Origin of the sequence: Cryptosporangium arvum DSM 44712 (assembly GCF_000585375.1) — a bacterium.
Classification (GTDB): Bacteria; Actinomycetota; Actinomycetes; order Mycobacteriales; family Cryptosporangiaceae; genus Cryptosporangium; species Cryptosporangium arvum.
On record NZ_KK073874.1, the window covers coordinates 3014443 to 3071146 of the forward strand.

At 72.3% G+C, this 56704-nt stretch carries 53 protein-coding genes (2 of these 53 running past the window's edge); 23 read left to right on the plus strand and 30 right to left on the minus strand.

The window, feature by feature from the left end:
• Positions 1–165 carry the 5' portion of a response regulator gene (locus tag CRYAR_RS14050; protein ID WP_035851155.1) on the minus strand. Its footprint begins 495 nt before the window's first position, so only the first 165 of its 660 coding nucleotides appear in the window; its start codon is at positions 163–165; its stop codon lies off the left edge, out of view.
• Positions 162–1328, minus strand: a complete 1167-nt coding sequence (locus CRYAR_RS14055; RefSeq protein WP_157017646.1) for a sensor histidine kinase — start codon at positions 1326–1328, stop codon at positions 162–164. Before CRYAR_RS14055 ends, CRYAR_RS14050 begins: the two co-directional genes overlap by 4 nt.
• Positions 1329–1385: 57 nt before the next feature.
• On the opposite strand from CRYAR_RS14055, the gene CRYAR_RS14060 reads away from it, so the two are divergent.
• A complete protein-coding gene (locus CRYAR_RS14060; protein ID WP_035851157.1) occupies positions 1386–2084 on the plus strand; it encodes a DUF2306 domain-containing protein in 699 nt (232 codons plus the stop codon).
• On the opposite strand, the gene CRYAR_RS43035 is transcribed toward CRYAR_RS14060, so the two are convergent.
• Both CRYAR_RS43035 and CRYAR_RS49545 read right to left on the minus strand, forming a co-directional pair.
• Positions 2068–3630: a histidine kinase N-terminal 7TM domain-containing diguanylate cyclase gene (locus CRYAR_RS43035; RefSeq protein ID WP_084700461.1), complete on the minus strand. Its 1563-nt coding sequence runs from the start codon at positions 3628–3630 to the stop codon at positions 2068–2070. The genes CRYAR_RS14060 and CRYAR_RS43035 overlap by 17 nt on opposite strands.
• A 71-nt stretch (positions 3631–3701) precedes the next feature.
• Positions 3702–4085 (minus strand): methyl-accepting chemotaxis protein, encoded by a 384-nt coding sequence (locus CRYAR_RS49545; protein ID WP_035851159.1) that lies wholly within the window; start codon positions 4083–4085, stop codon positions 3702–3704.
• Positions 4086–4276: 191 nt separating this feature from the next.
• Between CRYAR_RS49545 and CRYAR_RS49550 the strand changes: the two genes are divergently transcribed.
• On the plus strand, positions 4277–4609 hold the full coding sequence (locus CRYAR_RS49550; protein WP_245620453.1) for a hypothetical protein: 333 nt from the start codon (positions 4277–4279) through the stop codon (positions 4607–4609).
• 99 nt (positions 4610–4708) lie between these two features.
• Positions 4709–6457 carry an ABC transporter substrate-binding protein gene (locus CRYAR_RS14080; protein ID WP_035851164.1) on the plus strand — a complete coding sequence of 583 codons (1749 nt, stop codon included), beginning with the start codon at positions 4709–4711 and terminating at the stop codon, positions 6455–6457.
• Positions 6458–6511: 54 nt separating this feature from the next.
• Here CRYAR_RS14080 and CRYAR_RS14085 read toward each other — a convergent pair whose 3' ends face one another.
• The 9 genes from CRYAR_RS14085 to CRYAR_RS14125 all read right to left on the minus strand — a co-directional run bounded on the left by CRYAR_RS14085 (position 6512) and on the right by CRYAR_RS14125 (position 16462).
• The gene (locus tag CRYAR_RS14085; RefSeq protein ID WP_035851166.1) at positions 6512–8083 is read right to left on the minus strand and encodes an ABC transporter permease; all 1572 of its coding nucleotides are present in this window, start codon (positions 8081–8083) and stop codon (positions 6512–6514) included.
• A complete protein-coding gene (locus CRYAR_RS14090) occupies positions 8083–8961 on the minus strand; it encodes an ABC transporter ATP-binding protein (RefSeq protein WP_035851168.1) in 879 nt (292 codons plus the stop codon). Before CRYAR_RS14090 ends, CRYAR_RS14085 begins: the two co-directional genes overlap by 1 nt.
• The gene (locus CRYAR_RS14095; RefSeq protein ID WP_211247443.1) at positions 8958–9599 is read right to left on the minus strand and encodes a TetR/AcrR family transcriptional regulator; all 642 of its coding nucleotides are present in this window, start codon (positions 9597–9599) and stop codon (positions 8958–8960) included. Before CRYAR_RS14095 ends, CRYAR_RS14090 begins: the two co-directional genes overlap by 4 nt.
• A gap of 49 nt (positions 9600–9648) precedes the next feature.
• The gene (locus CRYAR_RS14100; RefSeq protein ID WP_035851172.1) at positions 9649–10377 is read right to left on the minus strand and encodes an SDR family oxidoreductase; all 729 of its coding nucleotides are present in this window, start codon (positions 10375–10377) and stop codon (positions 9649–9651) included.
• Positions 10378–10455: 78 nt separating this feature from the next.
• The gene (locus CRYAR_RS14105) at positions 10456–11481 is read right to left on the minus strand and encodes a GGDEF domain-containing protein (protein WP_035851174.1); all 1026 of its coding nucleotides are present in this window, start codon (positions 11479–11481) and stop codon (positions 10456–10458) included.
• Between the two features lie 75 nt (positions 11482–11556).
• Entirely contained in the window at positions 11557–12354 is a 798-nt protein-coding gene (locus tag CRYAR_RS14110) for an HpcH/HpaI aldolase/citrate lyase family protein (RefSeq protein ID WP_035851176.1), read from the minus strand.
• On the minus strand, positions 12351–14369 hold the full coding sequence (locus CRYAR_RS14115) for an ATP-binding protein (RefSeq protein ID WP_035851179.1): 2019 nt from the start codon (positions 14367–14369) through the stop codon (positions 12351–12353). The genes CRYAR_RS14110 and CRYAR_RS14115 overlap by 4 nt, the downstream gene beginning before the upstream one ends.
• 2 nt (positions 14370–14371) lie before the next feature.
• Positions 14372–15877 (minus strand): carboxyl transferase domain-containing protein, encoded by a 1506-nt coding sequence (locus tag CRYAR_RS14120; RefSeq protein ID WP_035851181.1) that lies wholly within the window; start codon positions 15875–15877, stop codon positions 14372–14374.
• A gap of 60 nt (positions 15878–15937) precedes the next feature.
• The gene (locus CRYAR_RS14125; protein WP_035851183.1) at positions 15938–16462 is read right to left on the minus strand and encodes a winged helix-turn-helix transcriptional regulator; all 525 of its coding nucleotides are present in this window, start codon (positions 16460–16462) and stop codon (positions 15938–15940) included.
• A gap of 89 nt (positions 16463–16551) precedes the next feature.
• Between CRYAR_RS14125 and CRYAR_RS14130 the strand changes: the two genes are divergently transcribed.
• A complete protein-coding gene (locus CRYAR_RS14130) occupies positions 16552–17913 on the plus strand; it encodes an MFS transporter (protein WP_051570177.1) in 1362 nt (453 codons plus the stop codon).
• A gap of 87 nt (positions 17914–18000) precedes the next feature.
• Here the strand turns inward: CRYAR_RS14130 and CRYAR_RS47000 are convergent, their stop codons facing one another.
• The gene (locus tag CRYAR_RS47000; protein WP_157017648.1) at positions 18001–18159 is read right to left on the minus strand and encodes a hypothetical protein; all 159 of its coding nucleotides are present in this window, start codon (positions 18157–18159) and stop codon (positions 18001–18003) included.
• Between the two features lie 73 nt (positions 18160–18232).
• Here CRYAR_RS47000 and CRYAR_RS14135 point away from each other — a divergent pair, with 73 nt between their 5' ends.
• Positions 18233–18685: a MarR family winged helix-turn-helix transcriptional regulator gene (locus CRYAR_RS14135; protein ID WP_035851185.1), complete on the plus strand. Its 453-nt coding sequence runs from the start codon at positions 18233–18235 to the stop codon at positions 18683–18685.
• 250 nt (positions 18686–18935) lie between these two features.
• On the opposite strand, the gene CRYAR_RS14140 is transcribed toward CRYAR_RS14135, so the two are convergent.
• Together CRYAR_RS14140 and CRYAR_RS14145 are read right to left on the minus strand one after the other, a co-directional pair.
• Positions 18936–19796 carry a DMT family protein gene (locus CRYAR_RS14140; protein ID WP_035851186.1) on the minus strand — a complete coding sequence of 287 codons (861 nt, stop codon included), beginning with the start codon at positions 19794–19796 and terminating at the stop codon, positions 18936–18938.
• 141 nt (positions 19797–19937) lie between these two features.
• Entirely contained in the window at positions 19938–20600 is a 663-nt protein-coding gene (locus tag CRYAR_RS14145; protein ID WP_051570179.1) for a TetR/AcrR family transcriptional regulator, read from the minus strand.
• Between the two features lie 400 nt (positions 20601–21000).
• Between CRYAR_RS14145 and CRYAR_RS14150 the strand changes: the two genes are divergently transcribed.
• Complete coding sequence (locus CRYAR_RS14150) at positions 21001–22641, plus strand: AMP-binding protein (RefSeq protein WP_035851189.1); 1641 nt, start codon at positions 21001–21003, stop codon at positions 22639–22641.
• Here CRYAR_RS14150 and CRYAR_RS14155 read toward each other — a convergent pair.
• The 4 genes from CRYAR_RS14155 to CRYAR_RS50150 form a co-directional block, all read right to left on the minus strand.
• Positions 22609–22968 (minus strand): DoxX family protein, encoded by a 360-nt coding sequence (locus tag CRYAR_RS14155; RefSeq protein WP_035851191.1) that lies wholly within the window; start codon positions 22966–22968, stop codon positions 22609–22611. The two genes, CRYAR_RS14150 and CRYAR_RS14155, sit on opposite strands and share 33 nt — an antisense overlap.
• A gap of 55 nt (positions 22969–23023) precedes the next feature.
• On the minus strand, positions 23024–24739 hold the full coding sequence (gene ctaD, locus CRYAR_RS14160; protein ID WP_051570181.1) for an aa3-type cytochrome oxidase subunit I: 1716 nt from the start codon (positions 24737–24739) through the stop codon (positions 23024–23026).
• 91 nt (positions 24740–24830) lie between these two features.
• Entirely contained in the window at positions 24831–26276 is a 1446-nt protein-coding gene (locus tag CRYAR_RS14165) for an amidohydrolase (protein WP_035851193.1), read from the minus strand.
• A complete protein-coding gene (locus CRYAR_RS50150) occupies positions 26273–26689 on the minus strand; it encodes a MarR family winged helix-turn-helix transcriptional regulator (protein ID WP_281174579.1) in 417 nt (138 codons plus the stop codon). Before CRYAR_RS50150 ends, CRYAR_RS14165 begins: the two co-directional genes overlap by 4 nt.
• Before the next feature lie 81 nt (positions 26690–26770).
• Between CRYAR_RS50150 and CRYAR_RS14175 the strand changes: the two genes are divergently transcribed.
• Positions 26771–28564 carry an ABC transporter ATP-binding protein gene (locus tag CRYAR_RS14175; RefSeq protein ID WP_035851195.1) on the plus strand — a complete coding sequence of 598 codons (1794 nt, stop codon included), beginning with the start codon at positions 26771–26773 and terminating at the stop codon, positions 28562–28564.
• Position 28565: 1 nt separating this feature from the next.
• Here CRYAR_RS14175 and CRYAR_RS14180 read toward each other — a convergent pair whose 3' ends face one another.
• The 3 genes from CRYAR_RS14180 to CRYAR_RS14190 are packed head-to-tail and all read right to left on the minus strand — an operon-like array spanning position 28566 to position 32540.
• The gene (locus tag CRYAR_RS14180; RefSeq protein WP_035851197.1) at positions 28566–29873 is read right to left on the minus strand and encodes an MFS transporter; all 1308 of its coding nucleotides are present in this window, start codon (positions 29871–29873) and stop codon (positions 28566–28568) included.
• A 22-nt stretch (positions 29874–29895) separates the two neighbouring features.
• Complete coding sequence (locus CRYAR_RS14185; RefSeq protein ID WP_051570183.1) at positions 29896–31035, minus strand: fructose-specific PTS transporter subunit EIIC; 1140 nt, start codon at positions 31033–31035, stop codon at positions 29896–29898.
• 26 nt (positions 31036–31061) lie between these two features.
• Positions 31062–32540: an MFS transporter gene (locus CRYAR_RS14190; protein WP_211247444.1), complete on the minus strand. Its 1479-nt coding sequence runs from the start codon at positions 32538–32540 to the stop codon at positions 31062–31064.
• 255 nt (positions 32541–32795) lie between these two features.
• Between CRYAR_RS14190 and CRYAR_RS14195 the strand changes: the two genes are divergently transcribed.
• Positions 32796–33068: a hypothetical protein gene (locus tag CRYAR_RS14195; protein WP_157017650.1), complete on the plus strand. Its 273-nt coding sequence runs from the start codon at positions 32796–32798 to the stop codon at positions 33066–33068.
• Here CRYAR_RS14195 and CRYAR_RS14200 read toward each other — a convergent pair.
• Positions 33053–33985, minus strand: coding sequence for a PfkB family carbohydrate kinase (locus CRYAR_RS14200; protein ID WP_035851201.1), 933 nt, complete (start codon positions 33983–33985; stop codon positions 33053–33055). The genes CRYAR_RS14195 and CRYAR_RS14200 overlap by 16 nt on opposite strands.
• Positions 33986–34094: 109 nt before the next feature.
• Here CRYAR_RS14200 and CRYAR_RS14205 point away from each other — a divergent pair, with 109 nt between their 5' ends.
• Positions 34095–35558, plus strand: a complete 1464-nt coding sequence (locus CRYAR_RS14205) for a GGDEF domain-containing protein (RefSeq protein WP_051570186.1) — start codon at positions 34095–34097, stop codon at positions 35556–35558.
• Here the strand turns inward: CRYAR_RS14205 and CRYAR_RS14210 are convergent.
• The 5 genes from CRYAR_RS14210 to CRYAR_RS14230 are packed head-to-tail and all read right to left on the minus strand — an operon-like array spanning position 35555 to position 41064.
• Positions 35555–36568 carry a Gfo/Idh/MocA family protein gene (locus CRYAR_RS14210; protein ID WP_035851202.1) on the minus strand — a complete coding sequence of 338 codons (1014 nt, stop codon included), beginning with the start codon at positions 36566–36568 and terminating at the stop codon, positions 35555–35557. The genes CRYAR_RS14205 and CRYAR_RS14210 overlap by 4 nt on opposite strands.
• Positions 36565–37473, minus strand: a complete 909-nt coding sequence (locus CRYAR_RS14215) for a sugar phosphate isomerase/epimerase family protein (RefSeq protein WP_035851204.1) — start codon at positions 37471–37473, stop codon at positions 36565–36567. The genes CRYAR_RS14210 and CRYAR_RS14215 overlap by 4 nt, the downstream gene beginning before the upstream one ends.
• The gene (gene iolD / locus CRYAR_RS14220; protein WP_084700480.1) at positions 37470–39329 is read right to left on the minus strand and encodes a 3D-(3,5/4)-trihydroxycyclohexane-1,2-dione acylhydrolase (decyclizing); all 1860 of its coding nucleotides are present in this window, start codon (positions 39327–39329) and stop codon (positions 37470–37472) included. Before iolD ends, CRYAR_RS14215 begins: the two co-directional genes overlap by 4 nt.
• Entirely contained in the window at positions 39326–40171 is an 846-nt protein-coding gene (iolB, locus tag CRYAR_RS14225; RefSeq protein WP_035851205.1) for a 5-deoxy-glucuronate isomerase, read from the minus strand. Before iolB ends, iolD begins: the two co-directional genes overlap by 4 nt.
• The gene (locus CRYAR_RS14230) at positions 40168–41064 is read right to left on the minus strand and encodes a Cgl0159 family (beta/alpha)8-fold protein (RefSeq protein WP_035851206.1); all 897 of its coding nucleotides are present in this window, start codon (positions 41062–41064) and stop codon (positions 40168–40170) included. Before CRYAR_RS14230 ends, iolB begins: the two co-directional genes overlap by 4 nt.
• 184 nt (positions 41065–41248) lie before the next feature.
• Between CRYAR_RS14230 and CRYAR_RS14235 the strand changes: the two genes are divergently transcribed.
• From CRYAR_RS14235 to CRYAR_RS14295, 14 genes are all read left to right on the plus strand, one after another.
• A complete protein-coding gene (locus CRYAR_RS14235) occupies positions 41249–42211 on the plus strand; it encodes a sugar ABC transporter substrate-binding protein (protein WP_035851207.1) in 963 nt (320 codons plus the stop codon).
• Positions 42208–43239, plus strand: coding sequence for an ABC transporter permease (locus CRYAR_RS14240; RefSeq protein ID WP_035851210.1), 1032 nt, complete (start codon positions 42208–42210; stop codon positions 43237–43239). The genes CRYAR_RS14235 and CRYAR_RS14240 overlap by 4 nt, the downstream gene beginning before the upstream one ends.
• Positions 43236–44066, plus strand: coding sequence for an ATP-binding cassette domain-containing protein (locus tag CRYAR_RS14245; RefSeq protein WP_035851212.1), 831 nt, complete (start codon positions 43236–43238; stop codon positions 44064–44066). The genes CRYAR_RS14240 and CRYAR_RS14245 overlap by 4 nt, the downstream gene beginning before the upstream one ends.
• Before the next feature lie 153 nt (positions 44067–44219).
• A complete protein-coding gene (mftD, locus tag CRYAR_RS14250; protein ID WP_035851214.1) occupies positions 44220–45401 on the plus strand; it encodes a pre-mycofactocin synthase MftD in 1182 nt (393 codons plus the stop codon).
• A 102-nt stretch (positions 45402–45503) separates the two neighbouring features.
• Entirely contained in the window at positions 45504–47687 is a 2184-nt protein-coding gene (locus tag CRYAR_RS14255; protein ID WP_035851216.1) for a vWA domain-containing protein, read from the plus strand.
• On the plus strand, positions 47677–49029 hold the full coding sequence (locus CRYAR_RS14260; RefSeq protein WP_035851218.1) for an extracellular solute-binding protein: 1353 nt from the start codon (positions 47677–47679) through the stop codon (positions 49027–49029). Before CRYAR_RS14255 ends, CRYAR_RS14260 begins: the two co-directional genes overlap by 11 nt.
• A gap of 133 nt (positions 49030–49162) precedes the next feature.
• The gene (locus CRYAR_RS14265; protein ID WP_035851219.1) at positions 49163–50572 is read left to right on the plus strand and encodes an OFA family MFS transporter; all 1410 of its coding nucleotides are present in this window, start codon (positions 49163–49165) and stop codon (positions 50570–50572) included.
• The gene (locus tag CRYAR_RS50675) at positions 50569–50682 is read left to right on the plus strand and encodes an MFS transporter small subunit (protein WP_342673830.1); all 114 of its coding nucleotides are present in this window, start codon (positions 50569–50571) and stop codon (positions 50680–50682) included. The genes CRYAR_RS14265 and CRYAR_RS50675 overlap by 4 nt, the downstream gene beginning before the upstream one ends.
• Before the next feature lie 55 nt (positions 50683–50737).
• Positions 50738–51229: a SigE family RNA polymerase sigma factor gene (locus CRYAR_RS14270; protein ID WP_035851220.1), complete on the plus strand. Its 492-nt coding sequence runs from the start codon at positions 50738–50740 to the stop codon at positions 51227–51229.
• Positions 51230–51239: 10 nt separating this feature from the next.
• A complete protein-coding gene (locus CRYAR_RS14275) occupies positions 51240–52403 on the plus strand; it encodes a hypothetical protein (protein WP_157017652.1) in 1164 nt (387 codons plus the stop codon).
• A gap of 64 nt (positions 52404–52467) precedes the next feature.
• Entirely contained in the window at positions 52468–52962 is a 495-nt protein-coding gene (locus tag CRYAR_RS14280; RefSeq protein ID WP_035851222.1) for a SigE family RNA polymerase sigma factor, read from the plus strand.
• Complete coding sequence (locus CRYAR_RS48575) at positions 52959–54038, plus strand: hypothetical protein (protein ID WP_035851224.1); 1080 nt, start codon at positions 52959–52961, stop codon at positions 54036–54038. The genes CRYAR_RS14280 and CRYAR_RS48575 overlap by 4 nt, the downstream gene beginning before the upstream one ends.
• A 75-nt stretch (positions 54039–54113) precedes the next feature.
• Complete coding sequence (locus CRYAR_RS14290) at positions 54114–54608, plus strand: SigE family RNA polymerase sigma factor (protein WP_035862316.1); 495 nt, start codon at positions 54114–54116, stop codon at positions 54606–54608.
• The gene (locus CRYAR_RS14295) at positions 54605–55735 is read left to right on the plus strand and encodes a hypothetical protein (RefSeq protein WP_035851226.1); all 1131 of its coding nucleotides are present in this window, start codon (positions 54605–54607) and stop codon (positions 55733–55735) included. Before CRYAR_RS14290 ends, CRYAR_RS14295 begins: the two co-directional genes overlap by 4 nt.
• Before the next feature lie 41 nt (positions 55736–55776).
• On the opposite strand, the gene pgi is transcribed toward CRYAR_RS14295, so the two are convergent.
• A protein-coding gene (pgi, locus tag CRYAR_RS14300; protein ID WP_035851228.1) for a glucose-6-phosphate isomerase crosses the window boundary here: on the minus strand, positions 55777–56704 show its 3' portion. Its footprint extends 704 nt past the window's final position; 928 of the gene's 1632 nt are visible here — the last part of the coding sequence; its start codon lies beyond the right edge, outside the window; it ends in the stop codon at positions 55777–55779.

The following is a 56704-nucleotide window of genomic DNA, read 5'->3' on the forward strand; positions in this document are numbered from 1 at the left end:
CACGTCCATGAGGACGACGTCGGGGCGGTGACGCCGGGCCGCCGCCACGGCGTCGGAGCCGGTCGCGGCCTCGCCGGCCACCTCGAGGTCGGGTTCGGCCTCCAGCAGCACCCGCAGCCCGGTGCGGACCAGCGCGTCGTCGTCGGCGAGCAGGACGCGGATCATGCGGCGCGCAGTGTGGCCAGCACCTGGAAGCCGCCGTCGACCGGGCCGGCCTCGAGGGTGCCGCCGGCCAGTCGGGCACGTTCGCGCATGCCGACCAGGCCACGGCCGGGTTGCGGCCGGGCCAGCCCGGTGGCCTCGTTGAACACCAGGACGCGCACGTGCTCGCCGTCGGGCGTCACCGACACGCGGATCCGCCCCGATTCGGTGTGCCGGACCGCGTTGGTCAGCGCCTCCTGGACGATCCGGTACAGCGCCCGCCCGGCGCCCGGCCCCAGCTCCACCGGCTCGATCTCCACGGTCACCTCCCGCCCCACCGCACGCACCCGCTCCGCCAGCTCGTCCACCCCGTCGATCCCTCGCGGTCCGAGCGGCTCGGTCTCCGCCGCGTCGTCCGGGTGCAGGACACGCAGGACCTGGTCGAGTTCGCCGAGCGCCTCCCGGCCCGTCGTCTCGATCGTGCCCAGGGCGTCGCGGGCGAACTCGGGACGCTCGGCGAACACGCGCCGCGCGACGCCGGCCTGCAGGACGATCACGTTCACCGCGTGGCCGAGCGCGTCGTGCAGCTCACCGGCCAGCCGGGTCCGTTCGTCGAGCCGCATCCGGTCGAGCGCGAGCGCCCGCTCCCGCCCCTCCGCGAGCTCGCGGGACCGGGACGCGGCCACGGCCACCCGGCGGTTCCGCGTCGCCTCGCCGGCCACCGCCGCGAGCAGGCCGATGATCGCGACGTCGGCCAGCGCCGAGGCGTCGCCGGGGCCCCGGGTGAACACGGCGTACCCGCTCACCGCGGCCACGCAGGCGATCGCGCCGACCAGCCGCGGACGCCGCCCGCCGGCCGCGAAGCAGGTGTAGAGCGCGATCCACGGCGGCCACTGCACGACGCCGACGTCGAACCCGGCGAGCACGTACACGACCAGCAGCGCCGACGTGACCGCGACGACCGTCTCCGGCGCCGTTCGCCGGGCGACCAGCGCCAGCGCCGACACCGCGGCCAGTGCCACGCCGAGCACCCCCGGCGCCCGGAACGGCGGCTCGGCCGGCACCACCGCGGTCAGCACCGCCGAGACGACGGCCAACCCCACTGCCAGCGCGACGTCGACCCGGGCCCGGAACACCGCACCAGTGTGACCGCCCGCCGCGGCGACGGCGTCACCCGTGCGGGTCACTCCGGTTCACCCGCCAAGGGCTCGTGACCAGCGGGCGCGACCCCCGAAGCTCACCGCATGACGATGACCGCTCCCCGGATCCGACGGGCGGCCGCCGGTTGGTGGCTCGGCCTGTCCGCGCTCGCCATCGCGGTGTACGCGCCGCTGCCCTACCTGACGACCTCGCTCGCCGAGCTCGCCGCGGACGACGCCGGCCTCGCGGCCAACTACGTCGACCGCCCGGCCGTCGTCCAGGTGTTCTTCTACCTGCACGTCGTGAGCGGCGGAACCGCGCTGGTGCTCTCCCCGCTCCAGCTCTCGGCCCGCGTCCGGCACCGGGTGCCCGCGGTGCACCGCGTCGTCGGGCGCGTCACGTTCGCCGCGATCGCGGTCGGCGGGGTCGCGGGCGCCGTGCTCGCGCCGTTCAACCAGGCCGGCCCGGTCGGCACGGCCGGGTTCGGCCTGCTCGCGCTGGGCTGGCTCGCCTGCGCCGGTGCGGCCTACGCGGCGATCCGCCGCCGCGACGTCGCCGCCCACCGCCGCTGGGCGATCCGCACGTTCGCGCTCACCTACGCCGGGGTGATGCTCCGGCTCTGGCTCGGCGTCCTGATCGTCGCCGGGTCGAGCCTGGCCGGCCTCGACGAGGGCGACGCGTTCGCGCTCGCCTACCCGGCCGCGGCGTTCCTCTGCTGGGTGCCGAACCTCCTGCTCGCCGAGTGGCTGCTGCGCCGCCGTCGCCCGACCGGCCACCGGCGCCCGCTCAACGCACGGACGTAGCCAGCTCCACCCGGTCGCGCCCGTTCCGCTTCGCCGCGTAGAGCGCGAGGTCGGCCGCCTCCAGCAGGGCGTCGGCGTCCACGGGTGCGGTCCCGCAGGCCACGCCGGCCGAGAAGCTGACCCGCACCGTCTCCCCGGCGACCTCCAGCGCGGTGCCCGCGACCAGCGTCCGCAGCCGATCGACGCAGGTGTGCGCGGCGTCGCTCGCCACCCCGGGCAGCAGCAGCACGAACTCCTCGCCGCCGTAGCGGGCCAGCACATCGTCCGGGCGCGCCCCGGACGCGAGCAGGTGCGCCACCGCGACCAGCACCCGGTCACCGGCCGCGTGCCCGTACCGGTCGTTGACCTGCTTGAAGTGGTCGACGTCGATGAGCGCGACGCTCAGCGGCCCGGTGTGCCCGCGCTCGGCGTCGGCGAGGACGTTCATCAGGTGCCGCCGGTTGTGCAGACCGGTCAGCGCGTCACGCACCGCCTGCTCGGCCAGGTCGGCGCGGAGCCGCTCGATCGTCGTGATCTGCTCCCGGAGCTGCTCGTTCGCCGCCTCCAGCGCCCGGTGCTGGGCCCGGTGCGCGGTGACGTCCCTGGCGATCATCACCCAGCCCGCGAACGACCCGGTGCGGTCATGGATCACCCGGGTGCGGATCTCCAGGTCGAGGCCGAGGCGCCCGGACGCGAAGACGAAGTCGGTGTCTTCCGGTTCGAGCAGCGGGAACGTCGGGTCGATCGAGTCCACCGCGACGCCGATCGGGTCGTCGACCCACGGTGCGCTGCCGACGATCAGCTGCCGGCCGACCGCGTTCGCGTCGGCCACGAACCCGTCCCGGTCGATGACGACGACGCCGTCGGCGAGTGCGTCGATGAGCTGGGCGCGGGCGATCGGGAGCCACTCGATCGACCGCCGGGTGAGCGCGCCGTACGCGAGCCCCGCGCTGATCACCGTCCCGATCAGCGTGACGTCGTTGTTGTGCAGCACGGTGACCGCGACCAGGTTCACCACGATCGGCGGTAACGCGATGAGCGCCAGCCAACCGGCGACCCGGCGGGTGAACGCCGACCGCCGGTACGCGTAGCGCAACGCCCGGTACGCGCAGGTCAGCGTCACCGCGTAGCAGTAGAGGAAGTGCAGCGTGTAGCCCAGGCCGAAGACCGGCTGCCAGGAGCCGTCGGCGGCCCGCTCGACACCGTCGAAGAACACGCCGGTGGCCAGCGCGACGACCACGAGCAGGGGCTCGACGGCGAGCAGGGCCGCCACCGGGCGGCGCGGGCGCCACCGGCGGCCGGCGACCACCTCGGTGAGCCCGAGGTAGCCCACGACGATCAGGACGTGCCCGGCGATACCGACCGCGGCCAGCGGCAGGGTCCAGGCGGGGTCGCCCACGCCGGCGTTGATCGCGGCCGCCACCGACCAGCCGGTGATCCCCGTGGTCGCGACGCCCAGCGGGGTACCGGCCGGGACCCGCGCCCGGTGACGGAACGCGGTGGCGGCGGTGACGGCCCCGGCGAGCGCGCTGAGCGAGAACGTGACGGTGAGGAGCACACCCCCCATCGGCCCGCCCTCCCTGTCGCTCCGCCGCACCGTGCGTCACGCCGGGCGCGAAGGGCACCACAGTAGCTAACTCAACGAAGGGCTGGCCGCACTCTGCGCGAGTTACCCGGCTTTTCGGAGTGGTCCTCGGGTTGGTCGCCCAGCCGGGCCAGCGCTTGTTCGGCCTCGTGTCCGCGCGCACGCAGCGCGTCGATGCTGCGCCGGATCGCGTCGCCGCCGTCGGCCGTGCGCGTGGCCAGGTCCTTCACCTCGGACGCGACGATCGCGAACCCGCGCCCGGCCGCACCGGCCCGGGCGGCCTCGACCGAGGCGTTGAGCGCGAGCAGCTTCGTCTGCGCAGCGACGCTGTTCAGCAACTCGACGAACGCCTCGATCTCGGCGCTCGCCTCCACCACCGCGCGGATCGCGTCGGCGGATCGCCGTAGCGCGTCGTCCGTCGTCTGCTCCGTGTGCACCGCTCTGCTCCTCCGTTCGCCGGCCCACTGTTCTCGGTCGGCCGAGGTGGTGGTCGGCTGAGTGGATGTCGCGCAGATCACCTGAGGCTGGTGGGAAATCTGGGGCGAATGAGTCCGTAACTGGGCTGAACAGCGAGGCGTCGCGCTGCGTGTACGGCATGGGGGCACCGCACGAGCCGAAGAAGGTGGCCATGCCAGACGTCGTCTACGCGCTCTACGGCGACCCGGGGACCCGGGCCGACCGGCAGCCACGCTGGGTGGTGTGCGCCGACCAGCTGCCCGCGGCGCTGGCCGCACTGCACCAGTGTGGACTGTGCGAGCTCGAGGTCCGCACCGGCGACGGACGTCCGCTCGCGCCCGCCGACCTCGCCACCCGCTACGTCGGAACCGACGAGTTCTGCGGTTTCCACGTGTTCGAGGCCGCGGTGACGTTCGACGGCCGGGAGCTCGTGCGCACCCGGTACGCGGTTCCGGACTGCGCCTGCACCGCGATGCCGCACCGGCTCGCCGGTACGCCGGTCTGAGCTCGGAACCGATTCGTTATCTTTTTCTGCGAATTCCGGTTGCGGTGTGTGTTGAGTTGATCGTCTCCTGTGATCGGCACGGGGAGGAGACGCGCGACGATGCGATCAGCGAAGTTAGTGACCGTCGGGGTTCTGGCGGTGGCGCTCGCGGCAGCGGGCTGCACCAAGAACACCGGGAGCGACAACAACGACGACAACAACAACCAAGAGGCCGCGACGCAGTCCGCGACGCTGGCGGAGAACTCCGATGGCCCCGCGCCCGACGTTCCCGGCGCGAAGCCCGGAGGCACGGTCACGATCTACACCAGCGGCGACTTCGAGCATCTCGATCCACAGCAGAACTACGTGGTGCCGTCCCAGACGGTCGGCTCCAACCTGCTGTACCGCTCGCTGCTGCAGTACCGGGAGAACGGCGACGGCAAGCTGGAGCTCGTCGGTGACCTCACCACCAATACCGGTGAGGAGTCCAACGGCGGCAAGACCTGGAAGTTCACGCTCAAGGACGGCCTGAAGTACGAGGACGGCACGCCGATCACCGCGAACGACGTCGCCTACGGCATCGCCCGCTCGTTCAGCCCCGACCTGCCGAACGGCCCGCACTACATCCAGCAGTGGCTGGTCGGCAGCGGTGACTACAACGCGAAGTACAAGGGCCCCTACGACGGCGGCGCGAAGATCCCGCCGGGGGTCGAGGTGCCCGACGCGAAGACGATCGTCTTCAACTTCCCGACGCCGCACGCGGACGCTCCGTTCGCGATGGCGCTGCCGACGACGACCCCGGTGCCGCCGTCGAAGGACACCAAGGTCCAGTACGACAACCGGCCGTTCTCGTCCGGGCCGTACAAGATCCAGGAGTACCGCCGCGGCCAGCAGATGACGCTGGTGCGCAACACGAACTGGGACGCCAAGACCGACCCGATCCGCCACCAGTTCCCGGAGAAGTACGTCGTCGACTTCACCCGCACCGCGGAGCAGGCCAGCGAGCTGCTCCTCGCCGACGGGGGCGCGGCGCAGACCGGACTGTCGTTCCAGGACCTGCAGATCCCGGCCAGCGTCTACCCGAAGGTGATCGCGAACGCGGACGCGAAGAAGCGGATCCTCACCGGCACGACGCAGTTCGTCTGGATGTTCGACTTCAACCTGCAGCGGATGAAGGACATCAACGTCCGGAAGGCGTTCAACTACGCGCTCGACCGCGAGGGCCTGCTGAAGGTGTGGGGTTCGTACTCCGGTGACCCGGCGACGACGATCCTGTCGCCGACGACGTCCGGGTACGAGCAGTACAACCAGTACGACGGCGGCAAGAACGGCGACCCGGCGAAGGCCAAGGAGCTGCTCGGCAACAAGCGGGTGCCGCTCACCTACGCCTACCGCAACACCGAGCGCAACCAGGCCGTGGCCGCGTTCCTGCGCAGCAGCATGAAAGAGGCCGGGTTCGACCTGACGATCCAGCCGGTGGACGAGGACCAGTACTACACGGTGCTCGGCGCGAAGGACAACCAGTTCGACGTCTACATGCAGGGCTGGGGTTCGGACTGGCCGGGCGGCGCGGCGATCATCCCGCCGCTGTTCGACGGGCGCGCGATCACGCCGACCGGCAACCAGAACATCACGTACCTCAACGACGACCAGGTCAACAAGGAGATGGACGAGATCCTCGCGCTCAGCGACCTCACCGAGGCGAGCAAGCGGTGGGCGAAGCTGGACAAGGACATGATGACGCGGATCGTGCCGATCGCCCCGGCGATCTACGACAAGCAGACGACGATGTACGGCTCGAAGATCGGCGGCATCTACCTGAGCGCGCCGTACGGCAACTCGGGGCTGAACAACCTCTTCGTGAAGTAGTAGCCGCGGGCTTCCGCCGCCGGGACGTCAGCCGACGTCCCGGCGGCGGTGTCATCAGCCGACGTCCCGGCGGCGGAAGCCGGCCAGGCCGGCCGCGGCCAGCGCCGCCGCCACCACCGTGAGCCCGACGAGGGGCGCGGTGCGGAGCGAATCGCCCGGCAGCTTCGGGACGTGGGCGAACGGGGACACGTCGATCAGCCACTGGCTCAGACCGAGCAGCGCCCCCAGCTCCAGCGCGAGGACGCAGGCGATCAGCCCGCCCCAGGCCAGCACGCTCCACCGCGGCACCAGCCCGAACAGCGCGACGCCGAACCCGGCCAGTACCCACGCCGCCGGGGTCTGCACCAGCGCGGCCGCCAGCAGGCGCGGCACCTGCCCACTGACGTCCGCGGTCTCCAGACCGTAGGTCACCCCGCCCGCCAGCCCGGCGACGGCCAGCAGGAGCGGCGTCCCGAGCACCGCGAACGCCAGGTGCCCCAGCGCCCAGCGCAGCCGCCCGACCGGCGTCGCCAGCAGCGGCTCGACGCGCTGCGACGCTTCCTCGGTGCGCATCCGGAGCGTCGCCTGCACGGTGTAGGCCGCGATCGTCAGCCCCATGATGCCGAACACGGCCGCGAGGTAGGCGTCGACGATCCCGGCGTCGCCCCCGAGCCGGGCCAGCACATCGGTGATGTTCGCATTGGACTCGAGGGAGTCCGAGAGCCCGTCGGCCGAGCCGCCGAGCACCGCACCGGCGAACACCATCGCGACGATCCACCCGAGCAGCACCCCGCGCTGCAGACGCCAGGCGAGCGCGAACGGCGAGCCCAGCGAACCGGACCCGGGCGCCGGCCGTTCCGGCACCAGGCTCGCGCCGACGTCCCGGCGCTCGACCAGCGCGTAGGCCAGCACCACCAGCCCCGAGGTCACCGCGAGCGTCAGCACCGGCACCCACCAGCGCTCGTCGGCGAACGCGCGGGTGCGCATCGCCCACCCGATCGGGGACGCCCAGCTCAGCCACGTCGGCCCGGTGTCGCCGAGCGCCCGGGCCAGGTACGCGGCCCCCAGCACGCCGGCGGCGATCCCGGTCGCGGAGCGACCGGCGCCGACCAGCTGCGCGGCCACCGCCGCGACCCCGGCGAACAGCAGCCCGGTGACGGTGGTGGCCAGCCCGAACGCGACCGAGCCCGCGACCGGCAGACCGGTCGCCGCGAGGAGCGCCGCCACCAGCACCCCGGCGGCGACGTCCGCGATCGCGGCCACCAGCAGCGCCGCGGTGAGCGGTGCGTACCGGCCGGTCGCGGCCGAGCCGACCAGCTCCAGGCGGCCGGTCTCCTCCTCGGCGCGGGTGTGGCGCACCACGGTGAGCAGGCTCATGAGCGCGACCAGGACGAACTCGGTCGCGCCGATCTTCCAGGCGGTGAGGCCGCCGAGCGTGACCGAGAACAGCGCCCCGTTGATCGCCTCCAGTGCGGGGTTGGCGAGGATGCCGCTGACGTCCCGGATGTCGGCGTCGGTGGGGTAGAGGCCCTGGTACTGCGCCGCGGTGGCGGCCGGCATCACCGCGAGCACGAGGACCCAGATCGGCAGGCGCACCCGGTCGAGGCGCAGACCCAGGCGCACCAGGGTGGCGGTCCCGGCGAACATCAGGCCACCGCCTCGTAGTGCGAGAGGAAGAGCTCCTCCAGCGTCGGCGGCCGGCTCTCCAGGCTGCGGATGCCGATCCCGGCCAGCTGACGCATCACGTGGTCCAGGTCGGCGTTCTCCACGGTGAACGTGACCCGGTCCCCGCGGACCACCAGGTCGTGCACCCGGTCGAGGTGCGCGGGCCCGGCCAGCTCGGCCCGGATCGACGTCCGCGACAGGTGACGCAGCTCGGCGAGCGTGCCGCTCTCCACGGTCCGGCCGTCGCGGATGATCGTCACGCGGTCGGCGAGCGCCTCCACCTCGGACAGGATGTGGCTGGAGAGCAGCACGGTTCGGCCCTCGGTCGCGACGAACTCGGCGACCGACGCGCGGAAGACCTCCTCCATCAGCGGGTCCAGGCCGGAGGTCGGCTCGTCGAGGATCAGCAGGTCGGCCTCGGACGCGAACGCGGCGACCAGCGCGACCTTCTGCCGGTTGCCCTTGGAGTAGGCGCGGCCCTTCTTGCGGGGGTCGAGCTGGAACCGTTCGAGCAGCTCGGTGCGGCGCTTCTGGTTGACGCCGCCGCGCAGCCGGCCGAGCAGGTCGACGATCTCGCCGCCGGAGAGGTTCGGCCACAGCGTGACGTCGCCGGGGACGTAGGCGAGGCGCCGGTGCAGCGTGGTGGCGTCCTTCCACGGGTCGCCGCCGAGCAGCCTCGCGGTGCCGCCGTCGGAGCGGGCCAGCCCCAGCAGGATGCGGATCGTGGTGGTCTTCCCGGCGCCGTTCGGGCCGAGGAAGCCGTGGACCTCGCCGGTGCGGACGGCGAGGTCGAGCCCGTTGAGGGCCCTGGTGGGGCCGAAGTTCTTGATGAGACCGGAAACCGAGACGGCGTCGGTCATCGTGCGCTCCTTGAGGGAGGATCCGGGTAGAGGGCGGCTCGCGCCTGTTCGGCGAGCTCGGTGCTGATCAGCGGGTGCGAGTAGATCTCGAGCATCGCCAGCGCGACGCGCCGGTCGCCGTCGTCGGAGAGGATGTCGACGCCCAGCACCCGGGACAGGTGCTCGTGGAGCAGCGGGATGCCGAGCACCATCGCGGTGTAGAGGGCGCCGCGGGTGTGCGTGTCGGTGCCGGGCCGGTCGGTGCGGGTCTCGTCCGCGGCGGCGACCCACTGCGTCGTCATCGCGGCGAGCTGGTCGAACATGGTCGCGATCGTGGACGATCCGTCCAGCAGGGCACGGGCGAGGTAGCGCTGGAACGGGCGGAGCGCCTCACGGTCCACCGAGGCGCCGAAGGTGCCGGTCGCGCTGGCCGCCGTGACGTCGTCGTTGGTGCGGCGGATCTCGTCCATGACATAGGCGTCCACGGCGTCGCGCAGCGCCTCTTTTGATCCGAAGTGGTGGCGGAGCAGGCCGGGGGAGACCCCGGCCTCGGCCGCGATGCTACGGATCGTCGCTTTCTGGAACCCGACGTCGGCGAACTGGGTGAGCGCGGCCTGCCGGATGCGGGCGCGTGCGGTCAGGTCGTCGGGGTCGGGCACGGTGATCCTCTCGTCGGCTATACATCCGTGTAGTCGACTGTACGCTTGTCTAGGGGTTCACGACATAGCGCGCCGGAACTTCGCCGCCTCCGTGGACGGCGAGGTCGGCACCGTTGACGTAGGAGGCCAGCTCGCCGCCCAGGAACAGGCAGGCGTTGGCGATGTCGGCGGGTTCGGCGAGGCGACCGGCCGGGATCAGGCTCGCGGTCTGCTCGGTGTAGCGGGCGGCCTCGGTGCGGATGAGCCCGGCCGTGATGTGGTTGACCCGCACGTCCGGGCCCCACTCCAGCGCCAGCGCCTTGGTGAGCGTGAGCAGGCCGGCCTTCGCCGCCGAGTACGCCGCCGTGCCCGGCTGCGGATCCGTGGCCGACACGCTGCCGATGTTGACGATCGAGCCGCCGGTCTCCTGGGTCCGCATCACCCGGTACGCCGCCTGGGAGACGTAGAACGGCGCCAGCAGGTTGAGCGCCACGACCTTCTCGACGAAACGGGGCGACACCGTGGCCGCGTCCGCCTCGGGCGAGCCGCCGGCGTTGTTGATCAGCACGTCCAGCCGCCCGAAGCGGTCCACCGCGGCGTCCACCAGGGCGTCGACCGAGGCCGGGTCACGGACGTCGGTCTTCACGAACAGGCCTGGCGCCGGCTCGTCCGGCTCGTTGCGCGCGCAGACCACGACCGCGGCGCCGGCCCGGGCGAACGTCTCGGCGACGACCCGCCCGATGCCCTTCGTGCCGCCGGTGACCAGCACGGTCCGTCCGGTGAAGTCCAGCGCCGCCATACCCGCTCCTTCGCGTCGGTGTGGCGGCGACCCTACGACGCTCCGGCCCGGCCCGGGGCGGCTTTCCCCGGGGCCGCGCTACGAGGCGACCGAGAGGCGGCGGACGGGGCCGGCGGCCTCGCGGGCACGGTTCATCGCGGCGTCGGCGTCCCCGACGATCTCGTCGATCGAGGCGCCGGTGCCCGGAGCGCGCAGGGCCACGCCGATCGACCCGCCGATCGTCACCGGGTGCCCGTCCGCGGTGATCGGCGCCCGCAGCGCGCTGATCAGACGCTCCGCGACCGCGGTGGCCGCGTCGGCGTCCCGGACCCCACCGAGCACCAGACCGAACTCGGCGACGTCGAGGCGCACCGCGAGGTCCCCGGGGCCGACCATGCCGCGCAGCCGGTCGGCCACCGCGCACAGGACGTCGTCACCGGCCCGGGCCCCGAGCGCTTCGGTGATCTGGTCGAACCGGTCGAGGTCGAGCAGCAGGAACGCGGTGAAACCCTCGGCCGGACCGCCGTGCAGGGCGGCCTCGAGCCGCTGGCGCAGCAGCTCGCGGTTGGCCAGCCCGGTGAGCGGGTCGTGGTAGGCCCGGTGCAGCAGCTCCTCGGTGAGCGCGAGCCCGGCCAGGCTCGCCGCGACCTGGCTGGTCCAGGAGCACAGGGCCGCGCGCACCGCCGGGGTGAGCGGCGCGTTCGCCGACACCGACAGCACGCCGACGTCACGCCCGCCGGCCCGCAACCGGATGACCAGGACGCCGCCCCGGCGCGGCGCGAGGTCGGACTCCGGCCGTTCCAGGTAGATCGCTTCACCCCGGCGGAGCGCGGCGACCAGGTGCTCGGGCAGCTCGTCGAAGTCCACGACCCGGCCGATCGCGCTGGCGGTCCGTTCCCCGGCCGTGGCCACGATCTCGTGGCGCAGGTCGTGGCCGATGCCGAGCATCACCCGGACGCCCTTGGCGCCGGCGCTGCCGGCGATCGCCGCCGCCGTCTCGACCGCGGTGCTCTGCACGACGTCGCGATCACCGCTCGCCGCGAGCCTCGCCGCGCCCTCCGCGACCGCGCGCTCCCGCTCGAGAGCCTGGTCGCGCAGTGCTCGGCCAGGTCGCTGAACGCGCATCGTTGCCCCCGCAGGCGTCCGGAACGTTTCGCCGCAGGATCGGCGGCTAGCGCCCGGAACTGAGGTTTTGTGCGTTCACGCTCGCCGCAGCAGGGTCTCGGCGTGGCGCAGCACCGGCGAGTCGACCATCCGGCCCTCGAAGCGGAACACCCCGCGTTCGCCGCGGGCGGCCTCGAGCACGCGCCGGGCCCACTCGACCTCACCGGGCGGCGGCGTGTACGCCGCGCGGATCACCGGCACCTGGCTCGGGTGGATCGCGACCGTGCCGTCGAAGCCGATCGCCACCGCGTCCTCGGCCTCCGCGCGCTGGCCGTCGAGGTCGGCGATGTCGAGGTGGACGGTGTCGAGCGCGAGCCGCCCGTGCGCCTTCGCGGCCAGCAGGGTGGTGGAGCGGACCTGCTGGTGCACGTGCCGGAACCGCCCGTCGGCGTACCGGGCCGAGCTCCCGCCCAGCGCCGCGGTGAGGTCCTCCGGGCCCCACATGAGGCCGATCGTGTTCTCCGCGGCGGCGAGGTCGGCCACCGCCAGGGCACCGTGGGGCGACTCCACCAGCGCGACGACCTCGAACGGGCGCAGCGCGGAGACCTGGGCCGCCGACTCGGCCTTCGGGAGCATCACCCGCCGGTAGGGGGTGTCGCGCAGCGCCCGGAGATCGTCGGTGGGGTCACCGGCGTTGACGCGCACGACCGTGCGCCCGGGGTCGAGCGGCGTCGCGGCGAGCGCCCGCCGGGCCGCGTCCTTGTCGGCCGGCGCGACGGCGTCCTCCAGGTCGAGGATCACCACGTCGGCGGCGGCCGCGGCCTTGGCGTAGCGGTCCGGCCGGTCGGCCGGGCAGAACAACCAGGCCGGCCCGGCCGGAGTCCACGTGCTCACGTCGGGTCGCTCGCTTTCGTTCCGACGCCGGCCCCGGCGTCACCCCCGGCGTCGCCCTCGGCCTCGACCCGGGCCAGCACCTGGCCGACGCTCACCCGGTCGCCCAGCGCCACGGCCAGGCGCAGCGTGCCGTCGGCCGGCGCGGTGAGCACGTGTTCCATCTTCATCGCCTCGACGACGACGACCGGGGCGCCGGCCGTGACCGGGTCGCCGTCGGCGGCGTGCACGGCGATGATCGCGCCCGGCATCGGGCTGGCGAGTTCGGCTGTGGCCTCGGCGGCCGCGTCGGGCCGGGCCGGGCGGGGGCCCAGGAGCCGGAGTGCGGCCGTGACGCCCCCGGCCGCCGCGATCCAGGTGGTGTCACCGTCGGCGGCGACCCGGTAGCGCCGGCGCTCCCCGTCGAGGCCCAGTACCAGCGTCGTCCGGTCGGACCACGCCACCACGGCCCGCGGAGCACCGCCGTCCACCACCACCGAGCCGCCGTCCGGCGTCCCGGTCAGCCGGACCTCGACCGTGCGGTCACCCACCCGCCACCGCGTGACGGTGGCGGCCGGTGCCCCGAGCCGCCATCCCGACGGCTGCGTCCACGGATCGTCGCTCGCCGCCGCCCACGCCGCGAGCCACCGGGAGGCGGCCGCGGCCACGACCGTCCCGTCGTCCGGGGCGGCCGGGGTGAATTCCGGCAGCCGCCGGTCGAGCAGGGCGGTGTCGAGGCGCCCGGCCGCGACGTCGGGGTCGGCCAGCAGGAAACGCAGGAATTCGACGTTCGTGGTGACGCCGAGCACGGCGGTGGCCGCGAGCGCCGTGTCGAGCCGCTGGAGCGCGGTGCTGCGATCCGGCCCGGACGCGATGATCTTCGCCAGCATCGGGTCGTAGTCGCTGCTCACGGTGGTCGAGAGTCTCAACCCGGAGTCGACCCTTATCCCGTCGCCGTCCGGTTCGGCCAGGTCGAGGACGCGGCCACCGGTCGGCAGGAACCCGAGCCCGGGGTCCTCGGCGTAGACCCGGGCCTCGATCGAGTGCCCGGTGAGCACGACGTCGTCCTGGGTGAACGGCAGCTGCTCCCCGGCGCCGACCCGGAGCTGCAGCTCCACCAGGTCCAGCCCGGTGACCTCCTCGGTCACCGGGTGTTCGACCTGCAGGCGGGTGTTCATCTCCATGAAGAAGAACTCGTCCGGACGCTCGTCGGAGACCAGGAACTCCACCGTGCCGACGCCGACGTAGTCGACGCTGCGTGCGGTGGCCACCGCGGCGGCACCGATCGTCGCCCTGGTGGCGGCGTCCAGCAGCGGCGAGGGCGCTTCCTCGATCACCTTCTGGTGGCGGCGCTGCAGGCTGCACTCGCGCTCACCCAGGTGGACGACGTGCCCGTGCTGGTCGGCGAGCACCTGCACCTCGATGTGGCGCGGCCGGGACACGAACCGCTCCAGGAACAGGGTGTCGTCGCCGAAGCCGGCCCGGGCCTCGCGACGGGCGGTGACGAGCGCGCCCGGTAGCCCGGCGGCGTCGTCGACGCGGTGCATGCCCTTCCCGCCGCCGCCGGCCGAGGGCTTGACCAGCACCGGGAACCCGATGCCCGGCGCCGCGGCGATCAGCTCGTCGTCGGTGAGCCCGGGCCGCGCGATGCCCGGCACTACCGGCACGCCGAACTGCGCGACCGCGTTCTTCGCCGCGATCTTGTCGCCCATCACCTCGATCGCCTTCGGCGGCGGGCCGAGGAACACGATTCCGGCGTCGGCGAGCGCCGCCGCGAACTCGGCGTTCTCGGCCAGGAACCCGTAGCCGGGGTGGACGGCCTCGGCGCCGGTCCGCTGGGCCGCCGCCACGATCGCGGCGATGTCCAGGTAGGCGCGGGCCGGGCCGAGGGCCACCGCGGTGTCCGCCTCGGCGACGTGCCGCGCCTCGGCGTCGACATCGGTGTGCACGGCCACCGAACGGACGCCGAGCCGGCGCAACGTACGGATCACCCGGACGGCGATCTCGCCGCGGTTGGCCACCAACACGGTGCGGAACATGCTCACATCCGGAAGATGCCGTAGGAAACGGGGGCCAGCGGCGCCCGGGAGCAGACGCCCAGCGCGAGGCCGAGGACGTCCCGGGTGCGTGCCGGGTCGATCACGCCGTCGTCCCACAGGCGGGCCGTGGCGTAGTACGGGTTGCCCTGGGTCTCGTACTGGGCGCGGATCTCGTCCGGGTCGACGGTGCCGACGGTGCCGAGCACCTGGGCGGCCTGCTCGCCGCCCATCACCGAGATCCGGGCGTTGGGCCAGAGGAACAGGAACCGGGGCGAGTAGGCCCGCCCGCACATCGCGTAGTTGCCGGCGCCGAACGAACCGCCGATCACCACCGTGAGCTTCGGCACCCGTGCGCACGCCACCGCCGTGACCATCTTCGCGCCGTGCTTGGCGATACCGCCGGCCTCGTACTCGCGCCCCACCATGAACCCGGTGATGTTCTGCAGGAACAGCAGCGGGATGCCGCGCTGGTCGCAGAGCTCGATGAAGTGCGCGCCCTTGAGCGCGGACTCCGCGAACAGCACGCCGTTGTTCGCGACGATCCCGACGGGGTGCCCGTGCAGGTGCGCGAATCCGGTGACGAGCGTGGGGCCGTAGCGGGCCTTGAACTCGGAGAACTCGCCGCCGTCGACGAGCGTCCCGATCACCGCGTGCACGTCGTAGGGGATGCGTGGGTCGGTGGGCACGATGTCGTAGAGGGCGCGCTGGTCGGCGGCCTTCCCGGCCGGCCGGCGTTCCCAGGGGGCCGCCGCCGGAGGCGCCAGCGTGCCGACGATGTTCCGGACGATGCGCAGCGCGTCGGTGTCGTCGTCGGCCAGGTGGTCGACGACGCCGGACGTCTTGGCGTGCAGCTCGCCGCCGCCCAGGTCCTCGGCGCTGACCACCTCACCGGTCGCGGCCTTCACCAGCGGCGGCCCGCCGAGGAAGATCGTGCCCTGCTCACGCACGATCACGGTCTCGTCGGCCATCGCGGGCACGTAGGCGCCGCCGGCGGTGCAGGAGCCGAGCACCGCGGCGATCTGCGGGATGCCCCGGGCCGAGAGCGTCGCCTGGTTGTAGAAGATCCGGCCGAAGTGCTCGCGGTCGGGGAACACCTCGTCCTGCCGGGGGAGGAACGCGCCGCCGGAGTCGACGAGGTAGACGCACGGCAGGTGGTTGTCGAGCGCGATCTCCTGGGCCCGGAGATGCTTCTTCACGGTCATCGGGTAGTACGTGCCGCCCTTGACCGTGGCGTCGTTGGCGACCACGACGCACTCGCGACCCGACACCCGTCCGACCCCGGTGATCAGCCCGGCGCCGGGTGACTCGTCGCCGTAGAGGCCGTTCGCGGCCAGCGGGGAGAGCTCGAGGAACGGGCTGCCCGGGTCGAGCAGGGTGTCGACCCGGTCGCGGGGGAGCAGCTTGCCGCGCTCGACGTGACGCGTGCGTGCCCCCTCGGAACCGCCCCGCGCGGTGGTGGCGAGCTTCTCGTGCAGCTCGGCGACCAGTTCCTGATGTGCTGCCGTCATGGACCGCCTCGCTGGAACTCAGTTAATCGCGACTAACTGAATTAGACCGTAGCGGGTTTCTCACCCGAGTTGAAGCGGCTGGAGGATTCGGTGTGGCTCGCGCAGGGCCAGGCTGACCCGGTCGGTACGCAGGGACCGGGTGTCGGGCCCGGGTTCGACCTGGACGTCGGCCGGGCCGACGACCTGACCGCACGCCTCGCAGGTGGTGAATCCGGAGAGCTGACCCCCGCAGCCGACGTGACGGAAGACACGCAACGACTGGGGCGAATCCAGGTGCCGGGTTCCCCAGGCGGTCAGCTGGAACAGCACCGGCCAGAGTTCGACGCCGGCGTCGGTGAGCACGTACTCGTCGCGCGGCGGTGAGTCCTGGTAGCGCCGGCGGGCCAGCACGCCCGCGGTGACGAGCGTGTCGAGCCGGTCGGACAGCACGGCGCGGGGTGCGTCGAGGTGCGCGAGGAAGTCCCCGAAGCGGCGGACGCCGTAGAACGCGTCGCGGATCACGAGCAGCGTCCAGCGTTCGCCGAGGATTTCCAGCGTGCGGGCGAACGTGCAGTTCTGGCCGGAGTAGTCCTTACCGAGTCCCACCCCGTCATCCTACCTTCTAGGTTCGTTCATTGAACTTTACTGCTCGATAACGGTTCATTGATTGAACCGACTCGGGTACTGTCGCCGTCGTGACGACGACAGCGGAAGCGCCGATCGGGCGCCGGGAACAACTGGTTCTCGCGGTGGTGAGCGCCGCGACCCTGCTCACGCTCGCTGACTACACCGCACCGGCGGTGGTGCTCCCGACGCTGGCCGCGGAGCTGCACGCGACCGCGACGGCCCAGGTCTGGGTGCTCAACGGCATCACGTTCGGGCTCGCCGTGCTCCTGCTCTCGGCGGGGAGCGTCGCCGACGACTACGGGCGGCGCCGGGTGTTCGTGGGTGGCGTGGCCGGGCTCTCGCTCGCGATGGTGGCGAGCGCGCTGGCGCCGACGGCCTGGGTGTTCGTCGGGGCGCGGGTCGTCCAGGGTGTCGCCGGCGCGGCCATCCTCACCGCCGGGCCGGGCCTGGTGGCCGACGCGTTCCCGCCCGGGCCGCACCGGATCCGGGCGGCCGCCACCTGGGGGTCGATGATCGGGCTGGGCATCGCGATCGGCCCGCTGCTCGCGGTGGCCGGTGGCCACGTCGGCGGCTGGCGGACGTTCTACTGGGGCGCCGCCGCGGTCGGGCTCGTGCTGGCGGTGGCTTCGCGGCCGGTGCTGCGCGAGTCCCGGGCGGAGCGGCCCCGGCCGATCGACTGGCTCGGCGTCGTCCTGCTGGGCGCGGCGCTGGCGGCGTTGCTGGTGGGAGTCACGAACGGGCGCACCGGCTGGCTAAGGGCGGCGACCGTCCTGCCGATCGTCCTCGCGCTCGTGCTCTTCGGGTTGTTCGCGCTGCGCGAGACGCGGGCCGGTCAGCCGATGATCGACCTGACCCTGTTCCGGCGTCCGCCGTTCCTGCTGGCGACGCTGGGCGCGCTGGCGACCGGCGTGGCGGTGATCGGACCGATGACGTTCCTGCCGACCGCGCTGCAGCGGGGGAGCGGGTGGACGTCCGCGCACACCGCGGTGCTGGCGTTCGTCTGGGCGTTCACGATCTTCCTGGTGGGGCTGGCCGCGCGGCGGATGCGCGCCACCGAACACGGCGGGCTCGAGTTGGGCGCGGGGTTCGTGCTCTCGGCCGCAGGCAGCGTGCTGGCGCTGCTGACCGTCGGGCACGCCTGGGGCTGGATGCTGCCCGGGATGGCGGTCGCCGGGATCGGCGCCGGGCTGATCAACGCGACGCTGCCCCGGCTGGCGGTGGGCACGGTGCCGCCCGACCGCAGCGCGATGGGCTCGGGGGCGAACAACACCGCCCGCTATGTCGGTTCGGCGCTCGGCGTCGCGGTCACCGCGTCGCTGGCACCGGCCCGCCCGGCCGAGGCGCTGGTGGTGGGCGTGGTGCTCTGCGCCGTGGCCGCGCTGGCCCTGACGCCCCTGACCGTGCGCACCCGGGTTCTCGTGCCGGCGTAACCGGTGGGGCTGGGCCGGTGGGGCTGTGCCGGGTGGGGCTGTGCCGGTCGGGCTGGGGCTGTGCCGGTCGGGCTGGGGCTGTGCCGGTCAGGCTTTGCGGCGGCGGGCGGCGCGTTCCTGTTCGACCCGGCGCTTCCAGGCCTCGCGCGCCTCGGCGCTGTGGCCCTGGAGCGCGCCGTTGACGGTCGGCGGGCCGAAGATCTGGAACAGCCACTCGCCCCGGCGCCGCTTCTTCTTCTCGGTCATGGCTGCCACTGTACGCCAATCGTTGGTGCACCAATGATTGGTGTGAGAAGAATCTGCGGGCTAAGGTCGGGGCATGACCGTCGCCTCGGATCCGCTCGCGCTGGACCGTCAGGTGTGCTTCGCGCTCGTCGTGGCGTCGCGCACCGTCAACGCGATCTACCGGCCGCTGCTGGAACCGATGGGGCTGACGCACCCCCAATACCTGGTGATGCTCGCGCTCTGGGAGCGGGCGCCGCGCTCGGTGCGTGAGCTCAGCGACGTGTTGCAGCTCGACCCCGGCACGCTGTCGCCGCTGCTCAAGCGGCTGGAGAGCGCCGGATACGTGCGCCGCGAGCGCGACCAGCGCGACGAGCGGATGCTCGCGGTGACGCTCACCGGCTCCGGCGCGGCCCTGCGGGCCAGGGCCGAGCTCATCCCGCCCGCGATCGTGGCGGAGCTCGGCATGGACCTCACCGAGCTCGAGCAACTCCACGCCTCGCTGACCCGCGTGATCGCCGCCGCCCGCACCGCACAATCCGACGCCTAGCTGTAGTCGGCGCCGGCCCGTCGCCTACCCCGGCCCGTCGCCTACCCCGGCCCGTCGCCTACCCCGCCCGTCGCCTACCCGGGCCCGTCGGCTGTCGGGTCGTCGCATGGCTCGGCCGTCGCATGGCTCGGCCGTCGCAGGGCTCGGCCGTCGTCTGGCTCGGCCCACGTCTGGCGGGGCCGTCGTCTAGCGGGGCCGTCGTCTGGCCGGGCCGACCTCAGCCCGGGTCGACTTCTAGCCGGGTCGGCGTCTAGTCGGGGCGGGTGGCGCTCACCGGGACGCGGGAGCGGCCGTCGTGGGGGGCCGAGGCCAGCAGCGTGACGCCGATCGCGGCGCCGGTGGCGCAGACCAGGGCGAGCGCGGAGCCCGGATATCCACCGGTGAAGTGGTCGCCGAGCAGCAGGATGCCGATCGCCGCGGCCGCGATCGGGTTCGCGATCGTGCTCACCGCCAGCGGCGCGCCGAGCCCGTCGCGATAGGACCGCTGGGTGAGCAGCAGCCCGGCGACCGTCAGCACGGCCACCGCGGCTCCCGCGATCAGCACCAGCGGGGTCAGGACGGCGGATAACCCGGCGTCGGCGAGGCGCACGGTGATCGTCTGGCTCACCGCCGACGACGTCCCGAACGCCACCCCGGCGGCCGCCGCGCTCCACAGTAGCGACGCCCGCGGTGTGCGGCTCAGCCCTTCGAGCCCGATCAGCACCGCGGCCGCCACCACCAGCAGCGCGACGAGCTGCGTCAGCGTGAGCTCGCCGCCGGTGCCGGCCGAGCCGATCAGCAGCACCAGGCCCACCAGCCCGGCCAGCGTGAACACGATGCCTTTCCACTCCAGCACCGACACCCGGCGGCGCCAGGTGGCCGCCGCCATCGGCACGGCCATCGGCAGCGTCAGCACGCCGAGCGCCTGGATCAGCGAGAGCGGACCGGCGCGCAGCGCGGCCAGGTGCAGCACCGCCGCGACGCCGTTCAGGCCGGTGGCGATCCACCAGCGGGGATTCTTCGCCAGCCCGCTGACCGGCAGCTCCGCGAGCCGCTCCTGGACGACGGCGGCCGACGCGTAGGCGACGGACGACAGCAGTGCCAGCGCGATGCCGATCACCACAGTGCTCACCGGACTCCCCGTCGTCGTCAGTGATTCAGTCGTCGCTGACCGACAAAACGTTACGGGGGCGACCCCACTCCCGGCGTGATCCGTGAGTCGTATCTCGCTGTACTACGAGAGCAGTACAGCGGTCATTCCGGGGGCGGAGGATCATTCCAGCGCGAGTCGACCGCCCGGCAGCGCGCCGGGCCCGCAGTCGGCGTTCGGAAGCTGCATACCGTCGAGCAGAATGGCCAGGTAGCGCTGCCACAGCTCGGGCTCGACGTTCTCGGCGTACTCGCTCATGTTGCTCAGCACGAACTGCAGCGCGGGCAGATCGGTGGGCTGCATCTCGGCCGGGACGACGCCCGATTCCCGCGCCCGCTCGACCAGGCGCGTCAGGCCGGGCAGGAGGCGGGTGCGCGCGGTCTCGGCGGCCTGCGTGCCGGTGGATTCGCCGCGCAGCAACATCCGGAGCCCGGAGTTGCGCTCCTGCATCTGCGCCGACTCGCTGAGAAAGCCCAGGAAGCCCAGCAGTGCGTCGGGGTGTTCGGTCGCCTTCTCGGCCGCGGTCGCGAGGTCGCCGAGCGCCTGCTCGAACAGCACCTCGATCAGCTCGTCGCGGGTGGGGAACGCGCGGCGCACGGTGCGGACGCTCAGACCGCCGAAGCTGGCGATGTCCTCGAGGGTGACGTCGAGCCCGTAGACGGCGAACACCTCGCGGGCCGTCTCCATGATGCGGGCGCGGTCACGGTCGGCGTCGCGCTGCGTGCGGCGGACCAGCGTTCCGGAGGCGAGGGGCGCGGGCGTGAGGGGCCCGGGCGTGCGAGGCACTGCGGGAAGTAGTGGGTGGACAACAACCGGAGGCACAGTCTCCATGTGGAGATCTTACCTTCACTTCGTCGGGGCAGCCACGGTGATGGCCGCCGTTACCAGGGACAACGGCTGACGGTATGGCTGGGTGCCCGGCGTAGGCCACTGATTTAACGGGTGGCGGGAGTGGCACGCGAGCGCCGAAAACCTTACCCGATTCAGGTGCATTCCTGAAGTCGATCAATTGACGGATAGCCGACGTGAAAGCGGCGGCTTTTCGAGCCGTTGATCGGCAGAATTCACGCACGGTAAAGGCGCCCCCGAACTGCAATTCCCGTTTTGCTGGTATCGACGTGCGGCGCGGCGTTCCCGGTGACAGAGTTCCCCTCGAAGCTGTGTCGCAGGTCACCGGGAGGTATCGATGCCGAAATTACCGTCCTACTCCAGCGGCACGTCCGCGGTCGCGCTGCTCGGCGACACGATCGGCGCGAACCTCGACCGCACCGCCGCGCGTGTCGGCGATCACGAAGCGTTGGTGGAGTGTGCCACCGGGCGTCGGTTCAGCTACCCGCAGCTGCTGGCCGAGGTCGACGCGTGCGCGCTCGGATTGGCCGCGCTCGGCGTCCGGAAAGGCGACCGGGTGGGCATCTGGGCGCCCAACTGCGCGGAGTGGGTGTTCGTGCAGTACGGCACCGCGAAGCTCGGGGCGATCCTGGTGAACATCAACCCCGCCTACCGCACCCACGAACTCGCGTTCGTACTCAAACAAGCGGGAATTTCCGTCCTCGTCGCGGCGCCGGAATTCAAGACCAGCGACTACCGCGCGATGGTCGGCGAGGTCGGCGACGACTGCCCGGACCTGACGACGACGATCTTCCTCGGCGACCCGGCCTGGGACGCGCTGCTCGCCGCCGGGCGCGCCGGTGATCCGAGCACGCTCCCCGACGACCTCGACCCCGACGACCCGATCAACATCCAGTACACGTCGGGCACCACCGGCTTCCCGAAGGGCGCCACGCTCACCCACCACAACCTGCTCAACAACGGGTTCTTCGTGGGGGAGGGCTGCGGGTACACCGAGGCCGACCGGGTCTGCATCCCGGTGCCCTACTACCACTGCTTCGGCATGGGCATGGGCAACCTCGGAGCGACGTCGCACGGCGCCACGATGGTGATCCCGGCGCCCGGCTTCGACCCCGCCGCGACGTTGAAAGCGGTCCAGGACGAGCGCTGCACGTCGCTCTACGGGGTGCCGACGATGTTCATCGCCGAGCTCGGGCTGCCCGACTTCGCCACCTACGACCTCTCCAGCCTGCGGACCGGCATCATGGCCGGTTCGCCGTGTCCGGTCGAGGTGATGAAGCGGGTCGTGTCGGAGATGGGCATGACCGAGGTCACGATCTGTTACGGCATGACCGAGACGTCGCCGGTCTCCACCCAGACCGGAGCCGACGACAGCCTCGACCGCCGCACGTCGACGGTGGGGCGCGTGCATCCGCACCTCGAGATCAAGGTCGTCGACCCGGCCACCGGGCGCACCGTTGCCCGGGGCGAGACCGGCGAGTTCTGCACGCGCGGGTACTCGGTGATGCGCGGGTACTGGAACGAGCCGACGAAGACCGCCGAGGTGCTGGATCCCGCGGGCTGGATGCACACCGGCGACCTGGCGACGATGGACGACGAGGGCTACGTGAACATCGTCGGGCGGATCAAGGACATGGTGATCCGGGGCGGCGAGAACGTGTACCCGCGGGAGGTCGAGGAGTTCCTCTACACCCATCCCGACGTCGTCGACGCGCAGGTGATCGGCGTGCCGGACGCCCGGTTCGGCGAGGAGCTGATGGCCTGGGTGCGCCTGCGCCCGGACGCCGAGCCGCTCACGGCCGAGTCGCTGCGGGCGTACTGCACGGGCAAGCTCGCGCACTTCAAGATCCCGCGGTACGTGAAGATCGTCGAGAGCTTCCCGATGACCGTGACCGGCAAGATCCGCAAGGTGGAGATGCGCGAGACCGCCGTGACCGAACTGGGCCTAGAAGCCGAGGCCGCCGCCCGGAACGCGTAACACGAGGCTCGCCACGGCCAGGGCGGTGAACACCGCCCAGCCGGTGAGCTTTCGCGACCCGACCCGGAGGTGGGCGACCAGGGCGCCGGCGAAATACAGCACGAGGCCGGCGGCGGCCAGCGTGCCGATCCACGGCACCGCGAACCCGACGAGGAGCCCGACGGCGCCCGCCGCCAGCAGCGAACCGAGGAGCGGCATCCACCCCAGCGGGAGCCGCTTCATCGTCACCATGGCTTTCGGGTAGTCGTGGCCGATCAGGTACGTGATCGCGGCGGTGCCGTTGATGAGCGCGGTGAGAACGGTCACCGTGACGTAGGCGACGGACATGGGCTCTCCCTCGAGGTGTGTCCTCGATGGACGAGCCGGCCACCCCGAACGTGACTCAGGCGTGGACGCTGGGCTGCTCGGCCTCCTTCTGGGCCCAGGGCGCGAGGTGGGGATAGGCGGCGTCGAACGCGGGGCGCTCGGAGCGGATACGCGGCAGCTGGGTGAAGTTGTGCCGCGGCGGCGGGCACGACGTCGCCCACTCCAGCGAACCGCCGAAGCCCCACGGGTCGTCGACGTTCACCACCCGGCCGAGCTTGTACGACTTCCAGATGTTCCACAGGATCGGCAGCGTCGAGATGCCGAGGACGAACGCGCCGATCGTCGAGATCGTGTTCAGCGTCGTCCAGCCGTCGCTGGCCAGGTAGTCGGCGTACCGGCGGGGCATGCCCTCGTTACCGAGCCAGTGCTGCACCAGGAACGTGGTGTGGAATCCGATGAACGTCAGCCAGAAGTGCAGCTTGCCGAGGCGCTCGTCGAGCATCCGGCCGGTCATCTTCGGGAACCAGAAGTAGATCCCGGCGAACGCGGCGAACACGATCGTGCCGAACAGCACGTAGTGGAAATGCGCGACGACGAAGTACGTATCGGAAACGTGGAAATCGACCGGGGGACTGGCCAGGAGAACACCGGTGAGGCCGCCGAACAGGAACGTGACGAGGAAGCCGATCGAGAACAACATCGGCGTCTCGAACGTCAGCTGGCCCCGCCACATCGTGCCGATCCAGTTGAAGAACTTGATCCCGGTGGGCACCGCGATCAAATACGACAGGAAGCTGAAGAACGGCAGCAACACCGCACCGGTGACGAACATGTGGTGGGCCCACACGGTCATCGACAGGGCCGCGATGCCGAGCGTCGCGGCCACCATTCCCTTGTAGCCGAACAGCGGTTTCCGGCTGAACGCCGGAATGACCTCGGTGATGATGCCGAAGAACGGCAACGCGAGGATGTAGACCTCGGGATGGCCGAAGAACCAGAACAGGTGCTGCCAGAGGATCGGGCCGCCGGTGGACGCGTCGTAGACGTGGCCACCCAGGTGCCGGTCGGCCATCAGCGCCAGGAACGCCGCCGCCAGGATCGGGAAGACCATCAGCACCAGCAGGCTGGTGACCAGCATGTTCCAGGTGAAGATCGGCATCCGGAACATCGTCATGCCCGGGGCGCGCATGGTCAGGATCGTCGTCACGATGTTCACGGCACCCAGGATGGTGCCGAGCCCCGACAGGACGAAGCCCATGATCCACAGGTCGGTACCGGCGCCGGGGGAGTTCGTCACGTCGTTGAGCGGGGCGTAGGCGAACCAGCCGAAGTCCGCGGCGCCGCCCGGGGTGAGGAATCCCGCCAGCACCATCAGGCCGCCGAGCGCGAACGCCCAGTAGGCGAACGCGTTCAACCGCGGGAACGACACGTCGGGCGCGCCGATCTGCAGCGGCACCAGGAAGTTGGCGAACGCGAAGCCCAGCGGTGTCCCGAAGAGCAGCAGCATGATCGAGCCGTGCATCGTGAACAGCTGGTTGTACTGCTCGTTGGAGAGGAACTGCAGCCCGGGGCGGGCGAGCTCGGCCCGCATGAGCAGTGCCATGATGCCGGCCGCGGCGAAATAGAAGAACGACGTGACCAGATAGAGAATGCCGATCTGTTTCGCGTCGGTGGTGCGGATGATCCGGCCCAGCGCGCTACCCCGGACCGATTCGCGTACCGGCCAGGGCCGCACGACGATCGGCTCCGGAGCCAGTTGTTCCGGTGTGGTGCGCTCCGCCTCGGTGGTCATCGTCGACGCTCCTGTGGTTGGCTCAGCCACGCACTTTCCGCAGGAATCAGCTCACCAGATCCGGTCCGGCCCTGCTCCACAATCGCGTGAATTAAAGGTCCAGGTGTGTGACCCGCCCGGCCACGAACGTCGCCGCGACCCTCATGTCGCGCAGCCCCGCCGCGTCGGCGCCGGGTTCCAGCGGGTTCGCGTCCAGGAGCGCCAGGTCGGCGGGGGAGCCGGGGGCGACGGTCGGCCGGCCGTCCACACTGGCCGCCAGGGCCTGGGCCGCGGTCAGCGACTCGGCCGGGTTCCAGGGGTCCCGCTCGTCGGCCGAGCGGTGCACGGCCGCGGCCATCGCGAGCCACGGGTCCAGCGGGGACACCGGAGCGTCGCTGCCCAGCGCCAGCGGCACCCCGGCGGCCAGCATCGAGGAGAACGCGTAGCACCGCTCGGTGCGGTCCGGCCAGATCTCCGCGGCCACGTCGCGGTCGTCGAGCAGGTGCGCCGGCTGGATGCTCGCCCGTAGCCCGAGGCGCGCCATCCGGCCGAAGTCGGCGAACCGCGCGAGCTGCACGTGCTCGATCCCGCCCCGCGCGCCGGTCGCCTCGAACGCGTCCACGGCGGTGGTGAGCGCGGCGTCGCCGATCGCGTGCAGGGCGATCTCCAGACCGGCGCCGGAGGCCCGGCCGAGCAACCGCACCAGCTCGTCGAGCGGGTAGTTCTGGGTGCCGTGGCGGCCGTCCCCGTACGGCTCGCAGCAGCGCGCGGTGCGGGAGTTGAGCGAGCCGTCGGAGATGATCTTCAGCGGCCCCATCGTGAGCAGCCCGGACGCGTCCAGCACGGACCCGGTGCGCAGCCCGGCCGCGATCACGTCCTCGAGCCCGTCGGCGTAGGTCGCGGTGCGTACCCGCAGCCCGTCGATGCCCGCCGCGAAGCGTGCCGGCCAGGCCCGGAACCCCGGCTCGAACTCCATGTCCCCGATGCCCACCACGCCCCGGGCGGCGGCGTCGGACTGGGCCAGCCGGTAGGCCTGGTCGAGGTCGGCGGCCAGCCGGTCCTCCAGGTGGGGCACCAGCGTGAACCAGTCGTTCTCGTCGATCACCCCGGCCCGCGCGGGCACGCCGAGCCACCGCTGCGCCGCCGAGTTGAGCCACCCGCAGTGGACGTCCCCGCTGATCAGCACGATCGGGACGGTGCTGCTCAGCGCGTCGAGATGAGCGGTTCGCGGTTGCTCGGACCAGGTGGCGGGCCGGAATCCGGCCCCGACCACGACGGCGGGCCGGCTCTCCAGGTGCGCGCGTACGCGCGCGACCGCCTCGGCCGGGCCGGTGGTGCCGCTCAGGTCCAGGCGCAGCCGCGCCTGCGCCCACTGCCGGAAGTGCACGTGCTGGTCCCACAGGCCCGGCATCAGCCAGCGGCCGCCGGCGTCGATCACCCGGTCCGCGGGCTCCCCGAGCGCGGTCACCGTCCCGTCCTCCAGGCGGACGTCGGTCACGCCGGCGTCCGCCGCGCCGGTGACCGGGACGAGGCGGACGTCGCGCAGCAGCAGGCTCATTTGCGCAGCAGCCCGAGGATGCGTGCCAGTTCGGCCTGGTCGTCGGCGGAGAGCACGCCGAACATCTTGTCGCCCTCGGTGCGGCGCGCCCGCATGATCGCGGCGCCGACCGAGCGGCCCTCCTCGGTGGTCGCGACGAGCGTCGCCCTGCGGTCGCTCGGATCGGCGCTCCGCTCGACCAGGCCGCGCTCCTCGAGCCCGTCGACGACCTCGGTGGTGGACCGGGGCGCGATCCGCAGGTGCTCGGAGAGGGCGGAGAGCCGCATCTCGCCGTGCCGCACGAGCACGCCGAGCGCCCGGAACTGCCCGGGGGTGATCTCCCACGGTTCGAGCGTCTCCTTGGTGAGGTGACGCAACCGGCGGGCCACCGCCCAGAACGTCTCGGACAGGCTCTCGGAGTCGTGCTCGATCACGCGGAATACCGTACCAGGGGGTCTTGTTGTTCCCTCATGTTGAGGTAACCTCAGCATTAGTCGAACATCGAGGAGACGCACTTGGCTACCGCCACCGCACCGGGCCGCCGAGGCCCGCAGAAACTGTCCGAGGCCGAGAAGGCCCAGGCGCGCACCGTGTCGCTGCGCCGCATCGCCCGCTTGTTCCGCACCCATCGCTGGCAACTCACGGTCGTGACCGCGATCATCGTCGCGTCGTCGGTCGTGTCGCTGGCGTCCCCGTTCCTGCTCCGCGAGGTCATCGACGTCGCGCTGCCCACCCAGAACCTCCGGCTCCTGGTCTGGCTCGTGATCGGCATGGTCGCCGTCGCCGCCGTGACGTCCGCGTTCGGCGTCGTCCAGACCTGGATCTCCACGACCGTCGGCCAGCAGGTCATGCACCGGCTGCGCACCGAGGTCTTCACCCACCTGCAGCGCCAGTCGATCGGCTTCTTCACCCGCACGCGCACCGGCGAGGTGCAGTCGCGGATCACCAACGACATCGGCGGCATGCAGACCGTCGTCACGTCCACCGCGACGTCGATCGCCTCGAACCTCACGACCGTGATCGCCACGATGGTCGCGATGGTCGCGCTGTCCTGGCGGCTCTCGCTCGTCTCGCTCGTCGTGCTGCCGCCGGCGATCTACCTGACCCGGCGGGTCGCGCGGATGCGCCAGGCGATCACCGCCCAGCGCCAGCGCGAGCTCGCCGACCTGAACGTCACGATCGAGGAAGGCCTGTCGGTCAGCGGCGCCCAGCTCGCGAAGACGATGGGCACCGGGGGCGTACTCGTCGACCGGTTCACCGCGTCCTCGTCGCGCCTGATCGACCTGGAGCTGCGCTCCGAGCTGGCCGGCCGCTGGCGGATGGCGACGATGTCGATCATCTTCGCGGCCATCCCCGCGGTGATCTACCTGAGCGCCGGCCTGCCCGGCACCACCGGCACGCTGAGCATCGGTACGTTGGTCGCTTTCACGAGCCTGCAGGGGACGCTGTTCCGCCCGCTGACCGGGTTGCTGAACACCGGGGTGTCGGTGGCGGCGTCGCTGGCGCTGTTCGCCCGCATCTTCGAGTACCTGGACCTGCCGGTCGAGGTCGCCGACCCGGTCGCGCCCCGGGACCTGCCGTCGGCCGAGGGGCACCTCCGCTTCGAGGACGTGACGTTCACCTACCCCGGCAACGACGTGGCCGCGGTGGCCGGTGTGTCGCTGGACGTCCCGGCCGGGACCACGCTGGCGCTCGTCGGCGCCACCGGCTCGGGCAAGAGCACGATGGCCGCGCTGATCGCCCGGCTCCACGACCCGACCGGCGGGCGCGTGACGCTCGACGGTGTCGACCTGCGCGACCTGCGGCTGGCCGACCTGTCGTCGATCGTCGGCGTGGTGTCGCAGGAGACGTACCTGCTGCACACGAGCGTGCGCGAGAACCTGCGCTACGCCAAGCCGGACGCGACCGACGCCGAGATCGAGAACGCGGCCCGGGCCGCGCAGATCCACGATCTGATCGTGGGCCTGCCCGACGGGTACGACACGACGGTCGGGTCGCGGGGCTACCGGTTCTCCGGCGGGGAGAAGCAGCGGATCGCGATCGCGCGGACGCTGCTGCGTGACCCGCGGGTGCTGGTGCTCGACGAGGCGACGAGCGCGCTCGACAACACCACCGAGCGGGCCGTGCAGAAGGCGTTCGACGCGCTCTCGGCCGGCCGCACGACGGTCACCATCGCCCACCGGCTCTCGACCGTGCGCGACGCCGACCAGATCGCCGTGCTCGACCACGGACGGATCGTGGAGGTCGGCACGCACGACGCGCTGCTGGCCCGCTCGGGCCGCTACGCCACGCTGGCGCTCGCGGCCTGACTCAGCCGGGTTGGAACGCCGTCCTGGTGCGGGCGAGGGGGTCCAGGCGCAGGGCGTGGGCGCGGCCCTTGACGCGGTAGCGCAGGATCTGCACCGCGCCCAGCGCCCAGAGCACGTACTGGAACGACATGGCCCAGCGGAACGCGTCCGGGGTGTAGCCGGCGCTCCCGCCGCCGCTGCGCTGGTCGAGGATCGCGCCGACCGCGACGACCATGGTGAGGGTCGCGACGAACCCGGCCTGGTTGATGATCCCGGTCGCGCTGGCCAGCCGCTCGACCGGATTCGACGTCCGGCCCAGGTCGAACCCGATCATCGAGCCCGGGCCGCCGAGCCCGATCACGACGACGAGCAGCACGAGCACCGGCAGCGGCGCCCGTCCCGGCCACGCGAGCACCAGCGTCCAGGCGGCGACGATCGCCCCGACCACCCCGAGCGCGATCGTCGATCGCTGCCACGGGTGGTGCGCGGTGAGCCATCCCATCACCGGCCCGGCCGCGATCAGCGACAACACCATGAGCGTGATCAGCAGCGACGCGACGTTCGGCGAGAGGCCCTCGCCCTTCACCAGGAACGGGAAGCCCCAGAGCAGCGCGAACATCGTCGGGCTGAACTGCGTCGTGAAGTGCACCCAGAAGCCCAGCCGCGTGCCCGGCTGCTGCCAGGAGGTAGCGAGGCTGGTGCGGATCGCGCCGAGCGACAGCGCCGGGCCGCGGAGCGTCCGGGTGCCCGGCTCGTCGTGCAGGAACAGCAGCCCGGCGATCGCGGTCGCCAGCCCCAGCGACGCGGCGATCCCGTACGCCCAGGTCCAGCCGAGGTTGCTCAGCGCCCAGGTCATCGGAACCGCCGCGACGATCGCGCCGAGCTGCCCGGTCACCCCGGTGAGCTGCGTGACCAGCGGCACGCGCTGGGGCGCGAACCACACGTTGACCAGGCGCAGCACCGCGATGAACGTCATCGCGTCGCCGATGCCGACGAACGTGCGGGCGAGCAGTGCGGCCTGGTAGGAGCCGGCGAGCGCGAACCCGGCCTGGGCGACGGTGAGGACGGTCGCCCCGGTGAGCAGCACCGCCCGCGACCCGAACCGGTCGACGAGCAGCCCCACCGGGATCTGCATCGCCGCGTACACCAGCAGCTGCAGCATCGTGAACGTGGCCAGCTGGGCCGCGGTGATGTCGAAACGTTCGGTGGCGAGGAGGCCGGCCACGGCGAGGGAGGAGCGATGGAAGACGGCGACGAAATAGATGGAGAGGCCGACCAGCCAGACGATCCAGGCACCTCGAGCCTGATTCGACACAGAACGTCCCTTCATGGATGCGGAGTGTGGGTCTTACTCACGATGCGCTCTCTGAATCGATCAGCTCCGTGCGCCCCCCGGTCGTTCCCGCGGTGCGTTTGGCCCGCGTCACACTTTTCGCGCCGATCACCGCGGCGCAGCTCAGCGCGGTGCCCAGGACGATCGCGGTGAGGAAAACGACAACGTGCCCGACGCTGAACAGCGCGAGCACCCCGCCGTGGGGCGCGCCGACGGTGGCGTGGGCGCCGGCCGCCACGGCCCCCGCGGTGGCGGACCCGAGCACGGCGGCCGGTACGACCCGGGCGGGGTCGGCGACCGCGTAGGGGATCGCGCCCTCGGTGACGAAGAGCGCCCCGAGAGCGGCCGCGGTGGGGGCGTGGGCCCGTTCGTGGTCGGTGAAGAGGTTCGGGGCGAGGCGGGTGGCGAGCGCCAGGGCGAGGGGTGCGCACATCCCCGCCGCCATGACCGCGGCCATGGCGGCGCCGGAGTGGGGCGGCGTCGCGGTGGTGTCGGTCCGGGCCGTGACGTCCGGAACCAGCGGGGTGGCCAGGGTGGTGAGGCCGGAGGCGGCGAACGCGTAGGCGACCTTGTTGACCGGCCCGCCGAGATCGATCGCGGTCATCGTCCCGAGGACCGCACCGACCAGGACCGTCGAGGAGCCGTCGAGGCTGCCGAGCCATCCGGTCAGCGCCCGGGTCACCGCGGCGAGCGGTGGCCCGATCACCCCGAGCATCAACCCTCCGGTGACGAGCGTCGCGACGACCGGCAGCGCGACGATCAGCACCGGGCCGTGCGTCCACTCGGGCCGCCGGATCCGGCTGATGAGCGCCGCGAGCACACCGGCGAGCACACCCCCGACGAGCGCACCGAGAAATCCGGCGCCGACCGCCGCGGCCGCCACCCCCGTCGTGAGGCCGGGAACCAGCCCCGGACGGCCGGCCAGCGCATACGCCACCGCGGCCGCGAGCACCGGCGCGAGCAGGCCGAACGCGAGCGCGCCCACGGAGAAGACCAGGGTCCCGGTGCGTTGCAGCGGGCTGAACGGCTCCCCGGTCACGCTGCCACCGGCGAGCAGCAGCCCCAGCGCCTGCAGGATGCCCCCGGCCGCGACGAACGGAATCGCGTAGCTGACGCCGACGAGCAGCGCGCGGCGGAACGGTAGGTGCGGTGTGGTCATGGTTTCGCTCCGAGCGGTGCGAAGGGTCATGGAACGAGGAACTCCAGCCCGGGGTAGCCCCGGATGGTCCCCGCGGGCGGGGGCGCGGTCGCGGGTCGGGAACGGGTGTGGTCGGTGGTGACGGCGTGGTCGGAGGCGTCGAGGAGGAGGGAGAGGTCGCCCACGCTCGCGCCGAGGCGGTCGGCGGTGAGGGCCGCGTAGACCCGGGCCCGGGAGCGGAGCGCGGCGGCGACCGTCGTGGCGTCCGGGAGCTCGACCGCCACGACGACGGCGAGCGCGGCCGCGACCAGCGCCAGCGCGGTGATCGTGGAGAGGGCGGCCGGCAGGCCGGCGTGCGCGGCGAGGAACCCGACGACGGGCGGGCCACCGAGCAGCCCGCTGTACCCGACCGTCGACGCGAGCCCGACGCCGCGCGGTCCCCCGACCAGGCCGGCCCGTCCGATCACGAGCGGGAACACGTTCGCCAGACCCAGCCCGACCAGGACGAAACCCCCGAGGGCGACGAACTGGTCCGTGCCGTAGGCGGCGGCGGTCGCGCCGATCGCGGCGGCGAGCGCGCCGGCGACCAGGACGCGGGTGTCGCCGAACCGGATCACCCAGCGGGCTCCGGCGAGCCGGCCGCACCCCATGGCGAGGCAGAACGCGGCGTACCCCGCGGCGGCCACGCCCGGTGTTGCGTGCAGGGTCTCGCGCAGGTGCAGCGCACCCCAGTCCGACAACGCCCCCTCGGCGAACGCGGTGCTCCCCGCGATCGCTCCCAGCAGCACCAGCAGCACCAGCACCCCGCGCCCACCGGATCCGCCCGGCCCCGCACCCACCGGGGCGGGCCCCGTGCCGGCGGGGGCCGCCCGCGGCGTGCCCTCGGGTGCCGCGGCCGGGGTGACGTCGGGCGTCGGGTTGGAGTCCGGTGAGCGGAGCGCCGGGCGCAGCGCGGTGGCCAGGAGCGCGCCGACGGTGGCGACCGCGGTGAAGTGCACGGGGACGGGCAGCATGGCCGAGGCCAGGCCGCCCAGGAGGGCGCCGGCCAGGCCTCCGAAGCTGAACAGCGCGTGCAAGGCCGACATCACCGGGCGTCGCCGGTGCTGTCCCAGGCTCACGCCGAGGCTGTTCGCGGCGACGTTGGCGGCTCCGGTGGCCGCGCCGAACGCGGTGAGGGCCACGCAGAGGGCGCCGAGGCCGGTACAGAAGCCGGGTGGGATCAGCGCGAGCGCGACCAGCACGCCGGCGACCGCGGCCACGCGGCCGGCGCCGAAGCGCGCGCACCACGCTCCGGTCAGGCGCATGCTCACGAGCGCCCCGAGCGAGACGCCAAACAGTGCGGTGCCCAGGGCGGTGTGGGTGGCGCCGACCCGGTCGGCGACGTCGGGCACGCGTGCGGCCCAGGTGCCGAAGATCGCGCCGTCCAGGGCGAAGAGGGTGGCGACGGCGGCGTAGTGCCGTCGCGGGGAGGGGGTTCGGTCGCGTTCGGGCACGCGCGAGCAGGCCGCCGGTAGAGCAGCAGTCACGATGGAAGACCCTTCGAGGAGCAGGCGATTCGAGCGGACCGCGCCGTTCGGGCGCGAATCGGTCGGACGTCGGCGTCCTGATTCGGGTGGCCGGAACCGGAGATCGTGGGCCGGGGTTCCGGGCTCTGCGACGAGCGCGCCGGGGCCTCTCCGGAACGGCTTCTGACTCGATCAAGAATGCGGCGATCACAGCACGCAGTCAAATTCCTGCGCTGTGTACTGAATCACCCGCTGCCGGTGGCCGATGGGACCGGTATGAGGCAGGCAACGAAGCCGATGATCATCGGGATCAGTTCGCCGACGAACATCGTCACGAAGCGGATCGAAGGAGCCGTCCTGGCCGGGCCACCTCGCCACGACGTGCTCGTGATGCAGCACTACACCGCCCGGCTGGACGTGACCGTGTGCGACGTGCGCACCGAAGCGGAGCCGGGTGCGGGGAGCTTCCATCTCGTCCACGAATCCGAGGAGGTCGTGGCCGCGCCGGACGTCGCCGACTGGATCGTGCGGCGCTATCCGTCCGGGTGATCCATCTCCGCCCGGGTCGGGCCGGTCGCCGACCCGGGCTTCCGCACCGCGATGGCCGCCGCGCGCACGGCGTCGGCCAGCGCCTCGTCGACCGGGGAACCCGACACCAGCCGCGCCAGCAGGACGCCGGTGTGGATGTCGCCGGCGCCGGTCGTGTCGACCGCCGGAACCTTCGGAGCCGGTACCGACACCACCCGCGACCCGAGCGCACCCCCGGTCGCGACACACCCGTCCGCGCCCTCACGCACCACGACCAGCGCGCCCGGTGCGTCACGCAGTCCACGCACCGCCTCCAGCAACGACACCCCCGACGCCGAGGACCCGCTCAACAACCGGGCCTCCCGCTGGTTCACGGTCAGCAGGTCCACCCGGCCCACCACCCGCGCCCACCGCTCGGCCGGCACCTCGAGCACGAGTGGCCCCGGATCCAGCGCCACCAGCACCCCGGCCGGTAACGTCGGCAGCCACCCGGCCAGCACCGGCCCGGTGTCGGGATACGCCAGGTCGTAGCCCGACGCCACGACCGCGTCGCCGGGCGCGGGCTCGATCTTCGCCAGGTCCTCGACGGTCAGCGCCGACTCGACCCCCGCGCTCGTGACGAACGTCCGCTCACCGTCCGGCTCCACCAGCGCCACCGCGAAACCGGAGTCGCCGTGGGTGCGCGGCAACGCGGTCGCGGTGACGCCCTCGGCGCTCAGCGCGGCCCGGATCACCTCGCCGTACCGACCGGCGCCGACCGGCGCGGCGTACACGCAGCGGACACCCTGCCGCGCCACGGCCGACGCGAGGTTGAAGCCACCACCCGCGTGGATCCGGGTTCCGGTGGCGACGACGTCGCCTCCCCGCTCGGGCAGCGCGGGAACGTCGATGGCGACGTCGACCAGAGCGCTCTCCAGCGAGTACACGGTCGGCTCCACCGGCCCAACCGTACTGATCGGCGCGCGGCAACGCTCAGATCGGCTCATTCGGATCCGATGGGATTCCCAAGGCCCCCGACTGCGGTTACAGGAGTTGCGGGAGGTGCGCGTGGGGGACTCGCGGCGGGTCGCCGCAGTGGTGCTCGCGGTGATCGGAGTCCTCTTCGGGATCTATCTGCTCGGCAACGAGTGGGTCCGGGTCTCGGTCGTGCTCGTCGCCGACGGCGCGGGGGCCGTCCTGGTGCTCCGCGGGGTCCTGCGCCACCGTCCGCCCGGGCCGCTCCCGTGGCTGTTCCTGGCCGGTGCGCAGTCGCTGGCCGTCATCGCCGACTGTCTCTTCTACGGCGGGTACCTGTTCGACCGGGCGTGGGACTTCCCCGGTCCGCCGGACCTGTTCTTCCTCGCGCGCTACCCGCTCTGGTTCGCGGTCGCGCTGCTCTGGGTCCACCGGTCCACCCGGCACGACGCGTTCCGGTGGCGCACCGACGTGACGCTCGTCGACGTCGCGATCATCGTGGTCGCCAGCGCCCTGCTGTCGTGGATCTTCGTGATCTCGCCGCTGATCCGGGACTCGCCCGACGTCGCGCTGCTCGTGCTGTACGCGGCCTATCCGGTCGGTGACCTGATCCTGCTCGCGGTCGGCATGCGGATCTGGTTCGGCGGCGGGCAGCGCAGCGTGTCGCTGGGGCTGCTCGGCGGCTTCGCCACCTGCTGGCTGGCCGCCGACACCGCCTACCTGCTCAGCCTCGCGAACGGCACCTACCGGTTCCTCGGGTGGACCGAGCCGCTCTGGATCGCGGCCGCGATCGCGCTGGCCGCGGCGGCCACCCACCCGTCGATGGTCTCGGTCGGGCGGCCCTCGGCCGACGCGCCCCGGTCCGGTACCGGTCGCCGGCTGGTGCTGCTCGGTGGGGTGTCGCTGCTGGCGCCCGCGGCCCAGTTCGTGCAGTACCTGCGGGACGGCGATCTGCACGTTCCGGTCGTCACCGCCACCTGCGCCGTGCTGTTCGTGCTGGTGATGTTCCGGATGGGCGTCCTGCTCCGGGAGCAGCGGCGGATCGCGATCACCGACACGCTGACCGGGCTGCGTACGCGCCGGTTCTTCGAGGAGAACCTCGCGCTGGAGGCCGAGCGGGCCGCGCGGTTCGGCTCGCCGATGGGTGTGCTGCTCGTCGACGTCGACCACTTCAAGACCGTCAACGACCGCTACGGGCACAAAGCGGGGGACACCGTGCTGCGCGAGGTGGCCCGCCGGCTGCGGGAGTGCGCGCGGGCCGGCGACGTCGTCGCGCGCTACGGCGGCGAGGAGTTCGCGCTGCTGGTGGCCCCCACCGACCGCGCCGGGGCGGCGCGGCTCGGCGAACGGTTGCGTGACGCGGTCGGCGGCGAGTCGTTCCGGCTCGACGACCGCACCGAACTGCTGGTCACCGCCTCGATCGGGGTGGCGCTGCTCCCCGACCACGCGGCGACGCCCGACGAGCTCACGGTCCGGGCCGACCAGTGCCTCTACCGGGCCAAGAACGCCGGCCGCAACCGCGTGGTCGTCGCCGGGGAGCTACCGGTCACCCACTAGGCCGCCGCGCGGACCGGGCGGGGGGCCAGCTCCACCGGCACGCGGGCGCCGGTACGCACCGCCTCGACGCCCGCGGCGCACACCGCCACCGCCGCGTACCCGTCCCAGGTGCCGGGGCCGTCGACCGTGCCCCGCCGCGCGGCCCGGACCCAGCGCTGCAGTTCGGTGTCGTACGCGGTCGCGAACCGTTCGATGAACCCGGCGGTCTGCACCCGGCCCCGCACGCCGCCCGTTCTGGCCACCAGCGGGCCGCCGTCCAGGCCGATCATCGCGTTCCCGTGTTCGGCCACCAGCTCGGTGCGCACCTCGTACGCCACCCGGCTGCGCCCGGAGATCTCGACGTCGACGAGCCGGCCCGACTCGGTCTCCATCAGCACCAGCATCGGGTCGCTGACGCCCGGCGGCGCCTCCCGGGAGGCCCGCGGACGCTTCACGGTGACCGCGACGATCTCCTCGTCGAGCAGGAACCGCGCCACGTCGGCCTCGTGCACCACCGAGTCACGCATCATCATCTCGGAGGTGAACGCGTCGGACTGCGCGGGGTTGCGGTGCACGCAGTGCAGCAGCAGCGGCGCTCCCAGCTCGCCCGAGGCCACCAGCGAGCGCAGCGCCGCGTACTCCGCGTCGAAGCGCCGCATGAAGCCGAGCTGCACCAGCGGCGTCGCCAGCGTCGCCTCCCGCTCCACGATCCGGTACGCGGTGTCCGCGGTGAGCGTCAGCGGCTTCTCGCAGAGCACCGGGATCCGCCGGTCGAGGCAGGCCAGCACCTGCGCCTCGTGCGCGAACCCCGGCGACGCGATCACGACCGCGTCCACGTCGGCGGCGTCGATCGCGGCGAGCGGATCGGCCTCCACCCGCGCGCCGACCGCGCGGGCCACCCGCTCGGCGCGGGGGCCGTCGGCGTCGGACACCACGGTCACCCGGGCGTGGGCGATGCGCTCCGCGAGCGCCGCCGCGTGATAACTGCCCATCACCCCGACGCCGAGCACGGCGACCCTCAGGTCGCTCATGACGGGGCGCCGATCGACACCGGAGCTCCGCTGCACCCGGCCAGATACGTGTGGGTGCGCCGCGCGATCGGCAGCGGGCGCTCCGGCTCGCACGGGTACATGTCCTGCTCGACGATCGCGTACAGGTCGCGCCCGAGCGTCCCGACCGCGTCGAGCACCGCGCCCAGGTCGGGGACGCCGTTCGGCGGCTCGCACATCACCCCGCGCCGCACCGCCTCCGGGAACACCAGGTCCTCGGCCTCCACCTGCTTGGCGATCTCCGGGTCGACCTGCTTGAGGTGCAGGTACCCGATCCGCTCCGGGTAGCGCCCGATCAGCTCCAGGCTGTCGCCGCCGTAGTAGGCCACGTGCCCGGTGTCCAGACACAGGTTGACGTAGGCCGGGTCGGTGTCGGCGAGGAAGCGCTCGATGTCGCGCTGGTACCCGATGTGGCTGTCGGCGTGCGAGTGGAACTGGAGCGTCAGCCCGTACTCGTCGAGGATCCGCCGGCCGAGTTCGTTCGTGTCGGTCGTGAGCTTGGTCCACTGCGCGTCGGTGAGCGTCGGGCTCTCCAGGTTCTCGCCGGTCTTGTGGTGCCGGTAGAGATCCGGGATGACGACGATGTGCTGCCCGCCGACCGCCCTGGTCAGCGACGCGACGTCGGTGACCTGCCGCCAGACCGCGTCCCAGGAGTCGGGGCGGTGCAGCGCGGAGAACACCGTGCCGGCCGAGACCCGCAGGCCGTGGGCTTCCAGCGCCTCGGTCAACGCGACCGGGTCGTTCGGGAGGTAGCCGTAGGGGCCGAGCTCGATCCAGTCGTAACCGGCGGCCTTCACCTCGGCCAGGAAGCGGTCGGCCGGGGTCTGCGCCGGGTCGTCGGCGAACCAGACGCCCCATGAGTCGGGCGCGGAACCAATGGTGATCATGAGGCCTCCGTCGGGTGGAGATACGTGCGTTGGGTGGCCTTGTGCTCGGCGTAGGTCCGGTAGGCGGCCTGGGTGGAGTCGAGCGTCGAGACCTCGCTCACCGGTACGTCCCACCAGGCCCCGGTGTCGGGTGCGCCGTTGTGGAACGGGTCGGTCTCGACGTGGATGAGCGTGCTGGTGGCCGACGCCTTCGCGGCCGCGATCGCGTCGGCCAGCGCCGCCCGGTCCTCGACCCGGACCACCGGTACGCCCAGGCTGGCGGCGTTGGCGGCCAGGTCGACGGGGAGCAGGTCACCGTCGAGCCGGCCGGACTTCGTCCGGTAGCGGTAGCGGGTGCCGAACCGCTGCGACCCCAGTGACTCCGACAGCGCGCCGATCGAGGCGAACCCGTGGTTCTGCACCAGCACCACGATGACCTTGAGGTCCTCCTGCAGCGCGGTGACCAGCTCGGTCGCCATCATCAGGTAGGACCCGTCGCCGACCAGCACGAACACGTCGCGGTCGGGGCAGGCCAGCGCCACGCCGAGGCCGCCGGCGATCTCGTAGCCCATGCAGGAGTACCCGTACTCGACGTGGTAGCCCTTCGCGTCCCGCGTCTGCCAGAGTTTGTGCAGGTCACCGGGCATCGACCCGGCGGCGCACACCACGACGTCACGCGGGTCGGAGAGGTCGTTCACCGCGCCGATCACGGCGCTCTGGGTCAGCTCCTCGGTGTCGTAGGCCGCACGGACCCGCGCGTTCCATTCGGCGTCGAGCCGGGTGTACTCCGCGCGGTACTCCGGGGCCACCGTGTACTCCAGCCCGGCGAGGGCCTCGAGGGTGGTCCGTGCGTCCGCGCGGACGGCCAGCCCCGCGTGCTTCACCGCGTCGAGACCGGCCACGTTCACGTTCACGAAGCGGACGCCGTCCGCGCCGAACGCCGTCCGCGACGCCGTCGTGAAGTCGGAGTAGCGCGTGCCGACGCCGATCACGAGGTCGGCCTCGGCGGCGATCGTGTTGGCGGCGGCCGTCCCGGTGGAGCCGATCGCGCCCAGGCACTGCTCGTGGTCGAACGGCAGGGCGCCCTTGCCGGCCTGGGTGAGACCGACCGGGATGCCGGTGGACTCGCAGAACCGGGCCAGCGCCGCGTGGGCACCGGAGTAACCCACCCCGCCGCCGGCGACGATCAGCGGACGACGCGCGGAGCGGATCAGCGCCCCGGCCTCGGCCAGATCGCCCGGCTCCGGCACCGGACGCGCGACCCGCCAGACCCGGTCGGCGAAGAACTCGTCCGGCCAGTCGAACGCCTGGGCCTGCACGTCCTGCGGGAGGCAGATCGTCACCGCGCCGGTCTCGGCCGGGTCGGTGAGCACGCGCATCGCCGCGAGCAGCGCGGCCGGGAGCTGTTCGGGGCGGTGGACGCGGTCGAAGTACTTCGAGACCGGGCGGAACGCGTCGTTGACCGTGACGTCGCCGGACCAGGGCACCTCGAGTTCCTGCAGGAGCGGCGCGGCGCTGCGGTCGGCGAACGTGTCGGCCGGCAGCAGCAGCACCGGCAGCCGGTTGACGGTCGCGAGCGCCGCGCCGGTGATCATGTTCGTCGCGCCCGGGCCGATGCTGGTGCTCACCGCGTAGGTCTGCAGGCGGTCCTTCATCCGGGCGTAGGCGACCGCGGTGTGCACCATCGCCTGTTCGTTGCGGCCGAGGACGTACGGGAGCAGGTCGGGATCCTGCAGCAGGGCCTGGCCGAGCCCGGCGACGTTGCCGTGGCCGAAGATGCCGAGGCACCCGGCGATCAGCCGCTGCCGGACGCCGTCACGTTCGGAGTACTGCGCGGCGAGGAACCGTACGGTGGCCTGTGCGACGGTGAGCTTCATCGCCTGCCCTCCAGCCGGGGATCGATGGCTTGGCCGGCCCAGGTGCCGCGCACCCAGGCGTGGTCGGGGTGGTCGGAGATCAGCCAGGCGCGCTCGGCGCCCGGCCCGGCCATGACGTTGAGGTAGTACATGTCGAAGCCGGGCGCGGCGATGCACGGGCCGTGCCAGCCGTAGGGGACCAGCGCGGTGTCCCGGTCGCGGACCTCGGCGAGCACGTCGATCCCGCCCGCGGCCGAGCTGCTCGTGCGGTGGTAGCCGAAGCCCGGCTCGCCCGCCGGCCCGGCCGCGATCTCGAAGTAGTAGATCTCCTCGAGCGCGGACTCGGTGGCGGTGGCCTCGTCGTGCTTGTGGGCGGGGTAGCTCGACCAGTTGCCGTCCGGGGTGACGACCTCGCACGCGATCAGCGCGCCGGTCTCGAAGACCCCGACCGTGCCGAAGTTGCGTACCAGCCGGCTCGCCGAGCCGGCGCCACGCCGCTCCACCGGCACGTCGCCGGCCGGGCCGTACCGGAACGGAAGGGACACGTCGGTCCGCGCTCCGCAGAGCGCCACCCGCCCCTCCACCGCGAGCTGCGCGGTCGTTCCGATCGGCAGGTAGGCGAAGTCGGTCGGCCCGGCGAAGACGTCCGCCCGGCCGTCGAGCCGGAACGACTCCTCGCCGACCGTGACCGTCGCCCCGCCGTCCAGCGGAACCACGAGCATCTCCTCCGCGCCCGTCGCGAGGGATCGGGACACGCTGAGCACGCGCAGCGACGAGTAGCCCCAGCCGGCGTTCTCGGGCGTCACGACGACGTCGTACCCGTCGGCGGCCGCGGTACCCGCGGGGCGGAACCAGGTGCTCATGCGACCGACCTCACCAGCGACACGGCCGTGTCGACCGCGGTCACGACGTCGTCGTCGGGGGGATAGAGCAGCGCGCGCCCCACGACCAGCCCGCGCACCGACGGCAGCGCGAGCGCCTTCGCCCACTCGGCGTAGGTCTCGTCGGGCCGGGCGGTCGGGTCGCCGCCGAGCAGCAGCGTGGGCAGCGTGGTCGCCGCCATGACCCGGTCCATGTCCGGCACCACCGGCAGCTTCATCCAGGTGTACGCGCTGGACGCGCCGAGGCCCTGGGCGATGTGCACGGCCCGGGTCACGGCGTCGGGGGAGAGGTCGTTGACGAGCTTGCCGTCGACCCGCCGGGACAGGAACGGCTCGACCATCGCGAGCAGCCCCGCGCGGCTCAGCTCGGTGATCGCCCGCGCGCAGGTCTCCAGCGTCGCCACCGAGGCCGGGTCGTCCAGGTCGACGCGCAGCAGCATCTTGGCCCCGTTGAACCCGGCCTCGACGACCGTCCGGACGTCGTAGGCGGTCATCCGGTCGTCGGCCTCGAACGCGCTGCCGAGCAGGCCACCGCGGTTCATCGACGCGATGACGACCTTGTCCTCGAGCGCGCCGAGCAGCAGCAGGTCGTCGAGGACGTCGGCGGTGGCGAGCAGCCCGTCGACGCCCGGCCGGCGCAGCGCCGTGCGGACGCGGGCGAGCATGTCGCCGCGATCGGCCATCGCGTCCGGGCGGCCCCGGACCGCCAGCGCCCCGCGCGCCGGGTGGTCGCAGGCCAGGAGCATGAGCCGGCCGTCGGCGGGGAGGGTGGGGCGGGTCCGGCGAGCGGCCAGCAGCGCGGCGACCCGGCCGGGTTCGCGGGCTCTGATCTCGGTGACCTCGGTGAGACTGTCGGCGAAAGCGCTCCGAGTCATGCTGCCTCCGTCGCGGTCGGCGGTGCCGCGGTGGGGCGCGGCGTCGGTGCCGGGGAAAACGCTAGGGCGGACGCCGGAATGGCGTCAATAGTTTGTCAGGACATTATGTTCTGTTGACACGGGCTGTGGGGTCTACCACACTCCCCAACGATCGACCCCCATGCGTCGCCCCCAGGAGAACTCAATGAAGAAGTTCGCCGTCGCCGGAGTGGTCGTCGGTCTGTTCCTCGCCGTGGCCGGGTGCAGTGGCACCGGTCAGGAGAAGGGCGCCGACGAAGCGAGCGATTTGGACCTCACGTACGCGATCGTCACGCACGGTGCGCCCGGTGACGCGTTCTGGGACCGGGTCAAATCCGGTGCCGAGCGGGCGGGCAAGGACTACGGCGTGAAAGTTGAGTACTCCTCGGACGCCGACCCGGCCAAGCAGTCGCAGCTCGTCGACGGCGCGGTGGCCGACAAGGTCGACGGCGTCATCGTCTCGATGGCCAACCCCGACGGGCTCGAGCAGTCGGTGAAGAACGCGGTCGCCGCCGGGATCCCGGTGATCACGATCAACTCCGGCATCGACAAGTGGAAAGAGTTCGGCGCGATGACCCACATCGGTCAGAGCGAGGAGATCGCGGGCAACGCGGTCGGCGCCAGGCTCAAGACCGCGGGCTGGAAGAACGCGCTCTGCGTCATCCAGGAGGCCGGCAACGTCGGGCTCGAGGAGCGGTGCAAGGCGGTGACCGCGACGATGGGCGGCAAGGTGACGAACCTGCAGGTCGACGGCACCGACGACAACGCGGTGCAGGCGACGATCACCTCGAAGCTGCAGGCCGACAAGACGATCGACGGTGTGCTCACGCTGGGCGGCCAGTACGCGATCGACGCGGTGAGCGCGGTCGGGGAGGCGGGGTCGTCGGCGAAGGTCGCCACGTTCGACCTCTCCGCCGACGTCATCAAGAACATCCAGGACGGCAAGATCGAGTTCGCGGTCGACCAGCAGCCGTTCGTGCAGGGCTACGCCGCCGTGACCGCGCTCTACCTCAAGAGCATCAACGGCAACGACTTCGGCGGTGGCCAGCCGGTGTACTCCGGTCCGGCGTTCATCACCAAGGAGAACGCGGACGCGGTCGGCAAGTTCGCGGCCAAGGGCACCCGGTGACGGCTGTCGCCGCGGACGAACGGGTCGCTTCGGGGAGCGCTCTCGGGCGCGTCCTGAAGCGGCCCGAGGTCGGTGCGCTCGTCGCCGCTGTCGCGGTGTTCGTGTTCTTCGCCGTGGCCACGGACACGTTCGCGACGGCGTCGGGCGCGTCGACCTGGCTCCGGTCGGCATCGACGATCGGCATCATGGCGGTCGCGGTCGCGCTGCTGATGATCGGCGGGGAGTTCGACCTCTCGGCCGGTGCGATGACCGGGTTCACCGGGCTCGCGGTCGGCGTGATGACCACGCAGTGGGGCTTGAACATCTGGGCGGCAATGCTGGTGTCGCTGGTCCTGGCGCTGGCCGTCGGCTTCCTCAACGGGTTGCTGGTGATGCGTACCGGGCTGCCGAGCTTCATCGTCACGCTGGGGACGTTCTTCGTCCTGCAGGGCATCGACCTGGCGGCGGTGAAGGCGATCATCGGGCAGGTCGCGATCCAGGGCATGGCGAACGTGCCGTTCTACTCGCAGCCGCACTCCGTGTTCGGCTCGGCGGCCACCGTGGCCGGCGGCCGGGTGTACGCGTCGGTGTTCTGGTGGATCCTGGTCACCGCGGTGGCCACCTGGGTGCTGCTCAAGACCCGGGTCGGCAACTGGATCTTCGCGGTCGGCGGGGCCCAGACCTCGGCCAGGCAGGTGGGCGTTCCGGTGGCCCGCACGAAGATCGGGCTGTTCATGACCAGCGCCGGGGCCGGCTGGCTGGTCGGCATGCTGCTGCTGTTCACGACGTCGACGGTGCAGTCGAACACCGGCGTCGGGCAGGAGTTCATCTACATCATCTGCGCGGTGGTGGGCGGGTGCCTGCTCACCGGCGGCTACGGCTCGGCGGTGGGGGCGGCGCTCGGTGCGCTGATCTACGGCATGGTCAACCAGGGCATCGTCTACGCCGGTTGGGACAACAACTGGCTCAAGGCGTTCCTCGGCGTCATGCTGCTGGGTGCGGTGTTGTTGAACGAAGCGGTCCGACGCCGAGCGGAGCGATCCCGATGAGCACACCCCTGATCGAAGTCGAGAAGATCGGCAAGCGCTACGGCAACATCATCGCGCTGGCCGACGTGTCGACGTCCGTGCACGCCGGTGAGGTGACGTGCGTGCTCGGTGACAACGGCGCCGGGAAGTCGACGTTCATCAAGATCCTGTCCGGGGCGCATCCGCACTCCGACGGCCGCCTGGTCGTCGACGGCGAGGAGCGGCACTTCGCCTCGCCGCGGGAGGCGTTGGCGCTGGGCATCGCGACGGTCTACCAGGACCTGGCGGTCGTGCCGCTGATGCCGGTGTGGCGCAACTTCTTCCTGGGGTCGGAGCCCACCCGCAGGTTCGGGCGGCTGGACACCGGGCTCATGAAGAAGACGACGAAGTCCGAGCTGGCCGCGATGGGCATCGACCTGCGTGACGTCGACCAGCCGATCGGCACGCTCTCCGGCGGTGAGCGGCAGTGCGTCGCGATCGCGCGGGCGGTGTACTTCGGCGCGCGGGTGCTGATCCTGGACGAGCCGACGGCGGCGCTGGGCGTGAAGCAGTCGGGGGTGGTGCTGCGCTACGTCGCGCGGGCCCGCGACCGCGGTCTGGGCGTCGTGTTCATCACCCACAACCCGCACCACGCCTATCCGGTCGGGGACCGGTTCATGCTGCTGCGCCGGGGCCGGTCGATGGGCGACCACCCGAAGTCGGAGATCACGCTGCCGGAGCTCACCGCGCTGATGGCCGGCGGGGCCGAGCTGGAGGCGCTGAGCCACGAGCTCGCGGCCGAGCTCGGCGAGGACTCCGCGGTCGCCCAGGAGCTCTCCTCGGAGGTGTCCGACCTCCGCTCGCCGTGACGTCGCGTCCGTCGGACCCCGCGCTCTCGCGCGGGGTTCGTCGTTTTGTGCGCCACTACTTCTGGCACCGAGTGACGTAAGGCCCGTAGGGTGGGGGGAACACCCCCGGCGCGGGCAGTGTGGCCGCGTCACCGAGTCGAGAGCCGAAGACACATGGCGAGCACCAGGGATTGGTTCGAGACCGTCGCGGAAGCGCAGCGGCGGGCGAAGAAGCGGCTGCCGAAGCCGGTCTACCTCGCGCTGCTGGGCGGTGCCGAGGCCGGCGCGACGATGGACGACAACGTCAACGCCTTCCGCGAGCTCGGATTCCGTCCGCGCATCGCCGACCTGCCGGCCAGCCGGGAGCTGTCCACCACCGTGATGGGCCAGCAGATCGCGTTCCCGGTACTCATCTCCCCGACCGGTGTCCAGGCCGTCGACCCGGACGGCGAGGTCGCGGTGGCCAAGGCCGCGTCGCAGCTCGGTACCGCGATGGGCCTGTCCTCGTTCGCGTCCAAGCCGATCGAGGAGGTCATCAAGGAGAACGAGAAGCTCTTCTTCCAGTCGTACTGGGTCGGCAGCCGGGACGCCATGCTCGCCCGCGCCGAGCGGGCCCGCGCGGCCGGCGCGAAGGGCCTGATCGTCACGCTCGACTGGGTCTTCGACTCCCGCCGCGACTGGGGCAGCCCGTTCATCCCCGAGCGGATCAACGCCGAGGCGGTCCGCAAGTACGCGTTCCCGGTGGCGGCGCGCCCCGGGTACCTCTACCGCTGGATCCGCAGCGGCGCGCTGCCCGACCTCGGCGTGCCGAACCTGGTGCTGCCGGGCGAGGAGGTGCCCACGTTCTTCGGCGCCTACGGCCAGTGGATCCAGACCCCGGCCCCCACCTGGGACGACCTGCAGTGGCTGCGTGAGCAGTGGGGCGGGCCGTTCATGATCAAGGGCATCACCCACCCCGACGACGCCCGGCGCGCGGTCGACATCGGCGCCACCGCGATCTCGGTGTCGAACCACGGCGGCAACAACCTCGACTCGACGCCGGCGACGATCCGCCTGCTCCCGGCGGTCGCGGACGCGGTCGGCGACCAGATCGAGGTGCTGCTCGACGGAGGGATCCGGCGCGGGAGCGACGTCGTGAAGGCGCTCGCGCTCGGGGCTCGTGCGGTGCTGATCGGCCGGGCGTACCTGTGGGGGATGGGGGCGAACGGGGAGAAGGGCGTGAACAACGTCCTGGTGATCATCCGCGACGGCATCAGCGAGACGCTCTACGGTCTCGGCAAGTCGTCGATCCATCATCTGACGCCCGACGACCTGGTGATCCCGGCCGACTTCACCCGCAGCGGCACCAAACACTGACACGATCCGGTGGTACCCGGACGCCACCGGATCCACTACGGAGCACCCGCGCGTTGACCGCGCGTCCTACCCTGGTGACCCACGGTTATCAAGGAGGATGCCGTGACGAGTGGGGACGGGTCGGGTCCGGAGAAGGATCGGCTGTACTGGCGGTACCTGGTCGCGTTCGGCCTCGCGACCTGCGCGATCGGGGGCCCGGCGGCGGCCACCGACCTGCCCGACTCGGCGTTCGCGTGGGTTCTGCTCGGTGTGACGGCGATGATCGGCGGGGTCGCCGCGACCGAGGCGATGGACGCGGCGATCCGCCGGGTCCAGGAGAAGGTCACCGCCTCCCGCGCGATCGCCGCCGGTCCCTCCGACCCGGATCCGGACCCCGCCCCGGAGCCCGGTCCCGGTTCCGTGCCGGATCCCGATCCGGAGCCGGTCGGGAGGCCGGTGGCGAAGGGCCGGACGCGGCTGCCGTCGTTCGTGCTGCCGGCGCTGGTGGTCCTCGTCGCGCTCCTGGTCGGGATCTCGATCCCGCAGGTACGCGACGCGGTCTACTTCTGGATGTACGGCTGCAGCCCGCCCCCCACGCTGCGCGTGCTCACCAGCGCCGAGGGCCTCGCGCCGGTGTCCGAGCTCGCACGCGCCTACGAGCGGGCCAGCGCGGCCGAGCACGACGGGTGCCCCGCGGCCGACCTCTACGTCTACGCGGCCGACACCGGCGCGGCCCCGATCGACGACGCCCGCGAGGCCGACCGGGAGTACGGGGTCGTGAGCGGCGGCCTGGCCAACGGCTGGCCCAGCGAGAGCCTCGGCGCGTTCGGCCCCCGCCCGGACGTCTGGCTGCCCGACACGAGCGTCGACGTCGCCAGGGTCCGGGCCCTGACCGGGGGTGACGGCACGCTGATCCCGGCGCGGGTGCCGTCGCTCGGCGTCACCCCGGTCGTTCTCGGCGTCCCGAGGGGTGTGTTCGCGCGGAGCCCCGACCGGTGGCGGCAGCGCTCCTGGGCCGGCGTGCTGGCCGAGGCCGAGAAGCAGGGCGTCCCGGTCCTGCGCCCGGGGCCGCCCCGCTCGGCGACCGGCGAGATCGCCACCGAGTTCGTCTACCGCAGCGTCGGGCCGGCTCCCGACCAGCGGGCCGACGCGGTCCAGCGGGTCGAGCGCCAGATCGGTCTCGCGTTCGGCCGCGGCCGGTACACCGCCGGTGACGCGCTCGCGCTGCTCTGCCAGCGGCGCGAGCGCACGGACGTCGCCAGCGCGATGATCGTCACCGAGCAGCAGCTCGTCCGCTACAACCAGGGCCGGCCGCTGGGCGACAACTGCCCGCTGGAGGAGCGCGACAGCACCGGCCAGCGCCTCGACGAGGCGAAGCAGCTGGTGGCGGTGTACCCCACCGGCACCGGGAGCCTCGACCACCCGTTCGTCGAGCTGCGCTGGCCGGACCGCACGACCAAACCGGCGAAGCTGATCCGGGCCTGGAAGACGTGGCTGACCTCGGAGAGTGGGCGGCAGGCGCTGATCGACGCCGGGCTGCGCCCCGCGTCGGACGGCAAGGGCGCGGTACCGGTGTCCGAGCCGCTGACCGGGAAGTGGGGCGCCGACGCCGCCGCGCTGTTCGAGCGCACCAGCCCGTCGGCCCAGCAGGTCCTCGAGGCGCGCACCCGATACGACAACGCCAAACCGCAGGCGCGGACGCTCGTGCTGCTGGACACGTCGGGGTCGATGGGCGACGCGGTGAGCACGGCCTCGCGGCGCAACTCCGGCCAGACCGCGGAGTGGACCCGGCTCGACGCCGCCCGCCAGGCGTTGCGCGCGGCGGCCCCGCAGGTGGCGCCGGACGACGAGGTCGGCGTGTGGGGCTTCTCGAGCACCCGGATCCCGCCCGACCGGTTGCTCCCGGTCGAGAAGCGCGACCCCGGCGCGCTCGGGAAGGCGATGGTGCGGCTGGACGCGGTCCGCGCGCAGGGCGGCACCCCGCTCTACCGGGCGATCGAGGCCGGGCTGGCCGGGCTGGACGGCTCCTCCGGGGACCGGACCGTCACGCTCATCGTGATCACCGACGGCGAGGACACCGACACCGCTCCGGGGCGTCCCACGCCCGACCGGCTGCGCGCGGACGCCTCCGCCGCCGGGATCCGGGTGTCGGTCGTCGCGATGGGCGACGCCAGCTGCGCCGGACCGGCGTTGCACACGCTGACGACCGCCACCGGCGGGGAGTGCGTCGACGCCGCGAGCCCGACGCTGGCGCCCGCGCTGGTGGGCCTGTTCGACGCGGTGAGAGGGGGCCGGGGTGGGAACTGATCGGCGGTACGTCTCCGGGCTGGGGGAGTGGTACCGGGCCGGGCGGTCGTGGGTGGACGAGCACCGCGGCCGGTCGGGTCTGGTGGCGGGCGTCCTGATCGGGGTGCTCCTGGCGGCGACCACGGTGTACGCGGTCCCGCGCCTGATCGACTCCACCTGGGAGGACGGCGAGCTCGTCCTGCTCAGCGGCCAGGACGACAGCGTCGGCGACCAGCGGCAGCAGCTCATCGACGAGTGGAACGCCCTGCACCCCGACCACCGGGTGCGCATCGAGGAGATCCGCAGCATCGCCGACGCCGAGCGCGGCGAGATGCTCGCCCGGGCCGGCGGTGACGGTCCGGCCGTCGACGTACTGAACCTCGACGTCGCCTGGCTGCCGGAGTTCGCCGAGGCCGGGCTGCTGCGCCGGATCGCCGACGACACCGTCGACCGGGCCGCGTTCCTGGCCGGCCCGCTGAGCACCTGCGAGTACGACGACCGGGTCTGGGCGTTGCCGTTCAACACCGACGCCGCGCTGCTCTACCGCCGCAAGGACTACCTGCCGTCCGAGCCGCCCTCCTGGACGTCGTTCACCGGCAGCCTGGACATGCTCTTCAAAGGCAACGCGCTGCAGAAGGCCGGCCCGCAGGCCGGTCTGGTGACCCAGCTCGGCGACTACGAGGGCCTGACGGTCAACGCGCTGGAGATGGTGTGGGCGGCCGGCGGGGAGATCGTCGACGAGGACGGCGAGGTGAGGGTCGACTCCCGCGCCGCCCAGGCCGGCCTCAACTACCTGGTCGACGGCCTGAAGACCGACCCGAAGCGGATCTTCCCGGGCTCGGTCGGGTACTCCGAGGCCGACAGCACCTCCGCGTTCCTGCAGGACCAGGCGATGTACCTGCGCAACTGGCCGGTGGCCTACCGGGCCCTGGAGGAGCAGGACCGGGAGTCCGGCCGGGCGGAGAAGGACTCCCGCTACGCGGTGTCGGCGCTGCCGTGGCCGAGCGTCCTGGGCGGGCAGAACCTCGCGGTCGCCGGGCGCAGCGAGCACCCCCGCGCGGCGCGGGCGCTGATCGGCTTCCTCACCGACTCGCGCAGCCAGCAGATCCTGTTCGAGCGCGGCGGCTTCGCGGCCACCCGCAAGGTCGTCTACCAGGACGCCGAGGTCCGGAAGAACTACCGGTACGCGGCGGCGCTGCTGGAGTCGCTCGAACGCGCGCGGCCCCGGCCGCGGTCGCCGCACTACGCGTTGTTCAGCGAGGTGCTGCGGGGCGCGCTGCACGAGGGGTTGGTGACCGGTGACTGGCCGCCACCGGACCTGGCCGACGATCTGCGCGCCGCGCTGCGCGGCCAGCGGCGGTAGCCGTTCGGCGCGCGGATCGGGCCGTTCAACGCTCGATCTGATTAACGCTGCGTAGATCGGGCAGGGTTGCACACTGAAACCAACAAGTATCACCGGTTTACCCGGATAGCCCAACTTCGCTGCGGAGGGCGCCGTGTCTTTTTTGTCCGCACTTGATCGCCGCCACACGGTGGCCCCGGAGGGGTTCAGCCGCTGGCTCATCCCGCCGGCGGCGCTGTCCGTGCACCTCTGCATCGGGCAGGCGTACGCCACGAGCGTCTACAAGAACTCGCTCGTCGCCCACTTCGACGTGAGCCAGACCGCGATCGGCATCATCTTCAGCATCGCGATCGTCATGCTCGGCCTCTCCGCCGCCGTCGCCGGCACCTGGGTGGAGACGAATGGGCCCCGCAAGGCAATGTTCGTCTCGGCGTGCTTCTGGGGCACCGGCTTCCTGGTCGGTGCGCTCGGCATCGCCACCGAGCAGCTGTGGCTGGTCTACCTCGGCTACGGCTTCCTCGGCGGCATCGGCCTCGGCATCGGGTACATCTCGCCGGTCTCGACGCTGATCAAGTGGTTCCCCGACCGTCCCGGGCTGGCCACCGGCCTGGCGATCATGGGCTTCGGCGGCGGCGCGCTGATCGCCAGCCCGGCGTCGCGTCAGCTGATGTCGTTCTACGACTCCGGCTACGACCCGTCCGACGCGAAGTCGATCGCCGACGGGCACGCGCTGGTCATGCTGTTCCTGACGCTCGGCATCGTCTACTTCGTCATCATGATGTTCGGCGTCGTCAACATCCGGGTGCCGCGGGAAGGCTGGCGTCCGGAGGGCTTCGACCCCGCCGCGGTGGCGGCGAAGCCGATGGTCACCACGGCCAGCGTGTCGGCCGCGAACGCGATCAGGACGCCGTCGTTCTGGCTGCTGTGGATCGTGCTGTTCTGCAACGTCACCGCCGGTATCGGCATCCTCGAGCAGGCCAGCCCGATGATCCAGGACTTCTTCCGGGACGGCGACGCGTCGGCGGTCGGGGTGTCCGCGGCGGCCGGCTTCGTCGGGTTGCTCTCGCTGTTCAACATGGGTGGCCGGTTCATCTGGTCGTCCACCTCGGACGTCGTCGGGCGCAAGCGCATCTACATGCTCTACCTCGGCGTCGGCATCCTGCTCTACGTGTTGCTGGCCTCGGTCGGTGACTCCGCGACCTGGCTGTTCGTGCTGCTGGCCGGCGTCATCATCTCGTTCTACGGCGGCGGCTTCGCCACCGTGCCGGCCTACCTGCGTGACCTGTTCGGCACGTTCCAGGTCGGCGCGATCCACGGGCGGCTGCTGACCGCCTGGTCCGCGGCCGGCGTCGCCGGTCCGCTGATCATCAACGGCTTCCTCGACGCCCAGGGCGAGCCGGGTTCGCTCACCTCGTCGGCGTACCGGCCGGCGCTCTTCACCATGGTGGGCGTGCTGGCCGTCGGGTTCGTCGCGAACCTGCTGATCCGGCCGGTGGCCGAGAAGTACCACGAGAAGTCGGCTCCGACGGAGCCCACCGCCGAGACCGAGGAGGCAAAAGCATGAGTGAGCAGACGCAGCGGATCCGGCTGGTGGTCTCCTGGCTCCTGGTGACGGTGCTGCTGGGTTACGGCATCGTCCAGACGCTCATCACCGCGGCCAAGCTGTTCGAGTAAACAGATCGCCTCTCCTCCGGCGTCCTACTGGCGACATCGGAGGAGAGGCGTACTGATGACATCTGACGGGGAGTCGTTCGACTCCTACGTTGCCGCGGAGGGCGCCGCCCTGCTGCGGTTCGCGCACGTGCTCACCGGTGACCACCACCTGGCCGAGGACCTCGTCCAGGAAGCGTTGGTCAAGGCGCACCGGCGCTGGAGCCGCATCGACCGGCCCGGCGCGTACGTCAAGAAGGCCGTGCTCCGGCAGTACCTGTCCTGGCGCAGACGCCGCTCGTCCGGCGAACGGCCCACCGACGCCACGCTCGAGGGCACCGCCGCCCAGCGTGACGTCGCCGAGCAGGTGACCGACCGGCACGCGCTCCGCGGGCTGCTCGCGACCTTGCCGCGCCAGCAGCGTGCCGTGCTCGTCCTGCGCTTCTTCGAGGATCTGGACGACGCCACGATCGCCGAGCTCATCGGCTGCTCGGCCACCACCGTGCGTGCCCATGCCAGCAAAGGGCTGAGCCGGTTACGCCGGTCCGCCCAGACCGTCGACGCGGAGTGAGGAGAACACCATGACCGATATGGAGATCCAGCTCCGCGGAGCGATGGACGACCTGGCCGAGGACGCTCCATCGGCCGAGGGCCTGCTGAGCGCCGTGCACCGGCGCGGCCGGGCCGACCGGCGCCGCCGCCTGATCGTCGGGGCGGTCGCGGTGCTCGCGGCCGGCGTGCTCGGGGGCACTTCGATCGTCGCGGTCGCCGAGCGCTCCGACGAGCAGCAGGTGCAGACGCTCCAGGTGGCGATGCCGGCCGGCAGCAGCCGCAGCGCGCCGCCGTCGCCGGTGTCCACCGGCTGGCTGCCGAAGGGGTTCCCGGAACCGACCGTGCGGCTGCTCGGGCCGAACGCGTGGGGCCTGGACACCCGCCGCGACGAGGGGATGGCCGCGCTGCAGGTGCAGATCATGCCCGCGAAGCCGGTCGTACGCACCAAGCCGGGGACGCTGCTGACGCTCGCGCAGGGGGGCGTCGAGTACTCGCTGTACTGGGTGCCGACGCACGCACCCGGGGCACCGCCGTACGGCAACACGCCGCCCGAGGCGGAGGGCCCGTACGGCGAGTTGATCTTCGAGCGGCAGCCCGGCCAGTGGATCCGCATCATCGTGCAGAACTCCGCCGGTGACGTCGACCTCGGCATCACCCAGTCCGACCTGATCCGGATCGCGACCGGCCTGCGCGACGAGCCCCGCACGCTGCCCGACGCGATCGAGCTGGGCCTACTGCCGGGCAACGTCGTGTGGGGGCAGCTGAAGAACGAGGACTACGGCGTCTACGCGGGGTTCGTCGACGCGGACGCCCCCGCGCGTCCGGTCGACCAGAACGAGCAGCCCAACGGGCACAACGGCAGTGTCGCGTCCCAGGTGGCGGTGTCGGTCGTCCCGCAGGACTCGCTCGACATCAGCGAGTTCGCGCCGCCGCTCAGCCCGCTCCCGGAGGAGGACCCGGACGGCGACGGCTCGTTCGGCACCACCCGGCGGCCGTCGCCTCCGGTGGTCGCCGAGGACGGGTCGGTGTACCGGCGCGACGGGTCGACGACCGTGCTCTACCGGCTGGCGAGCAACCCGAAGCTGCTCGTGGTGGTGCGGGTGAAGGACGGCGTGATGTCCGGAGCGGAGCTGCTCAAGGTCGCGCGGAGCGTCCGCCTCGGCCCGGACGCGGCGGTGAAACCCGGGCGGTGACCCGGACCACGGCACGCGCCTGCTCCCGCGTCTTACTCCACGACACGGGAGGAGGCGCGTGCCGATGGAGTCGTTCGACTCGTACGTGACCGCCGACGGCGCCGCGCTGCTGAGGTTCGCGCACGCCTTGACCGGCGATCACCACCTCGCCGAGGACCTGGTCCAGGAGGCACTGGTCCGGACCCACCGCCGCTGGAACCGGGTCGATCAGCCGGGCGCCTACGTCCGCAAAGCGGTGGTGCGCCAGTTCCTGTCCTGGCGCCGGAGACGCTCGTCGGGTGAGATACCCGCGCCGGAGTTCGGCCGCGACGAGCCGTCGAGTGCCGACCACGCCGACGTGCTGGCCGACCAGGACGCGCTCGCCGCGCTGCTGGCCACGTTGCCGCGTCAGCAGCGCGCGGTGCTCTTCCTGCGCTTCTTCGAGGATCTCGACGACGCCGCGATCGCGGACGTGCTCGGCTGCTCGGCGGTGACCGTCCGCGGTTACGCGAGCCGCGGGCTGGCCCGGTTACGCGAGTCGGCGCCGGAGACCTTCGTCCGGAACGGGAGGACGTCGTGAACGAGCTCGACACCGCCTTGCGCACGCTCTACGCCGGCCGCGCCGACCGGGCGCCGTCCGGCACCGACCTGCTGTCGGCCGTGCACGGCCGGGCCCGCCGGGACCGGCGCCGGCGGGTGCTGGCCGGGATCGCGGCGGTCGTCGCGGTGGTGCTGGCCGGCGGCGTCGGCGTCGCGCTGACGCACCGCCCCGAGGAGAACCGCACGCTGCAGGTCACCGAGGGCAAGGCGGCGGCGCCACCCCCGGCGCCGATCAGCGTGACCCGGTGGCCCGAGGGGTACGCGAAGCCGGCCGTCCAGTACCTCGGCCAGGGAGTCTGGGACATCGAGTCGCGTGCGGGGTCGGCGGCGCTGTCCGTGCAGGTGATGAGCTACCGGCCCGCGGTACGCCCGGGGCCGGGGCAGCGGCAGAGCATTCCGGTGGACGGCGTGCCGGGCACGCTCTACTGGTTGCCCCCGACCCTCGCGGCCCCGGACCCGGCGTCCCCCGATCCGACCGGTCCGTTCGCCGAGCTGACGTATCAACGCAAGCCCGGGCAATGGATCCGGATCGTCGGGGTGAACGTGGGCACTACCCTTGCCCGGGCGATGCTGCGTCTGTTCTCGGTCGCAGGACACCTCACCGACCGGAAATCTCCGGTCGTCGACACGATCCGGCTGGCGCTCCCGGACGGCACCGCGTGGGGGCGGGTGGATGCCGCGGGATCGCATTCACGGGTGATGCTCGTCGACGAGCGGACGCCCGTCGCCGCGGTGGCGCTCAACGATCTGCCGGACAGCCGCATCGTCACCCAGCAGCGCCGGGCGATCGTCGAAGTCGTCGACAAGGACGGCGAGATCGTGCGGAACCTGCCGCAGATCACGGGGCAGGGGGGAACGCTGACGTCGTCGGAGGTCGGGCCGGAGGGCCGGGTGTTCGACCTGGGCACCATCCGGTGGTTCGTGCACCTGGTCGCCGGGAGCGAGCGGGCCGCGGTGGTCATCCGGGTGGACACGACCGACCCGCTCGCCGACGTCGGTACGCTGCGCCGGCTCGCGGAGAGCGTACGGCTGGGCGTCGACGCGAAGATCGGCTGAGAATTCCGGGTGACCGGCATGCGGATCGCCTCTCCTCCCGCGTCTCAACTCGCGACACGGGAGGAGAGCGTGCCGATGAGACCTGACTTCGGCTCCTATCTGGAGGCCGACGGCGCCACGCTGTTGCGGTTCGCGTACGTGCTGACCGGCGACCACCACCTGGCCGAGGACCTCGTCCAGGAGGCCCTGGTCCAGGTGCACCGGCGCTGGGCGCGGATCGAGGAACCGCGCGCCTACGTCCGCAAGGCGGTGCTGCGTCACTACCTGTCCTGGCGGCGGCGTCGCTCCTCGGACGAGATCCCGGCCCGGGACGCGGTGTGGCGCTCCACGGCGCAGGACGACCACGCCGAGCGGGTCGTCGACCGGGACGCGCTGTGGAGCGCGCTGGCCACCCTCCCGCGTCAGCAGCGCGCGGTGCTGACCCTGCGTTTCTACTCCGACCTCGACGACGCCGCGATCGCCGAGCTGATCGGCTGTTCGGCGCACACCGTCCGGGGCTACGCCAGCCGCGGCCTGGCCCGCCTGCGCGAGTCGGCCGCCGTGCTGCAGTCGGTGAGAGGAGAGTCATGACCGACCTGGATCGCGCGCTGCGGGCCACGATGGCTCACCGCGCCGCCGACGCACCCCGCGCCGACGGGCTGATGACCGCGGTGCTCGACCGCGGCCGGCGGCAGCGGCGCCGGCGGTTGATCGCCGGTGTGCTCTCGCTCGCGTTGATCGTCGGTGGTGGGGTCGTCGGCACGGCCGTCGTGTGGCACCCGGACGAGGACCGGACCCTGCAGATCACCGACGGCCGCGCGCCGTGGCCGGACCCGGCGCCGATCCGCCCGGGCTGGCTACCGGACGGTTTCGACGAGCCGCGGGTGCTCTACCTGCGGCCGGGAACCTGGGGATTCGACTCCTACCGGACGAGTCCCCGCGCCTGGTTGTCGGTCGACGTCATGAGCCGCGAACCGGAGCTGCGCCGTGGGCCCGGCGAGCGGCGGGCCGTCGAGGTCGACGGGGCGGACGCGACGCTCTACTGGGTGCCGACGCACGCGTTGGGTGATCCGAAGTACGGCACCGAACCGCCCGAGTCGATGGGCCCGTTCGGCGAGCTGACGTACCAGCGCAGAGCCGGGCAGTGGGTGCGGATCGCGGCGTCGAACGACGAGGGCGGCTCGATGGGTCTCACGGAGGCGGACCTGGTCGAGATCGCGGAGAACCTCACCGACGAGAAGCAGCCGGTCGCCGACGTCGTCCGGATGACGCTCCCGCCGGGGACCGAGGTGGGGCGGGTCGAGGCCGGAGGCTCCCGGGCGACGCTCGTGCTCGTCGACGCCGGAGCGCCGGACGAACCGGTGAGCCTGGCCGAGTGGCCGGGCACCCTCAACACCGGCGAGGCCGGGCCGACCGGCGCCCGGATGACCGTCCTGCTGACCCGGAGCGACGATCCGGAGCTGACGAGGTTCAACACCTCGAACGCGACGTCCGCGCGGCAGCGGTACGAGGACCTGACCGCCCCGGTGAAGTTGCCCCCCGGCGGCGCGCTGTTCCGCGACGGTTCGAGCGTGTGGTACCTCCACCCGCTGCCCGGCCACGACCGCATGACGATCGCCATCCGGGCCGGCTCCACCGACCCGCTGGCGACCGCCGACACGCTGCGGTCGATCGCGGAGAGCGTCCGGCCCGGCCCGGACGCGAAGTTCCCGCGCTGAAATCCCGCGGGGCCTCTCCACCGGAGAGGCCCCGCTCGGGTTCAGCTGCGGCGCGCCGCCCGGTACCGGCGGATCAGCGCGTTCGTGGACGAGTCGTGCGACAGCTCGCTGTCGGTGCTGAGCTCGGGCACGATCCGCTGCGCCAGCGCCTTGCCCAGCTCGACGCCCCACTGGTCGAACGAGTTGATCTGCCAGATCGCACCCTGCACGAACACCTTGTGCTCGTAGAGCGCGACGAGCGCGCCGAGCGTGCGGGGGGTGAGCTTCTCGACGACGAACGTCGTCGACGGGTGGTTGCCGGGGAACGTGCGGTGCGGCACCAGCTCGGGCGCGACGCCCTCGGCGGCGACCTGCTCGGCGGTCTTGCCGAACGCCAGCGCCTCGGCCTGGGCCAGCACGTTCGCGGTCAGCAGGTCGTGCTGGTCGCCGACCTCGTCGGCCGGGTGCAGGAACGCGATGAAGTCGGCCGGGATCAGCGTCGTGCCCTGGTGGATGAGCTGGTAGTAGGCGTGCTGACCGTTGGTGCCCGGCGTGCCCCAGACGATCGGCCCGGTCTGGTAGCCGACCGGTGTGCCGTCGCGGCGCACCCGCTTGCCGTTGGACTCCATGTCCAGCTGCTGCAGGTAGTCGGTGAACCGGCTCAGGTAGTGCGCGTAGGGCAGCACGGCGTGGCTCTGCGCGTCGAAGAACTCGCGGTACCAGACGCCGAGCACGCCCATGATCACCGGCAGGTTCTGCTCGAGCGGGGCCGAGGCGAAGTGCTCGTCGACCGCGCGCATGCCCTCGAGCAGCTCCCGGAAGCCCGACGGTCCGATCGCGACCATCAGCGACAGGCCGATCGCGGAGTCGAACGAGTAGCGGCCGCCGACCCAGTCCCAGAACCCGAACGTGTTGGCCGGGTCGATGCCGAACTTCTCGACCTCGCCGAGGTTCGTGGACACCGCGACGAAGTGCTTCGCGACGTCGGCC

What these genes read in the sequence shown, in the direction of transcription:
- CRYAR_RS14060 (WP_035851157.1), top strand. Translation starts at nt 1,386, where the DNA reads ATGACGATGACCGCTCCCCGGATCCGACGGGCGGCCGCCGGTTGGTGG.
- CRYAR_RS43035 (WP_084700461.1), bottom strand. Translation starts at nt 3,630, where the DNA reads ATGGGGGGTGTGCTCCTCACCGTCACGTTCTCGCTCAGCGCGCTCGCC.
- CRYAR_RS49550 (WP_245620453.1), top strand. Translation starts at nt 4,277, where the DNA reads ATGCCAGACGTCGTCTACGCGCTCTACGGCGACCCGGGGACCCGGGCC.
- CRYAR_RS14080 (WP_035851164.1), top strand. Translation starts at nt 4,709, where the DNA reads ATGCGATCAGCGAAGTTAGTGACCGTCGGGGTTCTGGCGGTGGCGCTC.
- CRYAR_RS14085 (WP_035851166.1), bottom strand. Translation starts at nt 8,083, where the DNA reads ATGTTCGCCGGGACCGCCACCCTGGTGCGCCTGGGTCTGCGCCTCGAC.
- CRYAR_RS14090 (WP_035851168.1), bottom strand. Translation starts at nt 8,961, where the DNA reads ATGACCGACGCCGTCTCGGTTTCCGGTCTCATCAAGAACTTCGGCCCC.
- CRYAR_RS14100 (WP_035851172.1), bottom strand. Translation starts at nt 10,377, where the DNA reads ATGGCGGCGCTGGACTTCACCGGACGGACCGTGCTGGTCACCGGCGGC.
- CRYAR_RS14105 (WP_035851174.1), bottom strand. Translation starts at nt 11,481, where the DNA reads ATGCGCGTTCAGCGACCTGGCCGAGCACTGCGCGACCAGGCTCTCGAG.
- CRYAR_RS14115 (WP_035851179.1), bottom strand. Translation starts at nt 14,369, where the DNA reads ATGTTCCGCACCGTGTTGGTGGCCAACCGCGGCGAGATCGCCGTCCGG.
- CRYAR_RS14120 (WP_035851181.1), bottom strand. Translation starts at nt 15,877, where the DNA reads ATGACGGCAGCACATCAGGAACTGGTCGCCGAGCTGCACGAGAAGCTC.
- CRYAR_RS47000 (WP_157017648.1), bottom strand. Translation starts at nt 18,159, where the DNA reads ATGACCGAGAAGAAGAAGCGGCGCCGGGGCGAGTGGCTGTTCCAGATC.
- CRYAR_RS14135 (WP_035851185.1), top strand. Translation starts at nt 18,233, where the DNA reads ATGACCGTCGCCTCGGATCCGCTCGCGCTGGACCGTCAGGTGTGCTTC.
- CRYAR_RS14150 (WP_035851189.1), top strand. Translation starts at nt 21,001, where the DNA reads ATGCCGAAATTACCGTCCTACTCCAGCGGCACGTCCGCGGTCGCGCTG.
- CRYAR_RS14155 (WP_035851191.1), bottom strand. Translation starts at nt 22,968, where the DNA reads ATGTCCGTCGCCTACGTCACGGTGACCGTTCTCACCGCGCTCATCAAC.
- ctaD (WP_051570181.1), bottom strand. Translation starts at nt 24,739, where the DNA reads ATGACCACCGAGGCGGAGCGCACCACACCGGAACAACTGGCTCCGGAG.
- CRYAR_RS14165 (WP_035851193.1), bottom strand. Translation starts at nt 26,276, where the DNA reads ATGAGCCTGCTGCTGCGCGACGTCCGCCTCGTCCCGGTCACCGGCGCG.
- CRYAR_RS14180 (WP_035851197.1), bottom strand. Translation starts at nt 29,873, where the DNA reads ATGAAGGGACGTTCTGTGTCGAATCAGGCTCGAGGTGCCTGGATCGTC.
- CRYAR_RS14185 (WP_051570183.1), bottom strand. Translation starts at nt 31,035, where the DNA reads ATGACCACACCGCACCTACCGTTCCGCCGCGCGCTGCTCGTCGGCGTC.
- CRYAR_RS14195 (WP_157017650.1), top strand. Translation starts at nt 32,796, where the DNA reads ATGAGGCAGGCAACGAAGCCGATGATCATCGGGATCAGTTCGCCGACG.
- CRYAR_RS14210 (WP_035851202.1), bottom strand. Translation starts at nt 36,568, where the DNA reads ATGAGCGACCTGAGGGTCGCCGTGCTCGGCGTCGGGGTGATGGGCAGT.
- CRYAR_RS14215 (WP_035851204.1), bottom strand. Translation starts at nt 37,473, where the DNA reads ATGATCACCATTGGTTCCGCGCCCGACTCATGGGGCGTCTGGTTCGCC.
- iolD (WP_084700480.1), bottom strand. Translation starts at nt 39,329, where the DNA reads ATGAAGCTCACCGTCGCACAGGCCACCGTACGGTTCCTCGCCGCGCAG.
- iolB (WP_035851205.1), bottom strand. Translation starts at nt 40,171, where the DNA reads ATGAGCACCTGGTTCCGCCCCGCGGGTACCGCGGCCGCCGACGGGTAC.
- CRYAR_RS14230 (WP_035851206.1), bottom strand. Translation starts at nt 41,064, where the DNA reads ATGACTCGGAGCGCTTTCGCCGACAGTCTCACCGAGGTCACCGAGATC.
- CRYAR_RS14235 (WP_035851207.1), top strand. Translation starts at nt 41,249, where the DNA reads ATGAAGAAGTTCGCCGTCGCCGGAGTGGTCGTCGGTCTGTTCCTCGCC.
- CRYAR_RS14245 (WP_035851212.1), top strand. Translation starts at nt 43,236, where the DNA reads ATGAGCACACCCCTGATCGAAGTCGAGAAGATCGGCAAGCGCTACGGC.
- mftD (WP_035851214.1), top strand. Translation starts at nt 44,220, where the DNA reads ATGGCGAGCACCAGGGATTGGTTCGAGACCGTCGCGGAAGCGCAGCGG.
- CRYAR_RS50675 (WP_342673830.1), top strand. Translation starts at nt 50,569, where the DNA reads ATGAGTGAGCAGACGCAGCGGATCCGGCTGGTGGTCTCCTGGCTCCTG.
- CRYAR_RS14270 (WP_035851220.1), top strand. Translation starts at nt 50,738, where the DNA reads ATGACATCTGACGGGGAGTCGTTCGACTCCTACGTTGCCGCGGAGGGC.
- CRYAR_RS14275 (WP_157017652.1), top strand. Translation starts at nt 51,240, where the DNA reads ATGACCGATATGGAGATCCAGCTCCGCGGAGCGATGGACGACCTGGCC.
- CRYAR_RS14280 (WP_035851222.1), top strand. Translation starts at nt 52,468, where the DNA reads ATGGAGTCGTTCGACTCGTACGTGACCGCCGACGGCGCCGCGCTGCTG.
- CRYAR_RS14290 (WP_035862316.1), top strand. Translation starts at nt 54,114, where the DNA reads ATGAGACCTGACTTCGGCTCCTATCTGGAGGCCGACGGCGCCACGCTG.
- CRYAR_RS14295 (WP_035851226.1), top strand. Translation starts at nt 54,605, where the DNA reads ATGACCGACCTGGATCGCGCGCTGCGGGCCACGATGGCTCACCGCGCC.